Origin of the sequence: Agathobaculum sp. LCP25S3_E8, assembly GCF_052117165.1 — a bacterium.
Taxonomy (GTDB): domain Bacteria; phylum Bacillota; class Clostridia; order Oscillospirales; family Butyricicoccaceae; genus Agathobaculum.
Genome location: NZ_JBQKJR010000027.1, coordinates 1 through 41,766, shown reverse-complemented (window position 1 = coordinate 41,766; position 41,766 = coordinate 1). Strand labels below are relative to the sequence as shown.

The window sequence follows — 41,766 nt, the reverse complement described above, 5'->3', positions numbered from 1 at the left end:
GCTTGAAAAAAACTATGGAAAGGAGGGCTGCGAGATCATTCAGGACAACTGCCAGGACACCATCTTCGGCGGCTTCGCCCCCAACAGCCAGACTGCGGAGGTGCTGTCCAAAGCTCTGGGCAGCCGCACCGTCCTCTCCGGCTCCGTGAGCCGGGGCAAGAACGATCCCAGCCAGAGCCTGCAGATGATGGAGCGAGCCTTGCTGACCCCTGATGAATTGAAATCCATTCCCAAGGGAAGCTTTATCGTCATGAAAACCGGCACTCATCCTATGCGAACCCGGCTTCGGCTCTTCCTGGATTGGGGCATTAAGTTTGGAGCGCCATACACCGTGCCGGAACGAGCGAACCGAACTGTGGACTACGCCAACCGTGTGGATCTGGAGCGCAATCTCCCGAAAGCTGATAAAGCTGAGGAAGCAGCCGAGCACCATGCTTACGCCGTATCGGGATACGGGGGGATGTCGCATGACCCTGTGCAGGAAAAAGCAAAAAAATATGGCAAAAGCATAAAGTCGATGGAAGGAGAAAATACATGAGCTACTTTGGAACCATTTATGCTGATACCGAACTGCCCTCCAGAGCGAGGGCAGTTTATATGTACCTGCGAGACCGCGCAGATGCTGAGGGGAAATGCTGGCCCGGCATCAAGACCATCGCGTCAGATATGAAGCTCTCCAGAACCACAGTCAAGAGGGCGCTCCACGACCTGGAACAGCACGGTTACTTAAAAAAGGCTTACCGTTATAGACCAAACGGAAGCAGCACCTCCAATCTCTATACTGTGAAATAAAGAAAAGTGGTTTGTACCAAAATGTAGTACAAACCACTTTCTAAAAATGCAAATTATGAGATCTCCACGCCAAGGGGGAACTGCGCCCATTTGGTGGACCCAGGGGCGGTTCAATATGGACCTCCCAGAAGGACTCACTCTAACTGAGATTTAGTACAGAGAAAAGAACTATCTCTCACTGCATGCCTATACAGTGTATCACACCGAAATCTGCAATATGCCTTCAATCGTGTAATCCAAACAGTAAGTAATTCTCTATATACGCGACTTTTCCTTTTCATTTTCAAAGCATATGATTGTGTCTGTCACACCGGTATGCTATACTAAAAAACAAAGTAAGCAATTTGTCACAACAGAAATGCGAGGAATGTTGCTGTGAGAAAAATTTCCTATAAAAGATTGTGGGTTCAGCTTATTGAGAGAGATATAAGCCGGCCGACCTTAAAGCGGGATGTGAATCTTTCCTCTGGAACGATGTGCAAGCTCAACAAGGGGGAGGATGTCTCCCTCTCGGTCCTCCTGCGCATTTGCGATTATTTGAACTGCGATATAGGTGACATCTGCGAAGCTGTGCGAGAGGACTAATTCCTTCCATTTTTCGTACAGTTTTTCTGTTTTAATGGGGATTATACTTACACGGAGGTTTTAATATGGCCGATAAAACTACGAGCAATATTGGGTTTGAAAAGCAGATTTGGGATGCCGCCTGTGTGTTGCGGGGAAATATCGATGCTTCTGAGTACAAGTCTGTTGTTCTGGGATTGATTTTTTTAAAATATATCTCGGATCGATTTGAGGCAAAGTATAGGGAACTGGTTGATGAAGGCGATGGATTCGAAGAGGACATCGATGAGTACATCTCGGAAAACATCTTTTTCGTGCCAGAGAATGCCCGCTGGGGTGTCATTGCCAGCTCAGCGCACACACCGGAAATCGGAACAGTAATTGATGAGGCAATGCGCAGTATTGAGAAGGAGAACAAGCGCCTCAAGGATATGTTTGAACAGATAAAATGCAATGCCATTGAAAATGACAGGCTCAAACAGCTGCGAGATAGTCTTTTGCCGAAGCTGATGAACGGCGAAATTGATGTTTCCGCCATCCAGCTCTAAGCCGCTAAATTATCGTTTATCGCCCTTGTCGCCAATCGAGCGACCACTTGCCGCCCAGAACGCGGTATGATTAGATTAGAAAATGGGAGGTATGTGCAATGGATATACAAGAAACAATTAGCCGCGCCAGAAAAGAATACAAGGATTATCTGCGCGGGAAGCACCCTGAATGGGCAGAAAGCACTCTCAGCACCCATGTTTCTGATGCCTTCTACCTGTATCAGAATACTATTGCCCTCTCCTTCTGGAAGTGCTTTGAAAACGACGAGTCGATGGCAGCGGCAAAGCAGGATATACTCGAATATCTGAAACATGATGTGATGTCAGAACGCGCCGAAGAACGCACAGCCGGTTATTTCAACGATCTCAAGATGCTCAAAGAGTTCCTGGACACCAAAGGCGGTGTGAGAGCCTATGTGGGGCCGGAGTACGATTGCGAAGTGACCGTTTATAAGTATGCAAAGATGGCTTATGATGGGGCGATTTCTTCCGATGACGCTGTTGCGGCCATGTGCAAAGAAGTTCCGTTTTTCGGGGAAACATCCCACAAGCTTATGGTCATGCTGTTTGCGTCCATGATGGAGGGAACAAGGTACACCCGCCGGGGCAATACGGAAACGACGATCTATTACATCGTCCATATCGGGCAGGACTATGGCAAGGAGCGCATGACCAATGCCTTAAAAGCAACCCATGAAAATATAACCTACTACTACGAGCAGACCGGAAACAAGTCGAACAGCATCCGCCGGGGCTGCACGAAAGTAACCAAGGACAACAATATTGATATGGATTTCAGCGAGAAAATGTTTGAGGGCATTATCCCGAAGGAATCCTCTGATACTGCCCTCACGGTCGATGACACCGTCGTCCGGTATTGGCTGTATGCTGCTGGCGATGGCTCGGTCAACTGGGAAAACGATTATGCTGAGGGCATTATGGCTATTGGCTGGGATGACATGGGCGATCTCATGCAGTACAGCTCCAAGGAAGAAATGAGAGCTAAGATGCGGGAAGTCTATGGAGGGACAAACTCGTATAAAAATCAAGTTCATGCGACATGGCAGTTTGCAAACGACATTAAACCCGGCGACATCATCTTCGTCAAAAAAGGCAGAAAAGAAATCATTGGCAGAGGCGTTGTTGAAGGTGAGTATGTATATGATTCCACCCGCGAGCACTACTGTAACACCCGCACCGTCCGATGGACTGACAAGGGGTTGTGGGAACATCCTGAGCAGTTGGCAATGAAGACCCTGACCGATGTAACGCCTTATACCGATTTTGTGAAGAAGACGCAAAGCCTTTTTGACGGAGAAAGCGCAGATGTTGCTATCCAAGATGAGGATGAAGAAGAACGGACATACGATCCATATACTGCCGACGATTTCCTGCATGATGTGTTCATGGATGAAGACCGTTACAACATCCTCAAGGCTCTTTTGCTGACAAAAAAGAATGTGATCCTTCAAGGCGCACCGGGCGTTGGCAAAACTTTTGCGGCAAAGAGACTGGCTTATTCTATCATGGGTGAGAAAGATACAAACCGTGTTAAGATGGTGCAGTTCCATCAGAGTTACAGCTACGAAGACTTTATCATGGGCTTCCGGCCCACGGAAACAGGCTTCGAGTTGAAGAAAGGCGTTTTCTATGAGTTCTGCCGCAAGGCTGCAGAGGACGATCGCCCCTATTTCTTCATCATTGACGAGATCAACCGGGGCAACTTGAGCAAAATTTTCGGCGAGCTGTTTATGCTCATTGAAAGCGATAAGCGAGGAGTTGAGTTGCAGCTTCTCTATGCGTACGAGCAGTTCTCCATCCCAAGCAATGTTTACATCATCGGCATGATGAATACAGCAGACCGTAGCCTTGCCATGCTGGATTATGCGCTGCGCCGCCGCTTTGCGTTCTTTGAGATGACACCGGCGTTCAACTCATCCGGTTTCAGGGCGTACAGGGCGAAGATCAACAATCCGAAGTTCGACCGCCTGATTGCCACGGTGGAGCAGCTTAACGATGTAATCGCGAGTGATGATTCGCTGGGCGAAGGATTCTGCGTCGGCCATAGTTATTTCTGTACGAACGCCACAGTCACAGATGATTGGATGAAGTCCGTAGTAGAGTTTGAGTTGATCCCGCTGCTTAAAGAATATTGGTTTGATGAAGCCGCGAAAGTCAAGGATTGGAGCCGTACTCTCCGTGAGGTGGTCAAATGATTCCCATTCGCAACATCTACTATATGCTGGCCTATGCGTTCCAAGTTTTGCACGAGCAAGGCTATAAGGATGTTGCCGCTGAGGATTTCCGAAACACCGCAGAGCTGCTGGCCGCTATCCTATGCAAAGGTGTGTCTGTTCAGATTAAGCGGGGCTTATGCAGACAGTACATAACTAAGGAAGAACCGCTGGCTTCTCCAAGAGGAAAGCTGGAAATTGGAGAATCCATCAAAACCCAAGTCCTTCGTAAAAAACAGATCGTCTGCACCTATGACGAGTTTTCGGTTAATGCCTATACAAATCGCATTATCAAAACGACAATGGCCGTCCTGCTCCGTGCAGATATTTCAAAGGCGAGGAAGAAGGAAATCCGCAAGCTGCTTGTCTTCTTCGATGGCGTAGATACTTTGGACGCTCATAACATCAACTGGAACATCCAATATGACCGCAATAATCAGACCTATCGGATGATGATTGAATTATGCCGGTTTGTTCTGAACGGACTGCTGCAAACGACCGCAGACGGATCTACCCGTATCATGGATTATGCGGATGACATGACAATGGCAAAGCTGTATGAGAAATTCATACTGGGCTACTATCAGCGGGAGCACCCGGACATCCGTGCGTATTCCCCACAAATCGCTTGGCAAGTGACAGATGGGTGCAGAACGCTTCTGCCTACCATGCAGTCCGACATCGTGCTTTCAAACAAAAGAGCCGGAAAGACGCTTATTATCGACGCAAAGTTCTACACGCACAATATGCAGATGAAAGCACCCTATATGACGCAAACGCTCCACTCAGGGAATTTGTACCAGATTTTCACCTATGTCAAGAACTGGGATACAGCGCCCGGAGAAACGGTAGCAGGGATGCTTCTATACGCCAAGACAGATGATGCCGTTCAGCCGGATGGAGATTACCAGATGAGCGGCAATCAGATCAGCGTAAAAACGCTTGATATGAACTGCGAGTTCGCTGTGATCGCAGGACAGCTTGACACGATTGCGGAAAGGGTTAGATGATAACACAGCAGATCGAACAAGGGAGCAATGGAAATGGCAGGATATTACACAGAATCAAATTACGAGAATGCAGTTCTCCAATTACTCAACGAAGGGCTGGGCTACACCTATGTCTACGGACCGGATATAGAGCGTGATTATCATTCCCCGCTCTATGAGGATGTTTTGTTGCCCGCTTTGCAGCGCATCAATACGGGCTTGCCTTTGGATGCTATCAACGAGGCTGTTTACAAGCTCAAGAATTTTGAGTCCGGCTCACTGCTGCAAAAGAACATGACCTTTTCCGACTATCTGCAAAACGGTATCTCTGTAAAATACTTTGTAAATGGCGAGGAACGCTCCACCCTCGTCTACCTTGTTGATTTCAAAAATCCCGCCAATAACGACTTTACCGTTGCTAACCAGTGGACTTTCATCGAAAATTCCGAGAAACGCCCTGATGTCATTCTCTTCATCAATGGTCTTCCCCTTGTCGTAGTAGAGCTGAAATCTCCCTCCCGCGAAGAGACAGACGCTTCCGACGCATACCGCCAGCTCCGCAACTATATGTACGAGATCCCCTCCATGTTTATTTACAATGAGGTCTGTGTCATGAGCGACATGACTACCTCAAAGGCTGGAACCATCACCTCCGGTGAAGACCGCTTCATGGAGTGGAAAACAACGGATGGCAGCTATGAGAACACACAGTACGCGGCCTTTGACACCTTCTTTGAGGGACTGTTTGAGAAGAACCGTTTCCTCGACATCCTGAAAAACTTTATCTGCTTCAATGTGGACGGCGAGAAGACATTCAAAGTGCTTGCCGCCTACCATCAGTATTTCGCCGTCAAGAAGGCGGTTGCTTCCACCCAAAAGGCAACCGTCACGGATGGCAAAGGCGGCGTGTTCTGGCACACGCAGGGCAGCGGAAAATCGTTGTCTATGGTGTTTTATGCTCACTATCTGCAAGAAGCATTGGAAAGCCCGACAATCGTTGTGATCACAGACCGCAATGACTTGGATGACCAGCTCTACGGCCAGTTCGCCCGCTGCAAGGACTTCCTGCGCCAAACGCCGCAGCACGCCCAAAGCCGAACCCACCTGAAAGAACTGCTTGCAAACCGTCAGGCAAACGGCATCATCTTCACAACCATGCAGAAATTTGAGGAAAGTGATGAGCCTCTTTCTGATCGTCGGAATATCATCGTCATGGCGGATGAGGCACACCGCAGCCAATACGGATTAACGGAGAAGGTTGTAGTCCGTCAGAAAGAAGATGGTGAAGTCGAGGCAAAGACCATTATCGGTACCGCCCGTATTATCCGTGATAGCCTTCCGAACGCTACATACATCGGCTTCACCGGTACTCCCATCTCTTCTAAAGATCGGAGCACCCGTGAGGTGTTCGGTGATTATACCGACATTTATGATATGACTCAGGCAGTTGAGGACGGAGCGACCAGACCGGTTTACTATGAAAGCCGCGTCATCCATCTCAAGCTTGATGAAAAGACGCTGCATCTTATTGACGATGAGTATGACCTGATGGCAGAGAATGCCGATCCTTATGTTATCGAAAAGAGCAAAAAGGAACTTGGCCAGATGGAGGCAATTCTGGGGGCTGACCAGACGATCCGTTCTCTGGTAGACGATATTCTCGACCATTACGAAAACTATCGCGCCAATATTCTGACCGGGAAGGCGATGATTGTTGCCTACTCCCGCCCCATCGCCATGAAGATATACAAGCGGATTTTGGAGCTTCGTCCAGCTTGGACGGAAAAGGTCGCAGTTGTCATGACGCAGGGCAACAACGATCCTGAAGAATGGCGTGAAGTAATCGGCAATAAGGCTCACAAAGAAGATATGGCGAGAAAGTTCAAAGACAACAACTCGTCGCTTAAAATTGCTATCGTTGTGGATATGTGGCTAACGGGCTTTGATGTTCCGTCCCTTGCCACAATGTATGTCTATAAGCCGATGGCCGGTCACAACCTCATGCAGGCTATCGCTCGTGTCAACCGCGTTTTCAAGGACAAGGAAGGCGGCTTGGTTGTTGACTATGTGGGTATCGCTGCCGCCCTGAAACAGGCCATGAATGACTACACAGCGCGGGACAAGAAGAATTACGGCGACACGGATGTCAGCAAGGCTGCATATCCGAAGTTCCTTGAGAAACTGTCCGTGTGCCGTGACCTATTCTATGGTTATAACTACGATAAGTTCATGACCGGAACCGATCTTGATAAGGCGAAGACGATTACAGGTGGCGTAAACTTTATCCTTGGTAAAAGCGTTGCGGAACAAGACCTTCCTGACAAGGAGAAAACACAGAATATCTACATCAAGGAGGCTTTGCTGCTCAAACAGGCACTTTCGCTGTGCGGTAGCTTGGTGGATGAGAAAACACGACTTGAAGCTGCATTCTTTGAATCGCTCAGAACAATGATTGTTCGACTTCTGTCCGGAGGAACCGGCAAGAAGTTTACCCTCCCGGAAGTGAATGAGCGGATCAATGAGCTGCTGAAACACAGCATCAAGAGCGAGGGCGTAATCAACCTCTTCTCGGATGTAAAGACGGAGTTTTCTCTGTTCGATCCGAAGTTTCTTGAAGAGATTGCCAATATGAAGGAGAAAAACCTTGCGGTTGAACTCTTGAAAAAGCTGATTGCCGAACAGGTGTCGGTTTACCGACGAACCAATATCGTCAAATCAGAGAAGTTTTCTGAACTTATTCAGGGTGCAATGAACCGCTACCTGAATGGAATGCTGACGAACGAGGAAGTGATTCAGGAGCTTTTGAAGCTGGCAAAAGAAATCGCTGATGCAAACGCGGAGGGTGAAAAGTTGGGATTGAATGCCGACGAGCTTGCATTCTACGATGCTCTGACCAAGCCGCAAGCGATCAAAGATTTTTACGAACACGATGAACTAATTGCCATTACCAAAGAGCTGACCGATCTTCTTCGTAAAAACCGGACGATTGATTGGCAGAAGAAAGAAAGTGCAAGAGCCGGTATGCGGCGTTTGGTTAAGCGATTGCTCAAGAAACATAAATACCCGCCGGAGGGGATGGACGATGCCGTCCAGACTGTCATGAGTCAGTGTGAGATGTGGACGGACAATGTGATGACCGTCTAAGAATACAGAGCAGACAACAATTTTACGATGCTATGTTCTTACCAGCGCATAAGAAAATGAGGTCGAATATGGATCATTATTTCGGTTTCAACACACCTGAAAGTCGAAAAAAGCAGAGAAAAGCTGCCCTAACAGAAATCGGAGAAAAAGCAACGAATTTTTTCTGGGATGTCGCCCCGGAATACGGCTTTGAAATGCGCGAAGGGCAACAAGATATGTCCTTTGAAATAGTGGACGCTCTCATCCACAACCAACATTTTGCTGTCGAGGCCGGTGTTGGGATTGGAAAGTCTTTCGGCTACTTGGTGCCTGTCCTGCTTTATAACAAAAAGCTAAATAAACCGGTGATTGTCGCTACCTCAACGATTGCCCTCCAGGAACAGCTCTGGAATGATGTTCACGATGTTATGTCCCTTCTGAAAACAAATCCAGAGGTCATTCTTGCAAAGGGCCAGACGCACTATCTTTGCCATAAGCGAGCAAAGGAGCACCTTGAAACGGAGAATGCTGTCATTCCGAAAGAACTTGCCGAAGGCATAGAGCAAGGCTTCCAAGAGCGCAAGCAGTTCATGGCAACCATACCGCAAAATATCTGGGACAAAGTAAATATCCAGCGTTTTAGTATGCGGAATTGTGGCTCCTGTGATAAGAAATGCCTCTATTATGACATCCGCTCTCAACTAAGATACACTGATGGAATTGTGCTGTGTAATCAGGATTTCTTGACTGCGCATCTCCGTCAACTACGGCGTGGACAGGACGGTTTGATCAACCGTGAAACTGACCTGATCGTTGTGGATGAGGCACACAACTTGGATGATAAGGTGCGAAGTGCAACAACGGAGCGCGTCAGTCAGGGAAGGATTCTTGGTCTTATCAGAAGCGCAGCCGATGAAGTTAAGCCCTCTGACCGGCAAAATATTCTCAAAGAGACCGAGACAGCACAGAAGGCGGTCTACTCATTCTTTGACTGCCTCAAGGTACAGATGCAGCAGCAAATCAATACGGCGCAACAGGATATGCGCTATGCTGGGCGCTTCTTCTTTGACGGGAGCGAGGAATCCTTAGCGCTTTTGGAAGCAATGATCGAAGCCGTCAAGAGTGTGGCTCTCAGCATTCAGGTCTATTCCAGCTTCGAGTATAATAATCGGTCAACAGCGGCATCGGATGAGCTGGACGAATTGAGTGAAACCCTTGCGGAAATGATTGCAGAAGTGGATGACTACCTTCTCTGGATAGAACGCAAGGGAAGTCAATCTGAGCTTGTCTATTGCCCGAAGAATACCCGAGAGATTACCAACCGTCTGTATTTTAGCGGAAGTGCCCGGACAATTCTTACCTCAGCAACGCTGACGAATGCGACGGAGGGAAGCCTTGAAGAACAGTATGCCTATTTCATCAGCAATACCGGATTTCCAACAGATGAGCATGGCTGTCTCTCAGAGCCGAAGCCCTCTCCTTATCCTTATGACGAGCACTCCATGATTTATTACTGCGACGATCTGCCGCATCCCACCAAAGAACATGAGGCATTCATAGAACAGGGAGTGCAGCGGCTACTCGAAGTTCTTGACATATCCGGCGGCAAAGCCTTGGTTCTCTTTACGGCCAAGACCGACATGGAAGAGGTATATTCCATCCTGAGTCAGAAGGAATTGCCGTATAAAGTTCTGATGCAGCAGCCGGGTTCATCTCAGGATCAAGTGCTTAACGAGTTTAAGGAAGATACCAACTCGGTGCTGCTCGGAACCGGCGCATATTGGGAAGGCATCAGCATTGAGGGTAAGAGCCTATCGAATGTAGTGATTTTCCGGTTGCCATTCCCTGTTCCTGATCCTATTATCGAGTACAAAGCATCTATCGCGAAAGATCCGCTGATGGATGTGCGCGTCCCGGAAATGGTAATCAAGCTCAAACAGGGTATTGGCAGATTGATCCGCAACTTTACGGATACAGGGATTGTCTGCATTATTGACCGAAGATTGAGAGATGCGCCAGCAGAGAGATACCATGATATTGCGTGGGCATCCCTCCCCATCAAAAACCGCACAAAAGACCTTGGAGAACTTAGACGCTTTTACGAGAGCCTTCCGGCTGCACACAACGAAACAGAGGGGTAATCTCACATGGAAGTCCAAGAGGCTGTTGGTGCTGCTATCGCCAATGAAGACAAAATCATATACAAGGATAGCACCTACGAGCTGGTCTCCAAGGTGTCCTATCTGATCGGCGTTCCTCGGCACATATTTGAAAATGAGCATGAAGCGCCCCAAATGGAAGTTTTCGAGCGGCTGGAAGCGGATAAGGCTGCTCGTATTATCCGGCATCTGAGCATCATCCGAACTGCCATTGAGCGAAACTTCCGGCACATCAACAGCGCAATGAGGATCGATTACCGAACAATCCTTTCCATGCCAGAGTATGTGCCAGCAGACAGTCTGCATCAGCTGAGTGCGGACGGAATCAACTTTATAAAGAAATCCAGCACAAAGCTCGTCCACCATGTTATCGAGATCAACCGGCTGATTTCGGACCGAATCAACAACTGTAAGAAACTGTTTCCTCTCTGGATTAGCTGGGACTATATCAAGGACCTGTTTATCATGCCCAACGGCTTGAAGGAGGAAGGGACCAGACAGGCTGCTTACCTCTATTACGCCAATCGCTCCTATTACCCCTATCAGGTGTATATCAACTGGGTGCCGCAGGATGAAGGCAATGTCCTCTATAATGACAAGAAATTTGCGGTGCTGCTGTATCAATGGCACAATGACTATTTCCGCGAGTTCAGCAAAGTCTCTGATGTCAGCAGCTATGTCAAAGGCAGCATCTATGAGTACATCGAAGGCAGCGAGAAGACGGTTGTAGTGGTGGACTGCGAAAACTCCGATCCGTACAAGCTATGCGCTGTTTTGAGAAACCTTGACTATAAATACACGCAGAAGATTTCGAGCATCATTCTCTTTGATGACATTCATACTGCCTCTGCGTGGCGTATCCTCGAAGATTTTACCAAGATACCGGTGGAGCATATTCTGATTGAGCGGGTCAAAGAAAGCAAATCCCTTGTAGACATCAAGCTGACTGCACGAGCCTGTCAGGAACACTATATCAACAAGGTGGATTCTTTCATCATCGTTTCCAGCGACTCTGACTACTGGGGACTGATTTCCTCGCTGCCGGACGCTCGCTTTCTGATGATGATTGAGCACGAAAAAAGCGGCCCGGATTTGAAGGCTGCACTGGTCAATACCGGTATCTTCTACTGCTACATAGATGACTTTTACTCCGGGAATGCTGACGAACTGAAATTTGGCGCACTTATTAAAGAGATGTACCGGTATATAGACAGCGCAGTCCATCTAAATGTCAATGAAATGTTCTCAGCCGCTCTAAAAGCGACCCGCATTGAGATGAGCGACGCGGAGAAAAAACAATTCATGGCGCAGCATATACGAACCATGCAGATGTCCATTGCGCCGGATGGCGAAGTCGTTATAGAATTTAAGAATAAATAGTCTTAGGATTGGAGGGTACTGCTATGATGCAAGAGATCATGGACCAGGAAGAGCGGGTTATGCTTGACCAAATTGCCAAACTTACAGAAGAAAATCATGTTGAATGGGCTTGTGACGAATACAATCCGATTGGGTTTCTCGACAAAGACGATGACTCTGAACAATCCGCCTGTATCTGCCAAATGTTTCAGTTTTCCGCTGTCCTAAATGGTTTTCATTACGAACTTGAGTTAGCTGAATATATCAATGTACCCAGCGGTAAGATTGACCTATCCGTTACCCTCACAAGAAACGATGACGAACATTTCCTGAAAATTGACTCTATCCTGTCTGTGGAGCTTGCCACTTCCCAAGAAAAAGAGGCAAAGGATATAGACAGCATCGCTGCTGTTCGGTTAGCAAAGCACCTTGTTCCTCTGGCCGTTAAGACGGATGCCGTTGCAGAAGCCTTTTCGTGGGCGAGTTTCATCAACCAGACCGGCATATCTAAGGCGCTTCTCAATAATAATCTCACGAAATTGGGAGAAAAACTGTGTTCGGAACATCGGGCGCTCGACTTCCACTACGCTGTGTTTGACAACGCTTATAAAGACCGACTTCTTGCCGAACTATGCGAGTGAAGCCCCCCCTGCAATTCACAGGGGGGCTTTGCGTCACTGTGCTATGCTATTCCCTTGATCCAGCATCATCGCAACCTGATAAATAAACTCTTCCGGTGTCGGCCTGTCGCCCTTGAAGGTCATCATGTCCCAGATAGGCTGTGTCAGCATCATGATGATCGAAAGCTTCATCAATCGCTCTCTGCATCTCCTGTAAAACATTGTCTGGGGTAGTTCCATTTTCCTTTGCGATCCTTTCAAGAATTTCCTGAAAATTTCTCACGAGAAACCCCTCCATCTTTAGAATTTATACTTGCTCTTTAGAACAAGTATATAATTAAAAGATAGTCGAAGATGCGCAAACCTTGTCGAATGCAAGAAAAAAGATTGGAAGAGCCGGTGGCTCTTCCAACTGCTACTTTTCAACTAATGCGCTTACTGCTTTGAGTATTCGCATTTTCTCATCGTGTGGGAGATCCTCGATGGCGGCAGAAAGCTCAGAAGCGACGCTTTTCGTCGCGTGATCTACTACATCAACCAGTAAAGAATCCGCAGATACCTCAAGGACATTAGCGATTGCAACAAAGGTATCCAGCCGTGGGATTTTTGAACCGCGTTCGATCACACTTACATGAGTTGGGCTAATATCAACAAGTGCTGCGAGGTCTTCCTGTGTCATATTTTTCTTTTCCCTTGCAGTTTTAATCCGTTGCCCGACTGCCTTAGCATCCATCGTACCACCTCCTTCTTTAGAACATGAATTAGCTCTAAAGATAGTATAAATTGGAGGCGTTCAATCATACAGAAGCCAAAGACCAAGCAATAATTCTAAAGACCTAAAACGCAAAAAAAGAAGAGCCGCAGCCGACACCCGGATAGAAGAACAAGTTACAATGCTAAAGAACGAATCTCAAGAATAAATCCAATCTGTTAACTTAGATATTATGAATAAGCGGGCCTTTGTTCGTCTCTTCAACCCCATTTTCAAATCTGCAGACAAAGTCGCACTGCGCCGGCCAGCTAAGTAATAATTCAGATAGAGTCCAGCTTCACGATACATACTCCAACATATTTGTTTTCATAGTATTTTTTACTCGTGTCTGAAAAATCACATGCATAGAAGAATTCGTACTTTCGTGCCGCTGTCCGATCGCCAAAAAGTCTTTTCAGATCTGCTGTCAATTTTCCATTACTGCGGTAGCTGGTCGCAGCAAAGCATTCAGCAATGATTTCTCCATCAGTAGACTCAATATCATAGCCGCTGACATTGCCCCAATTAAGAAGGAATGATTTCTCGGGATAATGGGATAACAAATACTCAGTAGCGGCGAGCGTCACAAAATAAGTCTGACTTTGATTGATAACCTCAACTAAGTTCTCGGGTTTTCCAGATAAAGGCTCGGTGGCAATCTTGTCAAATTTGAAATGTTTGAAGATTTCTTGAGCATCCTCACTGTCAATCATCGCCTTAATATCCTGCACGCTTTTTCTGAGGTTTGACAGGATCGTGGTTTTGTATCTGCTAAGCTCTTCTGCACTGCTAATCGTTACCGTGTTTGCCATAGATTTCTCCTTCATTGCAGCGATGCAAATATTTCACCCTCGATGTCCAGTATGTCATCCATCGGCAGCTTTGTTCCGTCCTGCATCACAATCAACCGTTCAAAGTCATCTATCTTTTTTACCATACCAGTCACTTCGACATATGCTCCACCAGCTTTGCGTTTATCCGGCTTAAAGTAAGTAAAGGTGACTTCCGGTTTATCATTCATGCTATCAACAAGAATATGGAACTTCGTGTTCAGGGTGCTCAGAGCCTCTTCGTCCATTTCAACCTTTCCCACTGTTAGACGCCCGGTTTCTTTGATAGCGGCATCATAGCCGGTAAGCGCTGCAAAGGGTGAGAATTGGGCGGCTCGATCCTGCATGGACATCTGCGGTCTGATTTTGGATACATGGTGTGGTAGATGGATTATATCATCGTACTGCTTTTTCATAATCTTTGTCCTTTGTGTTCCGTTAAAAAGAAACAGCAATTCCCTTATGATCAGAGAGAAGTTTATCCTCATTCCATTCTTCAATCGTCAGCTTTACGAAGGAAGCAAAACGGCGGGAGATGGCAATATGGTCAATGCACTCGGCCTGTTCACCCGTCAAAAGGGACAGTTCGACCTCCTGAAATAAATTCTGCAAATCGTTTCTTCCGGCTCGCGTGAAGTAGTAGTTATCGAAGAAGGAACAGTTAAAATCACCGCACACGCAGATACCGTCACCTTTCTTACTCAAACGGCGTATGTCATCACTCTGGTGATGAAGTTCCTCCATGAAGGAAGGGTGACGGTTGCCCAGTATTCCTATGATTGTTCCATATACCAGCAGATTTCCAGCTTCCGTTTTTAGCTCAGCGCAAAGGGCAGTATGCGGATCATAGGTCTGATGCAGCTGAACAACGGGATAGTTGGTGTAGAGCGAAACACGATTTTCTGTAACGGCATAAGGGATGGCCTTATCTTCTATCAAAGAAGTGGTCTCATGGCAGAAGGTATACTTGGGGTGCAGCCGCTTGTCGGTCTCGGTCAGTACCAGGATGTCAGCCTTAATGCTATTGCACAAACCCTGAATCTGGTCAAGCTGCTTTTTGTGCTTGAGTCGCTCCACATTCCATGTGGCGATTTTCATGCCTTGTGACCTCCAATCTGCTGGTTCCGATCTTTGGCTGTTGCACCTTCTTCCAAGTTCATCCCCCGGAGAATCGCATTCTTACCAAACTTTTTCTTGATGTTCAGCATGGCCGTCTGCATTTTCTGCTCGCGTTCTAATTCCTGCTGCTCCTGTTCCTGCTGCGCCTCCTGAGCGGCATAGTCAGCGAAAAGGTCAAGTTGTTCAAATCCGCCGTTCTTTTTTGGTGCGGACTCTTTCGGGAGGACATGGTTTGCCACAACATTCAGTCTTCGGATGAGAAGACTTTGGTCTACGATGCGGTCAAACAGCTCCGCTGCGCCGGACATGATCTTTTTGGTGGAGGCCGTGTATCCATCCAGATTGATTGTGCCGTGGGCGTGTTTGGGAATCTGCCTCCCGTAATGATCCTTCACAATCGCGCCGTGATACTTTGCTTTTCTTGCAGGGTCGGTGAGATTCTCAATGTCATAGCCCACCGTCACCACAAGCTGATCGGTGACAAGCCCTTTGTCCACCAAATCCAGAGAAAGCATATCTGCCATCTCTCGCAGGACGAGCCGCGCCTTTTCTGCATCGTAGGGGCAGTGAAGCACCTGTCCCGATCCCTAGCTGTTAGAGGTTGGCTTGTATGCCTTAATTGCCTCGATGGTAGTTGGCTCCCAGCCCCACGCATGGTCGATCCGTAATTCTGCATTCTTTCCGAAGAGATGATACAGCAAATCCTCATTGCGCTCGGAGCATCGTGCAACATCGCCCATCGTGAACATCCCGTGCTCTTCCAGCTTCTTTGCGTAGCCACGGCCTACTCGCCAGAAGTCGGTGAGGGGCTGGTGTGACCACATGGTCTGCCGGTAGGTCATTTCGTCCAGCTGGGCGATGCGTACCCCATTTTTATCCGCCGGAATATGCTTTGCCACAATATCCATCGCCACCTTGCAGAGATAGAGGTTTGTCCCGATCCCCGCCGTGGCCGTGATGCCGGTGGTTGCGATGACATCCAGAATCATCTTCATGGCGAGGTCATGGGCAGACAGCTTGTAGGTAGAAAGGTAATCGGTCACATCCATAAATACTTCGTCGATGGAATATACCACGATGTCCTCCGGGGCGATATATTTCAGGTAGACCTCGTAAATCTTCGTGCTGTATTCCATGTAGTAGGCCATCCGGGGCGGAGCGATGATGAAGTCGATCTCCAGATTCGGGTTTTCTTGCAGCTCAGAGAAGAAGCAGGATTTGCCTTCCAGCACTCTGCCCGGAGCATCATGCCGCCGTCCGGCGTTGGCTTCCTTGACTCGCTGCCTGACCTCAAAGAGCCGCCCTCGGCCTGAAATGCCGTAGCTTTTGAGACTTGGAGTGACGGCAAGGCAGATGGTCTTGTCAGTGCGGCTTTCGTCTGCTACAACGAGATTGGTGTCCATCGGGTCAAGGCCGCGCTCCCGGCATTCCACCGAAGCATAGAAACTCTTGAGATCGATTGCAATGTAGGTGCGGTCTTTCATGCTTCGGTGAGCCTTCTTTCAGTCCTTCAAATGAGAAGTTCTCACTCCGATATATGTTTAATCTTCTGTAAATTCCCGCTACATAGCGCATCCATGTTTCTGAATATTTTATCTGCGTCCCAATCCCACCATTTGAGGTTTAGCAGATATGCGGTCAAATCATCATCAAACCGCTTGCGAATCAGTTTGCACGGGTTTCCGCCAGCAATGCTATATGGCGGAATGTCTTTTGTGACAACAGAGTTAGCTGCTATGATCGAACCGTCCCCAATATGAACACCCGGCATGACAGTCACATTCTGTCCGATCCAAACATCATTTCCCACAACGGTGTCGCCCTTTAACGGCAGATCTTCAAGGCTGGGAGTAAACTGCTCCCAGCCACTGCCCATGATGTTAAATGGGTAGGTCGTTACGCTGTTCATTCTGTGATTGGCGCCATTCATGACGAATTCAATACCCTTTGCTATCGCACAAAACTTTCCAATAATCAATTTATCTCCAAGAAATTCATAATGGTGCGTGACGTGATCTTCAAATTTTTCCGCACCATTTATATCGTCGTAATAACTGTATTCACCCACGATAATATTCGGCCTGGTAATTACATTCTTAATATATACCACTTGCTTGATTGCTTCGTTCGGGTATACAGCGTTGGGATTCGGTCCCATATGATTCCCCCTCCAAATTCAGATTTTTGTTTTAATGATACACCGGGCAAGCTTTAGTCAAGGGCAAACAGCGCCGCATGGATCTCAAACCGTTGTAGTTACCACAGCTAATAAAGGACTCAACAAGGATGTCGAATTTATTGCTAAGCGACCGTACGACGCCTTGATGACTATACTTTATTCAAATTGGATATCGTTCTCATTGCACCATCGTTCGGCAAGCTCCCGGTAGGCGTTTGCCTGATAGTCGTACCACAACTGTTCCACGCCTTGAAAGCGGATCGTTTGCTTGAAACGCCGGAACGCACCCTTGCCGCGTATTGCCCCAGCCAGCTCGCTTTTGATCCTGCCCGCTGGGAGGTCGTCCACAAAGGAGTCCATGATGCTGTATTCGTGGATTTCATATTTTGTCGGGAATCGGAGAAACCGCTCCGGTTCCTTCTCGATCAGTTCGGCAAGATCCTCATCTGTCTCACCGGTAATCCATACATCAGGCAGATAAACCGTTTCGTTGGTTTTCGTATCATAGAGCATCGTGTAGGCATCGCTGGCCTGTTCGATTGCGTCTATGACCGTTTGCAGCTTGATCTTCATGCGCATCACCGTCCGCAGCACTTTTTGTATTTCTTCCCGCTTCCGCAGGGGCAGGGATCGTTCCGGCCAACCTTTTTCGGTTTTGTTCCGTTCTGAATTTCTGCGATTTCTTTCAGGAAATTCATCCGCAGCTCTTCGCTGGGCATCTCCATTGCCAGAATCCCTTGCCGAAGCTCGTCTGGATTCATGGTTCCGTCCGCAATGGCCTGACGGATGTTCGGGCCAAAGGAAATAGACTTGGGAATGCGTTCTTCCGGGGGATACATTGCGGTCAATTCGTCGGGCGTATGACCACGGTTATATTGCATCCGCACATGGTTGTGAAACGGCGTATACACCTCTGCAAAATCGCCTATATCCACTTTGCGGCGAAACTTCACACCGATCTCATCCAACCGGTTCATCGCATCCTCAAATCCGGCGTTCATGCAATGGAGACCATAATAGATGTCGATGAACACCGCTTCCAGCTTGTCCTCCGGCACAGTGGTTTTAGTCAGGAGGAAGTTTCGGAATGCCTCTGCTTCCGGGGTATTCTCCCAGTGGAAGGGATTGTCGTAAGCAAGGAACTCCTTCTTGTCCGGCACATAGTAGGGCTTTCCCTGATGGCCTCGTAAGATCTCATGATATGGTTCAAGGTCCTCGCCGATTAGCTGCACATCTATGACCTCGTACTCCATCAACTCGGTTTCAGGACCGTCGTAATAGAGTTCAGATTTACCGAGGATGTAGTAGTCCTCGCACTCATGCCTTGCGATTTCGGCAAAGGCAAGAAATTCTTCCTTCGTCACCAGCGATTTGTTCTGCGATGTGATGATCCCATAGAGCTTGCTGAGCGGGATAATGCCGTACAGATTGGCGGCGGCATTCAAATACTTTCGCAGAAGCCGCGAGGCGGTATCCTTCAACGGGATCTCCCGATAGAGCGCATTTAATTTTCTGCGCCCGTATTCCTCTGGGATCGGGATATAATACGGTTCCTCTCTGCTCATTCCGCTTCCTCCACAATGCCAAAATCAATCAGAATATTTTTATCTCCGTAGGTGGGATAGACGATGCCGGTCATCTCATACGCATATCGCTTGACCTTCCGGAAATCCTTTGTCCGCTCCGGGGAAAATGCTGCGGTTTCATGCTTTTCGTATTCCGGCAGACCGGCAAGGTCATCCGCAGCCGCCTTGATCAGTGCATCTGTAACATCATAGATATCTTTCCCGTACTCTACGGCCAACAGCTCGTGTTTCTTTACATCCTGATCCAGATTCCCGAAGGAACGATACAGCAAGTATTTCATCGTAATTTTTTCTCCTTTTCCATGATGTCATCTTGTTCGATGCTTCGATTCTCTCAGGAGCCTTTGCGCTGATCCATCCTACAAATTTATCACAGTTCATTTCAAGAAACTGCTTCGGTGCTCCTGTTCGCAGAATCGGTGTCCCTGCATATTCAGCTCCGAAACCTTGAGCGCCACCAAGTTTATATCTGAACTCATGATGCGCGCAATCTGGCCGACATCATAGCCGTCGTATATGTATTCCAGAATCTCATCGTCAGGAAGAGCGATCTGTGCGGCAAACATATTTGCCTCGTATTCCATCCGCTGATTCCGCATGTCAAAAATATTGAATTCCTGCAAGCCGCCAACCTGGATCGCCTCTCCGCGGTGGAGACAGTCATGCCCGATCTCATGGAGCAGAACAATATCGTGCATCACTGGGTCGAGGTGTTTGTTGATGAAAATATAACGGTTGCGTTCAATAACCATGTACGCGCCTTTTTGTCGGGAGAAATCACGAGGCATAACGATCAGCCCCAACTCCCGTGCAATTCGGTCGGCATTTCTTGTGCCGCATTGACGCAAAACACGATTGGCTTTTTGAATGGCCTCCTCAGCTCGAATCAGCATAGCGGTATCACCCCTTTCGGGCAGAATGGTATAATTTCACATTTTCAGTATAACGGATGCGAAGTCCAATATAAGGGACTTAGTTCTCTTCATTCTGCTTTCGATACTTTTTCGGGGTGTACTTTTTGTTGCGCTTTTTCGCATCAATGTAGGCTTCCTGAATCGCGAGCATCAGCTCATCCATGTCTTCTTCGGCCATCTCACCGCCAGAAAAGGCGCCCCGTATCTCTTTCAACAGTCGCTCGGCGCCCTTCTTACCACGATAGCCATATTCCTGCCCCGCCATCGCAATGAAGTCATCGCCCTCGTTGTGCAGATAGTCTGCATCACACCCGAGAATCTGGGCGAGAACGCTATACACCTCACGGTTCTGGGGGTATGTGGTGCCTTTTTCATAGTTGGTGATCGTCCTGAGACCTACTCCCGCCAGCTTTGCAAGTTCCGCCTGAGTAAGCCCCTTTTCCTTGCGCATTGCGCAGAGCTTTTCTCCGAACCTCATAGCATATCCTCCTGCCTGTAAATATGTTAATATGCAATTCGTTTGCGCTATATGCACAAAACCGCTTGACACAAGCAAACAGTTTTCGTATAATGAGATTACGCAATCGCTTTACGCATTTATTGTATATCGGTTTGCGTGTCCCGTCAAGGGGCGTGGCCTTCATTTGTTCTGGAACTTCCAAGAGATGCCAGGCAATGAAAGCTTTGTCTGTGTTTTCCGTGATAGCAAGCAAGGAGTGAGGAAAATGAGTGTACCGTGCAGGAAAGCTTATGTCTCAGTCAATCTGGATGTAGATCAGGAGGGTGTGTTCTATCCCCGCTTCATCCGATGGGAAAACGGCTTGATTTTTCAGATCGACCAAATCTTGTATAAGTGCCGCGCCGCTTCTAAAAAGGTGGGGGGCGGCGGTATCCGTTACACGGTGCAGATCCGTGGCAGAGAGTCCTATCTGTTTCAGGAGGGCAGCAAGTGGTTTGTTGAAGCAAAGGAGATCTGACGATGATTTTGTCCCAGAAGAACATCGAAGAAATTGCCGCAGCCGTGACCAAGGATTTCAACGTGTTCTACTTCGGCTGCGACTCCGAAGAATCCCGGCGTATGGCACGGGGAACCCCGATTGACCAGTTCGCCAGGGAATATCTTGGAATGGCTGTGTCGTTTGCCCGACTTTCCTCAGACGGAAGCATATGCGGCCTGACCGCCTATGCGGACACCGAGTACATCACAGAAGAAATGGGCGTAAAACGAGCAATCCCGCTCAGGAAAAATCAGATTCTGTTGGATGTGAGCTTTATTCAGCCCGGACAAGTCCATAAACTCTGCGGCAAGAGGCGCTTTACTCTCGCCCATGAATGCGCCCATCAGATTTTATTCCAGATGGAAAGCGACGCTGTGCGGTCGGCCTGTACCAAGAAATACTCGGCGTGGACAGCGTATTCGCTCCGGGACTTGAAGACCCGCGAGGACTGGAATGAATGGCAGGCAAATGTCCTTGGGGCGGCAATTCTGATGCCGCAAAAAGAGATCGATCTGGCCATGTGGTACTTTGCCGCCGGCAGGAAATTCATCAACTACGAGGGGGTGTTTGCATACCGCGACAAGGTATCCTTGATGATGTTGTGCAAGCAGCTCGCCGTATCCAAGTCGGCTGCGGTGATCCGGTTACGGCAGCTCGGCTATATCGAGGATCGTCCGTACCGGGAATATATTGATCCGTTGGAGGTGTGGCCGTGAAAAAGAATATCCGCATCTCAGAACCGTCTGAGGAAATGATGGAAAAAATCCGAAAAGCGCGCCATGCCATTGCAAACCAGAAAACAAGGATGGTGAAATGCCCCTTCTGTGGGCACAATTCAATCGCCGTATTTGAAGACACCAGAGGTCATGTTCAGGCCAAGTGCAAGCTGTGTGGCCGCGAAACGGTCTTTGATGTTCTGAGTATGAGACGGTTTTTCCTCCACCTCAACCGGAGGTAGAGATCAACAAATAAATATTTTGATAGCTGTGCTGTGGAGCCGCTGATTGGTGAGTCTTCCTAATGCCGCATGATCAGATGTTTCCGAAATGGAAACACCTGTTTTATCAGTATGGGACGACAAGCTCACCGTCATGCGGCTCTTTTTTAGTCTCGTCCTTCCGCTGCTCTCCGCCAGCGGAAAGGACGAGCTATGAAAATCCCGAAAACCCCGAAAGAATTTGACTACGTTCTCTGGACTACGGAGGACGGAAAGTGCATGGTGCGGATCAAGGCCACCGGAGAAGCGGTAGAGGTTGATCGCACGGTGATGCAAGTGCTTCGTTCGGAGGAAAAGCGGCTCCGGCGGGCCTTATCCTCAGAGAGTGAGCCGTGTGGAACGGGAAAGACTGCGCCTACACCCCTCTCTCTGGATGCACTTCCAGAAGATGTGGCGGATTCCTGCTGGTTGGCAGACGCCCGTGACTACACGGAGGAGATCACCACGAAACTTCTGGAGAGGAAACTGCGGGAAAGTCTGACCTCCACCTAATATGGCATTTATCAGGCATGCATCCTGAATGGGGTCAGCTACAAGGCATATGCGGATCAAATGGGGGTCAGTTACCAGAGTGTCCAGAATGCGATTCGCCTCATTCAGAAAAAAGCAAAAAATATTTTCGGGTGATAGTTGTGGTTCTCCTGGAAAATGTCCGTTGTAAAGTGAAGGGGTCCTTTGGGCACCTTCGTTGAACCTTTTCAACCGAATATCCGGCAGCTAAATAACATCAGCGGTTGAGCGAGCGATACGGACGGTGCGCGATGACCACCTGTAGGAGAGGAAAGGGCGAAAGCCTTCTTCCGCTTCTATCAATGACGGCCAATAAGGTGCCCAGCGGGTCCACCGATCCAAAAGCAGGCGTGGCAGCCTGTTTCGCCAAGACCTCATCCGCCTACAATGGTACCCCTGCCCAGCCACAGTCTCAAGCAATGGGGGCAGCTCGGAGAGATCCTCGGAGGGGTTCGATTCCCGGAGTGCGGCGCCCGCCGCAGTTTAGCTGACCGCCCTGGCCTGGGGAAGTAGTGTCGAATACAGGCAAGGCTAAGACAAAAAAGTCTTGATATCAGAAGCAATGGGGGTCACCCACCATGTAACGAAGCAAGCAAATGCTTTCGCAACCAAACTGGGTGACCCCTATTTTTGTGGTATCAATGCATATTCATTTTAGGAGGGATCACACCATGATTACTGTGTCACAAACCAAGAGTGCAAACTACCTGCTTATTGTGGCCGTACTGAAGTCAATGCGGGAAGATGGTGTGATTACGCTGGCCGAATATGAGCGGGCAAAACGCTACTACCAGAAGCTCACCGGCTCCGATCTCGTCATCGCAGATTAAGTAGTCAGAGTTGAACCGTGCCAAATGATGCATCCAAGGCATCGAGTTATGTTGACTATGTAGATTTTGATTTCCCAGCAATTCTTTCAATAGACTTTGCATTTTTGTTGAATATAATGTTGCTTGAAGCGAAGAAGTGGTTTGTACCAAAATGTAGTACAATCCAAAATGCAGCCAGAAAGGGGGTTCTGATGATGCCGCAAGCAAAACTTATCTCGCCCATAACCAGGCAGGAAGTAAGAAAAGTTCGGGTCGCCGCTTACTGCCGCGTATCTTCTAATTCGGCAGATCAGCAGAACTCCTACGCCAACCAGATTCGGGTCTATACTACCCTCATTCAGAGGAAAAAAGAGTGGGCGCTGGTGGAGATATTCGCAGATGAAGGGCTCTCTGGCATGAAAGCACAAAACCGAACCGAGTTCCAGCGCATGATCAAAATGTGCGAACAGCATCAAATTGACCTGATCATCACAAAGTCTGTTTCCCGCTTCGCTCGAAATGCCAAGGAATCTCTGGAATATGTTCGAAAACTGAAACTGCTTGGCGTGGGGGTCCAGTTCGAGAAAGAAGGGATCTACACCCTGGCCCTCGGGGATGAAATGCTGCTCAACACCTTCTCTGCCATCGCGCAGGAGGAATCCAAGTCAATTTCCCAGAACCAACGGCTCTCCATTGTGAAAAGGATGCAGACAGGGGAATATGTGGACAGCAATGCGCCATACGGTTTCCGGCTGGTGGATAAGGCTCTGATGGTCTATGAGCCAGAGGCAACCATCGTCCGCATGATGTTCGAAAACTACCTGAGCGGCCAGTCTACATCGGAGATCGCCCGTGAACTTAACAGCCGCGGCATCAAGACCAAAACAGGGAAATCCGTCTGGCGGTCTACCAAGGTTGCGTACATTCTCGGGAATGAACGGTACTGCGGTGACTGCAAATACCAGAAGACTTACCGTGACACTACCGTTCCCTTCAAGCAGTCCCGCAATCGCGGTCAGGAGGATATGTTCTACGCCTCCATGACGCATGCCCCACTCATCGACCGGGATACTTTCGACAAAGTCCAGCTTCTTCTAAAAAAGCGGCAGGACATCTTTGGAAAGTCTACAACACAGAATATCTATCCGCTTACGAGCCGCATTCAGTGTTCTGAGTGCGGCTCGTATTTTCGTAGGCGGATGGTTTCCGGGACTGCAAAGTGGGGCTGTTCCAACCACATTCAGGATCGAACCCAGTGCAACTCAAATTACTACAGCGAAGAACGGATCTACGATGCCTTTATCGCTATGGTCAATAAACTGTGCTTTTCGGAGTATGACATACTGGGGCAGACTCTATCGCGCCTAGAATCCGCTGAACGAAAGCGCAAGCAGAAGAATACAGCGGCTCAGGAAATCAGCAGGAACATTGTAGACCTGAATGCCAAACTGGTGATGGTGGAGCAGCTCCATGCCAGGGGGTACCTCAAGGACGAGATCCATAAAGCCCAGGTTCGGGAAATCAACGATCAGCTGCGTCAGCTAAAGCGTGAGCGCCAAAGTGAGTTCTCTTCCGGAATAACCGACATGATTGGAGAGCTGGAACGGTTGAAAAAGCTGTTGGGGGAACTGGAAGAACCTCTGGACCGCTTCGATGAAAAGCTGTTCAGCGAGATCGCCCGGGCCATCAGCATCAATCATCGTGATGAAATGGTAGTCACCCTTATCGGTGGACTCAGATTTACAGAACTGCTCTGACAGAGAGGAACCTCGCCAATGAAAAAGATACGCTATATTCCATACGGCTACACCATGAGAAATGGTCGAACAGTAATCGCTCAGGAGGAAGCTGCGGTTATTCGTGAGATCTTCAGCTCTTATATCAGCGGCGCCTCTCTCCAGAGCATTGCCGATCTGCTGACTGTTCAAAAAATTCCATACAGTGAGCGAACAGACGTATGGGACAAGGCCCGTATCGCAAGGATCATCAGCAACGCCAAATATATTGGAGAGGGTGAATATGATCCGATCATCGACGAGGAACAATCCGAAGAAGCTGCAGCGGTGAAAACAGCTCGCCAGCGGAATACCTTTAAGAAGAACCTGGAAGGAATCAACCTGCTGCGGGATCGGGTCCGATGTGCAGCGTGTGGGGCGCCCATGCGGCGCCGGGTAAGCAATAAGCATCGAATACGGGAGAGCTGGGAATGCACCAACGCCGATTGTGGAGAGCGCATCCGAATCTCAGACTCGCATCTGCTGGAAAAGGTCACAATCCTAATGAACCGCATCATCGCCAATACCCATCTGCTGCTCCCTCGCCCGAAAAAGCGTAAGGATCTGTCTATGGCAGTACAACAAATCAGCAGAGAAATTGATGCGGAATTGGAACGGGACAATCCCAGCGATGCCCTGATCATCGCCAAAACGGTTGAACTGGCAGGCCAGCTCTATGCGGAAAGCGATGCACAGCTGCAAATCGCCGCATCCATCGCCCGAAAACGGGTGAGCCTGATGACTCCACAGGAGGAATTCAACCCGGCATACTTTGGCGACATCATTGCCTACATTACGCTGGGAAGCGGAGGTCAGGTGATCTTGCATACCAAGACCGACGCAGAGATTGGAGATGATGAGAATGAATGTAACAAAGATACCTAAAAAGACAATAACAGTCATTGAACCCAAGCGTTCTCTGATTGTAAACAAGGAGCAGTACCGCCAGCGCCGGGTCGCTGCCTACTGTCGCGTGTCCACAGACAGTGAGGAGCAACTGACCTCATACACAAATCAGAAAAAAGTGTACACAGAGATGATTGCTGCAAAACCAGAATGGGAATTCGCCGGCCTGTATGCAGATGAAGGAATCTCGGGTACGCGAGCGGATAAGCGTCCTCAATTCCAGAAAATGATCAATGACTGTCTGGCAGGGAAAATAGATTATATTATCACAAAATCCGTATCCCGCTTCGCACGAAACACGGTGGACTGCCTGGATCATGTCCGAATGCTGAAAGCAAGAGGCATTGGTATCTACTTCGAGGAGCAAAATATCGATACCCTTCAGATTGACAGCGAGCTGTATCTGGTCATCTATGCCGGCTTCGCACAGTCCGAATCGGAAAGCATCAGCAAGAATGTCACTTGGACCTTCCGAAAGCGATTTCAGGATGGCAAGCCCATATTCAACTACAAGTGTCTGCTTGGATACCGAAAGGGCCCGGACGGGGAACCGGAAATCGTCCCCGAGGAGGCCATCATTGTGGAGCGAATCTTCAATATGTATCTGGCAGGAGAAACGGTTAATCGAATCTCAGCCAAACTCAGAGAAGAAAATATCCAGATACCTGGGAAACGGTTCTCCTTCTCTGCGAGTATGATCAAAGGTATCCTCCGAAATGAACGATACTGCGGAGATAGCATCCTTCAAAAGACGGTCACGATCGACTGTATCAGCAAGATTCGCCGCAAAAACATGGGGGAAGCCCCATGTACTATGTGCAGAACAGCCATGTCGCTATCATCAGCCGGGAACTCTTTCACAAAACGCAGGAAGAACTTGCCCAACGGATGAACCGTGAGCCAAACTCCACCAAAACGGCAACCACAGCCACAGGGAAATACTCCCGGTATGCACTGTCCAATGTGATGATCTGCGCCGAATGCGGAAGCCGCTATAAGCGCGTGACCTGGACATCCCGAGGAAAAAAGCGGGTTGTTTGGCGCTGCATCAGCCGCTTGGATTATGGAAAGCGATACTGCAAATCCTCTCTTACAGTAGATGAGGACGCACTCCACGCAGCTATCGTCCGCGCAGTCAACCGCTTCAATGAGCAAGACGAAGCTACCTACCTGGCACTTATGCGGGCAACCATCGGTGAAGCAATTGGCCTGAACGGAGGAACCGATGAAATCGACCTGCTTCGCAGGAAGATCGATGGGCTGAATCGGAAAATGGTGTCCATCATCAATGAGAGTGTGGAAAGCGGAGAAGGCATCGAAAGCCATGAGGCTGAATTTAAAGAGCTTTCCGATACCATCGAACTACTGCAGGGGCGTATCAAAAAGCTGGAAGAAGCCCTCCTCTCCGATCAGGAAAATGACAGCCGCATCCTTCAACTGCAGCAAATCATCGCAGACCGTTCAACGAGGAAGATGGAATACGATGATACCATTGTCCACCAGATGATTGAATGCGTAAAGGTGTACCCTGACGGCAGACTGGACATCATTTTCGGAGGAGGGTACCTCATCGAAGAAAAGCTCGACAACGCAAGTTGATAACTTCAAATATAATTGACATAATCGCAGAAATAATATAGTATAATCTATGTTAGGAGGCGATTGTGCATGGCGAAAAAAGCAGCGGTCATCATGCCGAAGACCAGGGAGATCCTGGAGCAGATGGGAGAGCAGATCCGCCTGGCCCGCTTGCGCCGAAAGCTGAGTCTGGAACTGGTGGCAGAGCGGGCTGGGATCAGCCGGGCCACCCTCATCTCCATTGAGAAGGGCGCGCCCACCGTATCGATGGGCTCCTACGCCGCTGTGCTGCACGCACTGAACAATATGGACAGCGATCTGCTGCTCATCGCGAAAGATGATGTATTCGGCAGGAAACTGCAAGATTTGGCGCTGCCCACCAGAAGGCGGGCGCCCAAGAAAGGAGAGTAGCCAATGGCCCAAGACGAACGCACGATTTTTGTGTATGAAAATTGGCGAGGAGAGAATCCCAGTCTGTTAGGAAGGCTGCGCTGCGGGTTTGTCCGTGGACAGGAGACCTTCTCCTTTGAGTATGACCCGGACTGGCTGTCATCTGCCGACAGCTCGTTTTCGCTGGACCCGGATCTGGCCCTCTACCGGGGGCAGCAGTATGTACCGCTGGACAAGCGGTTGTTCGGGTTGTTTGCCGACTCCTGCCCGGACCGCTGGGGCCGCCTGCTGATGAAGCGCAAGGAGGCCATCGACGCCAGGAAAGAAGACCGGAAGCCCCGCAAGCTTGCCGAAAGCGATTTCCTGTTGGGGGTCTATGATGAATCCCGCATGGGAGCGCTGCGGTTCAGTCTGGAAGAAGGGGGAGCGTTTCTCTCCAATGATAAGGCGTTCGCGACACCCCCCTGGGTGAATCTTCGGACGCTGGAAAATGCCTCTATCGCATTTGAGAATGACGAAAGCGGTTTGAATGAAAAATGGCTGCGGGAACTTCTGGCGCCCGGTTCCTCTCTAGGGGGAGCCAGACCCAAAGCCACGGTCCAGGCGGCGGATGGCGCCTTGTGGATCGCCAAGTTCCCATCCAAGCATGATGAGTACAACAGCGGCGCATGGGAGAAGGTCGTGCATGACCTGGCACGGCTGTGTGGACTGGATGTTCCCCAGTCCAAGCTGGAGACCTTCTCCAAGACTGGCAGTACCTTTCTGGTCAAGCGCTTTGACCGGGAGGGCAGCCGGCGCATTCACTTTGCCTCCGCCATGACTTTACTGGGTAAGACCGATGGGGCCTCTGCAGCGGACGGGAGCAGTTACCTGGATCTGGCGGCGTTTATCCGTGCCAACGGGGCATCGCCCCGACAGGATCTGGCCGAGCTGTGGAAGCGGATCGTGTTCAGCATGGCGGTGTCCAACACCGATGATCACCTGCGCAATCACGGATTCCTCCTGAGCTCCACCGGCTGGCGGCTGGCTCCCCTCTATGATGTGAACCCTGTCCCCTCCGGAGATCGGCTCTCCCTCAATGTGAACGAATTCGACAACACCATCGACCTGGAACTGGCGCTGGAGGTGGCCGATTACTTCGGCCTGTCCCCCATAGAGGCAGAGCAGACGGCGGCGGATATCTGTAAAACCGTATCCGGCCACTGGGAGCAACTGGCTGGGCAGTATGGCCTGAGCCGGGGTGCGGTGGAATACATGCGGCCCGCCTTCTCTCTCCGGCCATAAAATGACAAACGGACGATTCCTGCGGGAACCGTCCGTCTGTTTATTCCTGACACTCTTCCACAGTGGAGTCATCGTTTTCGTCTTCTGCCATTTCGATGTCCAGCGCCTCATTATTCCCCACATTCTTCTCGTAAAGCCGGGTCCATTTGAGGGGGTATTTGCACTTGCGATTGTAGGCGAGAAGCATTGCCTCGGCATATCCCATGGATCCGGGGCGCCGTTCTTTGGCTGTTCTCGACAGAAGTTTGACCGACATTTCCCCTACCTTTTCCTTAAAAGTTCATCTTTCAAACTGTCGCCAAAGGTGTAGATCAATCGGGCGATTCCGTTGAGCATATTGGCGGAGAGGGAATTCATATCGCCTTCCCATGTACCCACACAAAGCCGGAGCGTTCGGTCAAGCACATGATAACCAAACCGTTCATATATGTTTTCAAGCGTGGAAACAGCGCAGACTACGCCGTAGTTCCTTACCTGACCGATGGAAAGAGAATAGGACTCCACCAAATCTTTAATGATCAGCTGTTCCTGATTCCCGGCCTCCACATTTGCCATAAATACTTCGTATGGTTTGAGCGGCTTTACAAACTTCATCTGGTTGGCGAAGATATCCGCCTCGTGTTCGTAGTTCAAATCATCGTAGATCATACACCAGACGGGTGTTTCGCGAGAACCGGAGGCCAATGCGACGATCTCTACCGTGTGTTGTCCATTGAAAACATAGTTGACTCCGTTTCGACGGCTGATCTTTACAGGATTGATCTGGTACAGATCAAAATGAGCTGCGGCATTCAGCACATGCTGTTCAGAAATATTACGCTGGTACTCCTGATTGGATACGAGGTTCTTGATGGGAATCTGTTCAAAGTGGACATTTGGTACAAACATACTATAATCTTCCATTAGGATTCCCCCTCAATTGCATGGAGCATCTCCCGAATTTTACCTTCCAATTCTGTCAACGCAGTCAAGAGGTTTTGTTTTGCCGCAGGTGAAATTTCCTCCAGGCGCGCCGTGGTTTTTGTGCGGTCAATGGAACTCATCCAGGAAGGAATGGTCAGCGTAAGCCCGGCGACCTCAGCATCCGGGTCATAGGCAGGCATTGTTTTAATTGCCGGTTGTTCCGATACCGGTGCGATGGATTTCACTGCAGGCTCAGAATGGAGGTTCCTCCTTGATTCGCTGTACCGAGCAAAGGCATAGGGATTTTTACCTATTTTTCTGCTGAGTTCTTTCAGTTCCTCGGGTTCCATTTCCGCCAATGCAATGATGTTCTCAAACGATATCTTATAGGTCCCGGAAAGAATATGTGGAACCAGCTCTGGCGCGACTTGAGCGATGGCATCCAAAGCTGCGCTATACTTTGCATATTTTTGAACGGTTGCGCCGGACACATGATGCTCCTTTCCCAGCCGTGCGGCTGTTCTTCTCCCGCTTTCTTCGTCGATGGGGCGCCCACGCCCCGCAGCTATGTGTGGGTTTGGCCGGTACTGATTATATCCATTCCCGTTTCGCCGCGATTTCTTTTCTGCCTCATATTGCTTTCCAATCAGGTATTTCTTGGTTTCTTCTGAAATGTTGCGCCGGCCAAGCTGATTGGCGCAGATCCATGCGATGGCAGCATCTCGATCCGGAAAGTCTAATTCTTTTATCCCGTAAGGAATGTGCATCTTGTTGCATATCTCGTAGCGGTTGTGACCATCGACAATCGTCTCGTTCCAGACGATGAGATCTTCCCGGCAGCCTTCCATGACCAAATTCAGCTCAAGCTGCCGATACTCCTCCCTGCGGAGCGGTCGGATGAGGTTTTTGAATTCCGGATCGATCTTGAGTTGCTTAAATCCCTTCTCTGTCATGCAACCTCCTGCGTTCCAGCTGCTTCACCGTCTTAAAAGAAAAATAAGCGACTCGGTTCACCGGATCAATTTCTCCCGATAATTGGTAGTTGAACCGCAAGTCAAAACCACCAACCATCTCAGAAAAATTTTTGATTAGGATCGTGCTGTAAAATTCCACAGACTGCTGAGGCGATTCTGTTAATTTGACTTTATTTGCGGTGCCGCCGGAAATCGGTTTATCTGAGCCGAGTACGGCAATGTATAATTCCTCCGGATTCACCAGAAACTGAATATATGCGGGGCTGCCAAGAAGCCGAAGTGTCTTCTTGTGTATGCGAATTCGGGTTCGCGCAGGATCAAGCGTCAACAGCACTTGTGCGTGATTTTCACTGTTCATGTTCTCGCCCTCCCAAGGCAGACTGCATTGTTTCACTACCAGAGTTCATTTCCCCTGGCTGGTTGGATGCATGTTCGGCACTATGATCACGGAGTCCGTACACAGCATATCCCTCGAAAATATCCACCTGCATGGACTTTTGATGTTCCCGGAACGGAAGTCCAAACTGGGTTTTCCAGCCTTCCGGGAAGACTGGAGTTCGGGAAGACCGAGGCTTCTGACCATCCTTCTGCACCCGTTGGTAGACTTCGGTTGCCGTGAGATCGAATGCAATGAGCCATTCCTCTTTGGAATGGATCACCCGACCAAGAAGCTTATATCGATAATCCAGATTCCAGCCCATCAAGGAAAACACTTTGGCGAAAAAAATCTTACAGGTGATCTGCTTGGGCTTTCGCCGGCCGGAGCCGCTGGTACACCAGGCACAGGCGTCCCGATCTTCTGCCCAGCAAGGACGAATGGCGAGAATCCTTCGCTCCTGATTCACTAATACCTGGACATATTCAACCTGCGGGAACCGATTAAGACAGGCCGCATTCACATAAAACTTATAATTGTTGAACGTTACGGATGGTTCATTGATGTGGGCGAAGAATTCTCGCCGTACCACTTGGTAGCCGTCGTAGTCAAAGTCACCGGCCACTTCCAAGACCTCATCGCAGTTTCCCTTTTCCGGAGAAGCAGCCATCACCACTTCCTCCGGTTCTATGGACGGAATCGAACCGGAATGCCCGTCCTCCAGAGAACGAAGCATTCCGGCAATGACACCGCCACCAGTTTCACGACTTTCCTCAATCATTTAGGGTTCCTCCTTCCCGTGCTGGCCGAACTCCTGCCGGATATAGTCACGCAGTACATCAAATCCTGTTACATGGAGTTTCTGCCCGATTTCATAGAGCTGTCCCTCCATTCGGATCTTCCAGTCCTCCTCACTCTGCTCGCAGACAGGAGGAAAGGAATGCTGATGGATATAGTACTGTTTTCCGAAAGAGCCGATCCATTCCTCTGGCACAGCCCGCACCCGCTTGCCAGAGGTAGACAGCGGCTGCATAGCATCCGCCGCGCCAGATTCCCCTGGTTGGCTGGAGAGCAGATAGGATTTGATAAACGCCTCCGCATCATTAATATCGAAAATATACGCTGATTCACTGTGGCTTTGAAAAAGCCGTCCGGCAATCCGATACTTTAAATCCTGGCTCCAGCCGAACAGCTGAAAAAGCGTTTCCATATAAGCCGCACCTGCGATCTCTCTGGGCTGGTACTTCCCATCCACCAGTTTGGAGAACAAGACGGCATTGCGGTTGCCTTTTCCCGCTGTGCGGACAGCGAACTTCATCTCCACTGGGTTGACCAACAGCTCCACATGGTTGTCCTTCCCAAAGGCACGAACACAAGTCGTGCTGAATTTGATCCGCTTATCTTGAAACAGCACATAAGGACGGTGGTAATTATCAAAGAATTCGCTGCGGGTAATTTCAAATCCCCGCATATCAAAATCTCCAGGAGCCAGGGTGACGCTCGAAAGAGGCATTTTTTCTTCCGACTGTTCATCGGGTGGCCGGATACTGGCGGAAGCTTGAAAGTAATCCGCAGGTTTGAATCCGGCCCAGCGCGGGTTGATGGTTACAAAGCCTTTGAGCAGGCCGCTGTCGATCACCCGCAGCTCAGGGAGGATAGAACGATGCCCATACTTGGAGTTGTTCAGAAGATGCTGGACCGCAATGAAGTCATCCCTGGAAACGATCGCCTCATGGTGGTTTCGATAGAGGCTCTGGGGCCGGTCGCCTCGATTCTTTCGGGATTTATGGGTCAGATAGCTGGGCGTATAGGTTTTCCGGGTCAACACATCTCCGCAATGCCGTTCATTTCGAAGCACCTGCACAACGGAATTCGATGTCCACTTGACATTTCCCAGGTAGGTCTTCCGACCCATCTCGGTAAGTGCTGCGGCAATGTCCGCAGAGGAATATCCGTACAGATACATATAAAAGATGAGCTTCACCGTAGGCGCTTCCTCCGGATTGACCACTAGGTTTCCATCCGCATCATGGGAATATCCCAACAGCTTCGGAGTAAGCGGCATCCCGCCGTCCAGACGCATTCGTAGGGAGGTTTCCATGCTCCGGCTTCGGATATGCGACTCCTCCTGCGCCATGGTGGCCTGAAAAGAGAGCGCCATTTGAGAGTCGTCTTTCAGGGAGAAGATGCATTCGCTCTCAAAAAAGACTCCCACGGGGCTTGGCAAATCCGCCAACATCCGTACCATACTGATGCAGTCCACCACATTTCTGGCAAAACGGGACACGCTTTTGGTGATGATCAAATCAATTTTACCGCTGCGGCAGTCAGCAATCATGGCATTGAACTCGTCACGATGCGCAAGGGAAGTCCCGCTGATGCCCTCATCAGCATAGATCCTGACAAGCGTCCAGTTGGGGTGATGCACTACAAAGTCTTCGTAGTACTTCTTTTGCAGCTCATAGGAGGTCGCCTGCTGGACATTGTCTGTGGAGACACGGGCATACACGGCAACCCGCTGTTCAATGTCGCTGTCGTAGAAATCAATAGGCTTTTTTGCGGGAATGAATTCGTAGTTCTCCGGGTCTACCGGCCTATGGGTTCGCCGCCGAGCCTTTTCTCTTTGTTCTGCTTTCCGTGTGCGTGAGGCGTGATCAATCATGCAGCATTTCCCTCCGGGTTTCGTCATCGGGGAGGATCTTCCAATCGGCATCGGGAAAGAAGTATGGATCGTGCAGATCTTCCCGATAATAGGAAGCCATCGTGTAGATATCCTCAGAAACAAAGTAAATACCCACCGGTTTGCGCAGCGCCGCAAGAAGCCGGGCGCAAAAGGAGAGTTCCGACAGCTTTTTGGAAATGTTGCTTGCCTTCTGGGTGATAATCAGATCGACTCGTTCCTCAAAGCAGTCCTGAAGAAGCCTTGACCATTCTGGAGCGCTTTCCATATTAGGTGCGGTGCTTCCCTCATCCACATAGAAACCAACAAATTCCCAGCTTGGACAGAGAGCCAGGTCATTTAAAAATCGCGCTTTATGGGCAGAGAGATAATCTTCATACTGCGTCTGGTTGAAATAGCGAATATACACAGCCACCTTATAGTGGTTTTTCGGAAGCGGACGCTCGCGCCGGATACTTCTCAACCAGTTGCGATGCTCTGCCACAAGGGCGGTTCTTTCCGCCTCATCCTCCAGCAGAAAATGGAACGAGGGCACAACCTCCTGTTCTGCTTCTTGATGCGGAATGGCCAGCTCAGACATATTTGATCCCCCTGTATAATTTCTCTTCCAGGCCATTATATAATCCGCAGACTAATAATAAAATCGACCAGAAGTCAACTCTGTGACTTCTGGTCAATAGACGAGAAAAAAGAAGCGAGCCGGCAACGCCAGCCCGCAACTTCTCAGATCGTATCATCCCGTTTTGCCATCGTAGATTTCAGTTCCCGAACAATCTTCAGGATGGAATCCAGTTCCTTGGGGGAGCAATCAGCCAACAACTCGTCAAACTCACTTTGGTAGAGGCTTCTCACTTCCGGCACATCCGGACGAAGCAAGGAATCCGCGGATACCTGCAGGACTTCTATGATGCGGATGAAGGATTCCAGCTTCATACTCGCCTTGCCATTTTCAATATTGCTAATGTGCGGCAATGAAATATTGGCCTTTGCCGCAAGGTCAGCTTGGCTCATCCAGCGGCTGAGCCGGGCTTCTCGGATGCGGGAGCCGATCAGCTGGTTTTCGCTCAAATCATGTTCCGCCATCAGCTCCCCCCCTTTTTGAATATATTCTCCAGATTATCTATTTCTAAGAGTATATCAACTTGAGGTGAAATTGATATAAGGCACAGTTTATGATATAAGCCTGACAATATAATAAGACTGCAAATTTTTTTGGAGGTCTTATTATGAGCCTAAATTACAAAGTACTTGGAAAACGCATCAGAGAAGTCCGCAAGAGAAACGGCCTTTCTCAGGCGACACTTGCCGAACGAGTGGACAAAACGCCGTCTTACATCAGCTACATAGAGAGTGGGATCAAAAGCATGAGCCTTGATACATTTGTTCTCATCTCCAATGCGCTCGATGCATCGCCAGACCGGTTGTTGATGGAACAAGTCACCAGCACAAAGCGGTGTGCCAGCGAAGAGATGACCCGTCTCCTTTCGGATTGCACCCCCAATGAAATTCTGATTCTGTTGGATGTCTTAAAGTCTCTGAAAACATCCCTGAAAGAACACCGGCGTCAATGAGGCAGACCGGGCCCCCTTGATTTTACAGCTACAAACTGAGAAAACAAATCGACCGGAAGTCATTCATTTTGACTGCCGGTCGATTTTTGCCTGTAAAAGTGTATATGTTTTTGAAGCAGTGAATATGTTTTCGAAAAGTCCAAGATATATACCGCCCAAGTTGGTATAATGAGAAAAAGAAAGGTGGAATGACCAATGATCTATTACACGGGCGATATCCACGGAGCCCCCCGTGAGATCGTGGAATTTTGCTGCCGCAAGGAATTGACGGAACAGGACACGCTCGTTCTGCTTGGGGATGTGGGGGCAAATTATTTTCTGAGCCGTCGAGACACGGAACTGAAGAAGTGTCTCGATACTTTGAAACCGACGATCCTCTGCATCCATGGAAATCATGAAGCACGCCCGGCCAACATACCAACCTACCAAACGAAGGTATGGAATGGCGGGACAGTCTGGGTAGAAGAATCCTTCCCCCGTCTGCTGTTTGCTATGGATGGTGAGATCTTTGATCTGGAGGGACTCCGACACTTGGTCATCGGCGGAGCTTACAGTGTAGATAAGTTCTACCGGCTGGCCAGAGGATACGGATGGTGGCCGGATGAGCAGCCTTCCCAACAGGTCAAGGACAAGGTTGTCCAGACGCTGGATGCCTGCGGGTGGCAGATCGATACAGTCCTCTCCCACACCTGCCCTTATCAGTATGAGCCGCGTGAGGCATTCCTTCCAATGATCGACCAAAGTACCGTGGACGACTCTACCGAGAAATGGCTGGAGGAGATCGAGCGGAAACTCAAGTATGGCCACTGGTTCTGTGGGCTCTGGCATATTGATAAGCATATCGACCGGATACACTTCCTCTTCCATAGCGTGGAGGCTGCGCCGCAGCTCTTGATGGGAGAACGCATGATAACAGAGGAAGAAAGGCCGGAGTTTGGGAGGAAACAACGCTGAAACTGAGGAGGTGAGCGCCATGAAGGCCCCGGAGATCAAGCACTACATCAACTGGCTGGGCCGGGTGGAATACCGAAATATCAACTGCTCCTTCACCTATGACGAAGCATCCTATGCGGCCATCGACCGGATTTTTCGACTTCTCCACCGGCTGGAGCCAGACCCGGAGAACACCAGCTGGGAACTATGGCTCCGTGCGGCGCGAGGTACCATCGAGGACTTCGGCAGCTTTGAGGAGCTGCGGGAGGACGGCCAGGTGGAGAGCTTTGAGGAGTTTGAAACGTGGTGGCATTCCGAGTTCCCCGAGGAGGTGGAGTGGTTCCACTTCACCGCCTGCGAGAATCAGGAGATTGGGTACCGGGCGGTGTTCGTGGGTCATCGCCATGTGCTGGAAGTGGATGATCGCAGAGAACGTTCCTTCCCCAACGACATCTCCAAATTCACTGCTTGGCTGGAGGAGGCGGTGCGGGACGCCGTTCAGATGGTGGAGACCGGCGATTATCCGGAACTGGTGGAGCGGGAACTGCCCCTATGGCACCGAACCGGGACCGTCCTGCGCCGGGATCTGTGGAGGGTATTCCCTCAGTGGAAAGAGGAGTTCTTCCAGGACTTCTCCCAGCAGGAGATGGAGGAATTTCTCGCCGCAGCGGCAGGATATCCTTTGGAGAAGAACAAGCGGCTCCCATCCATGACCGCAAACGACTTCTATCGCTTCTGTGCCCTGGGCTATCGTGCCATGGGTTACGCCGGAACGGAGAAGCCGGAAAAGGAGCAGTACGCCCTCCACGCTGATGGGCGGGACGAGGGACTGTCCAAGCTGGACGGAGATTCCCCTGAAGCCTTTGCCCGGTGGCTGAAAGAGCGCCCCCGCACCGGCCACCCCTGGGAGGTGTGCCGGGGTGGCAACAGCACCCACATCGACTGCATCGTACACCGGGACGCGCATGGCTACTATCTGGTGGTGGCCGGCCTTGCGGAGAGCCGGACGATTGAGGCGGTCCGCTTCTTCCTGGCGCTTCATCGGGCGGACATTCCAGTATGCATCCAAAGCGCAGAGAAACTGAAAGCCCGCTTGACCGGAGAAGAAAACATCGGCATCGTGCCGGAGGGAGTCTTTCCCGCCTACTGCCACGACAGATTTCCGGGAGAGGGTATCGTCGATTTCATGAATCTGCCTTTGGAGCATCGGGATGAACTTGCAAAATACTGCCGATGGCAGCCGATCCCGCTTCCCAGGCTGAAGAAGGAAGGTGAAATCCCATGATCTTCTTTACCTCTGACCTGCATCTCGGTCACGAAAATTGCATCCGACTTTGCAACCGGCCCTTTTCCAGTATCGAGGAGATGGACGAAACCCTCATCGAAAACTGAAACCGCAAGGTCACAGGGAGGGATACCGTCTACATCCTTGGCGACCTGATCTACCGCAGCCAAAAGCCGCCGGAGGAATACCTGCGGCGGCTGCGGGGGAAGAAACATCTCATCCTTGGGAATCATGACAGGGGATGGATCAGGAGTTGTCAGACAGAACGATTCTTTGAAAGCGTCAATAACCTGCTGTATGTCGCAGACGGGAAGCGGCAGTACACACTTTGTCACTACCCCATGATGTCTTGGCCTCACATCATGCGCTGCTACATGGTCTTTGGCCACATCCACGGCAATACCGACGCGGATTACTGGCCGCTCATCCAGGCAAACGAGAGAATGCTGAATGCCGGAGTGGATGTCAATCACTTCGAGCCGGTCACCTTTGAGGAGATGGAGGCCAACAATCTTCTGTATAAAGGTCAGTCAAAAGCCGGGCTTGAGGTGCAGCCGTGAGACATAAAAAAGGCTTTTATGAGGTGGCTCCTGTAGCCGGTTTCATCGCACGGCAGGACTGGACGCACACGATGGAACGAGCCGAGCGAAACGGCCTCTCTCTCCAGTCCCAAAAAGGAAGCACCGGGCTGCTGTTCTCCGTGAGAATCCTCGCTCCCATTTTAGATGGAGGGCTGCGGCATATCGTTCTGGCAGCGATCCAGTACAGTCTGGGGCGGCACACTTATATGCCTGGCATAGTCGCGGAATTCACCTGCCGGAACCTGAGCCGTCTGGACGAAGCTACCCGTTTCACCGCTGTGGCAGAGATCCGCGCACATTTAAACCGATATGGAGAACAGGAGCCATATCCTCGATTGTGGCACAGCTTGAGTCGTGTGCTCACATCTGGCAAAATCAAAGAAGACGATAGGAGGAAGGAAAGGATGCCGATTTTACAACCTCTGGAAAGCATGGAACGCATCTCACGCCAAGCACTGGCAGATGACCTGGACACCGTGCTGGAAAGGATAAGCCGCGAGGACATTGGGCTGGTGATCACCGAGGAAGGCAAAGATGACCTGGTTCTCTGCCCAGCCTCCTGGTTCAACCTTGACTATGTGGATGACTTTTCCTGTGTCATCAACAGCGCCCTCCGCTATGCCATGCGCAGCGAAGATGAGGAGAGTGCGGCGGTCGTCCAGTATCTTCGTCGCCACTACCAGTTGTTCGATGAAAAGACGCTTTCGGTGGCTGTCGCCGATCTGGAGCGGGAACTGAACCAGCCGATAGTGACCCTCAAGCAGCCGCAGGTCTGGAAGGAGCTCCAGGAGCTGTTCCGGCAGCGACTGGACGAGTTGCGGAAGGAATCTTCGGAAGGCGAGGAAACGCACCATGGATGAAAAGCAATATGAGCTCGTGGAAATCCAAGTAGATGCGGAGCTTCTGGAACAGTTGGAAGCGGTAATCGCCCCGATGGGGCTGACGCCAGAAATGTTGGCTGTGAAGTTCTTCGAGTTCTGCGTCGATCCCGCTACTCAGGAGTTGGCCATCTCCTTGCTTCTGAAATGGAAAGCCGAACAGGAAGCGGAGGGGGAGAATCCGGGAGGGGGACTTTAATGCTGTCCAAGGAAACCTTCTGTGAAGCCCTGCGAAAGATCCAAGCGCAAAAGGATCGAGACGAACAGTTCAGTAAGGCACTCACCCTGATGGGAGACGGACATTTCGTATTTGAGGGCGGAGCACCGCTTCTTGCCGCCTTGCTGGATGTACTGAAGGAAGCGGTCAACGACCAGTACGACTATATCAGCTGGTGGCTTTACGATGCCGCCCCGGACTATGAAGTCTGGACCGATGATGAAAAAACTAAGTGGTGCCTGAAGGAACCGGAAGCCCTGTATGATTTCATCCGGGATGAATGTCAGGGCTGAGTGGTAGCGTCTCCCCAAATTCGTTCAAGGAGGTCAAATCAGATGTCTAAGTGCTGCCTATACTGCCGGGTAGATGGAGCGTCTACGGAAAGCAATCGTCTCGCCATAAACCAGCAGCTCACCGCACTCCGAAGCCTCGCCGGCCAGCTTGGCTTTTCGATTTCCGCAGAGATGCTCCAATATGAGAGCGGCTTGGACGCAAACCGACAGAGCATTCGAACGCTGATCCGTGATGCACGACATGGAGTCTATGACCGTGTGCTGGTGATGAACGGCGACCGTCTGGCTCGTGACGCCGAAGGTTTGGCGGCAATTGGAGAAAAGTTGACCGCAGCAGGAATTCGGGTCTATTGCCCAGATGGCGAAATTGATCTGGCCCCCGCATATTCTCATGGTTATTTCCGGGTGGCAACGATGGAACAGACCATGTGATTGGGAAAAGTTCCCGTCCCACCTCTCTTCCACGGCCAAAGAAAATGCGGTATAATAAAAGAACCACACACACCAGACCGGGAAAGTTGCTCATTCCGGCAGGAAGGAGATGTTGCCATGAGTTCATTAGAGGAAAAGAAAAGTGAGCTTGAGAGGGTCCTTGGGGTATTCCAGAACTACATTGAAGGCTCTGAATTGCTCGATGTGGTCTATTCGAAAAAGTTCGGGTATGTTCTGCTTGGCCTGCCTGCGGCGGATTCCATTGATGACTCCGATGTAACACGACTGGAAGATCCCGAAACATTGGTGAAAGAGATCTATCAGAATCTCGCATACGACTTTATGGAGCAGGAAGGGCACAGCGAGGATTACACGGAAGCCACCAATCTGGAAAAGCGAGCTATCATCTGGCGCATGTATTCAAAGCAGTCACAGGTCTTTCTCCTGTGCACTACATGATCCGATGCCGAATTGGTGAAGCACAAAATCTATTGATTTCCACCGATTACAGTGCCACGCAGATCGCTGCGATCGTTGGTTATTCCAGCGTCCAGCATTTCAATACCATCTTTACTAAACTTGTTGGCCTACCGCCAATCCGTTATCGTAAACAGTATTTGCAAAATCTACAGGGACAGCGCACTCAGTAATCGAACAGCATAATATAACTCTTCCGGTTTATCCTCAAAGTTATACAGCAGATAGTTTGAAAGATTCTTTATACCACTTCCTACAGCAGTACGCACTGATTGCTCATAAATCTCTCTCAGTTTCCAATGATCAAACGCAATACGCAGAGGATAGATGTTTACTTCTGCCAGTTTTTTCATATTGGCTGAAGTGATGAGCCGAGAGTCAATCCCTTGGTTGAAATCTACAATACGTTTACGCTTGGTTGGTTTATGTGTTTTTTCGTACAAAGGGCGCACATACTCGTCTAATTCCAAAATTCTTTCTTTAGATGCGGAGTAATAATTCAGGCAATGAGCTTGCTCCAAACGCATATATAGCTCTGTTTTCTCTGCATCATCTTTTAACTTATCGATAATCTCTTTATAAATAGAAATTGCTTTTCGGATATATGCTCTGTCATTATAAGAATCCCGCAGATTATTGATGGTGACTTCGTATTCATTCGGGGGACTATATGTTGCATCCACACCAAAACCACATTCTTTGATCTCGTCAATAATTTGATCATAGCAATTTGAAGCTAAAACATTATTATCAAGAAGAAGCAAGTCTTTTCTGGCTCCGAATCGCTTATCTGTGTGTTCGATTCTTTGCTTCAAATTGATATAATCGCAATACTGTGGCTCCAGTTTCGGTACAGCGCAGAACTTACACCTGTTTACGCAGCCTCTCGTCATATACGCAAAATATGCGTTGTTGGCCGGGTACACATAATCAATCTCTTCCTAGATTGAATAATCCAAAGGTAGCTCATCAATGATTAGATCATTCCCCTGATCTATGTCACCAGGATGATTAAGTAATACCGGGAGAAATGGAGTTACAGTCCATTTTTACCGAAATGTGTTCTCTGTCACACCTCGCTCAAAGGTGAAGCTGGTGGCCAAGATGCTCAAGGCGATCCACGCTCAGGAGAGCAAGAAAGCCGCCCGAGAA

51 protein-coding genes and 3 pseudogenes are annotated in these 41,766 nt (G+C 49.6%); 33 read left to right on the top strand and 21 right to left on the bottom strand.

Going from position 1 to position 41,766, the window contains the following annotated elements; translation table 11 throughout:
• From ACTQ34_RS10420 to ACTQ34_RS10375, 10 genes are all read left to right on the top strand, one after another.
• On the top strand, positions 1 to 538 hold a 538-nt coding region (locus ACTQ34_RS10420), incomplete at its 5' end, for a TraM recognition domain-containing protein (protein ID WP_441363744.1).
• Positions 535 to 792, top strand: a complete 258-nt coding sequence (locus ACTQ34_RS10415; RefSeq protein WP_441363743.1) for a helix-turn-helix domain-containing protein — start codon at positions 535 to 537, stop codon at positions 790 to 792. The genes ACTQ34_RS10420 and ACTQ34_RS10415, both read left to right, overlap by 4 nt.
• Before the next feature lie 375 nt (positions 793 to 1,167).
• Entirely contained in the window at positions 1,168 to 1,377 is a 210-nt protein-coding gene (locus ACTQ34_RS10410; protein ID WP_308526784.1) for a helix-turn-helix domain-containing protein, read from the top strand.
• 65 nt (positions 1,378 to 1,442) lie between these two features.
• A complete protein-coding gene (locus ACTQ34_RS10405; protein ID WP_441363742.1) occupies positions 1,443 to 1,904 on the top strand; it encodes a type I restriction-modification system subunit M N-terminal domain-containing protein in 462 nt (153 codons plus the stop codon).
• 98 nt (positions 1,905 to 2,002) lie between these two features.
• Positions 2,003 to 4,120: an AAA family ATPase gene (locus ACTQ34_RS10400; protein WP_441363741.1), complete on the top strand. Its 2,118-nt coding sequence runs from the start codon at positions 2,003 to 2,005 to the stop codon at positions 4,118 to 4,120.
• Complete coding sequence (mcrC, locus tag ACTQ34_RS10395) at positions 4,117 to 5,148, top strand: 5-methylcytosine-specific restriction endonuclease system specificity protein McrC (RefSeq protein WP_441363740.1); 1,032 nt, start codon at positions 4,117 to 4,119, stop codon at positions 5,146 to 5,148. Before ACTQ34_RS10400 ends, mcrC begins: the two co-directional genes overlap by 4 nt.
• Before the next feature lie 33 nt (positions 5,149 to 5,181).
• Complete coding sequence (locus ACTQ34_RS10390) at positions 5,182 to 8,271, top strand: type I restriction endonuclease subunit R (protein ID WP_441363739.1); 3,090 nt, start codon at positions 5,182 to 5,184, stop codon at positions 8,269 to 8,271.
• 68 nt (positions 8,272 to 8,339) lie between these two features.
• Complete coding sequence (locus tag ACTQ34_RS10385) at positions 8,340 to 10,391, top strand: ATP-dependent DNA helicase (protein ID WP_441363738.1); 2,052 nt, start codon at positions 8,340 to 8,342, stop codon at positions 10,389 to 10,391.
• A gap of 6 nt (positions 10,392 to 10,397) precedes the next feature.
• Positions 10,398 to 11,789 (top strand): NYN domain-containing protein, encoded by a 1,392-nt coding sequence (locus tag ACTQ34_RS10380; RefSeq protein WP_441363737.1) that lies wholly within the window; start codon positions 10,398 to 10,400, stop codon positions 11,787 to 11,789.
• Between the two features lie 23 nt (positions 11,790 to 11,812).
• Positions 11,813 to 12,409, top strand: coding sequence for a hypothetical protein (locus tag ACTQ34_RS10375; RefSeq protein ID WP_441363736.1), 597 nt, complete (start codon positions 11,813 to 11,815; stop codon positions 12,407 to 12,409).
• 33 nt (positions 12,410 to 12,442) lie between these two features.
• Here the strand turns inward: ACTQ34_RS10375 and ACTQ34_RS10370 are convergent, their stop codons facing one another.
• The 12 genes and pseudogenes from ACTQ34_RS10370 to ACTQ34_RS10315 form a co-directional block, all read right to left on the bottom strand.
• Positions 12,443 to 12,583 (bottom strand): hypothetical protein, encoded by a 141-nt coding sequence (locus tag ACTQ34_RS10370; RefSeq protein WP_441363735.1) that lies wholly within the window; start codon positions 12,581 to 12,583, stop codon positions 12,443 to 12,445.
• A 220-nt stretch (positions 12,584 to 12,803) separates the two neighbouring features.
• Entirely contained in the window at positions 12,804 to 13,121 is a 318-nt protein-coding gene (locus ACTQ34_RS10365; RefSeq protein ID WP_101691757.1) for a helix-turn-helix domain-containing protein, read from the bottom strand.
• A gap of 299 nt (positions 13,122 to 13,420) precedes the next feature.
• Positions 13,421 to 13,951 (bottom strand): hypothetical protein, encoded by a 531-nt coding sequence (locus ACTQ34_RS10360; protein WP_101691758.1) that lies wholly within the window; start codon positions 13,949 to 13,951, stop codon positions 13,421 to 13,423.
• Between the two features lie 11 nt (positions 13,952 to 13,962).
• Positions 13,963 to 14,385: a hypothetical protein gene (locus ACTQ34_RS10355; protein WP_308526773.1), complete on the bottom strand. Its 423-nt coding sequence runs from the start codon at positions 14,383 to 14,385 to the stop codon at positions 13,963 to 13,965.
• A 22-nt stretch (positions 14,386 to 14,407) separates the two neighbouring features.
• On the bottom strand, positions 14,408 to 15,067 hold the full coding sequence (locus tag ACTQ34_RS10350) for an endonuclease/exonuclease/phosphatase family protein (RefSeq protein WP_308526772.1): 660 nt from the start codon (positions 15,065 to 15,067) through the stop codon (positions 14,408 to 14,410).
• Positions 15,064 to 16,572 (bottom strand): annotated as a pseudogene (locus ACTQ34_RS10345) (Y-family DNA polymerase). The gene ACTQ34_RS10350 and the pseudogene ACTQ34_RS10345 overlap by 4 nt, the downstream one beginning before the upstream one ends.
• A 41-nt stretch (positions 16,573 to 16,613) precedes the next feature.
• The gene (locus ACTQ34_RS10340) at positions 16,614 to 17,246 is read right to left on the bottom strand and encodes a Vat family streptogramin A O-acetyltransferase (protein WP_441363734.1); all 633 of its coding nucleotides are present in this window, start codon (positions 17,244 to 17,246) and stop codon (positions 16,614 to 16,616) included.
• 177 nt (positions 17,247 to 17,423) lie between these two features.
• Complete coding sequence (locus ACTQ34_RS10335) at positions 17,424 to 17,840, bottom strand: UPF0158 family protein (RefSeq protein ID WP_180956744.1); 417 nt, start codon at positions 17,838 to 17,840, stop codon at positions 17,424 to 17,426.
• Between the two features lie 5 nt (positions 17,841 to 17,845).
• Entirely contained in the window at positions 17,846 to 18,832 is a 987-nt protein-coding gene (locus tag ACTQ34_RS10330) for a YecA family protein (protein ID WP_441363733.1), read from the bottom strand.
• The gene (locus tag ACTQ34_RS10325) at positions 18,829 to 19,134 is read right to left on the bottom strand and encodes a carboxylate--amine ligase (protein WP_441363732.1); all 306 of its coding nucleotides are present in this window, start codon (positions 19,132 to 19,134) and stop codon (positions 18,829 to 18,831) included. Before ACTQ34_RS10325 ends, ACTQ34_RS10330 begins: the two co-directional genes overlap by 4 nt.
• 96 nt (positions 19,135 to 19,230) lie before the next feature.
• Positions 19,231 to 19,746 (bottom strand): ImmA/IrrE family metallo-endopeptidase, encoded by a 516-nt coding sequence (locus ACTQ34_RS10320; protein WP_441363731.1) that lies wholly within the window; start codon positions 19,744 to 19,746, stop codon positions 19,231 to 19,233.
• Between the two features lie 79 nt (positions 19,747 to 19,825).
• Positions 19,826 to 20,245 carry a helix-turn-helix domain-containing protein gene (locus ACTQ34_RS10315; protein ID WP_022288931.1) on the bottom strand — a complete coding sequence of 140 codons (420 nt, stop codon included), beginning with the start codon at positions 20,243 to 20,245 and terminating at the stop codon, positions 19,826 to 19,828.
• A 247-nt stretch (positions 20,246 to 20,492) separates the two neighbouring features.
• Between ACTQ34_RS10315 and ACTQ34_RS10310 the strand changes: the two genes are divergently transcribed.
• The 11 genes from ACTQ34_RS10310 to ACTQ34_RS10260 all read left to right on the top strand — a co-directional run bounded on the left by ACTQ34_RS10310 (position 20,493) and on the right by ACTQ34_RS10260 (position 29,014).
• Complete coding sequence (locus ACTQ34_RS10310) at positions 20,493 to 20,744, top strand: hypothetical protein (protein ID WP_022288932.1); 252 nt, start codon at positions 20,493 to 20,495, stop codon at positions 20,742 to 20,744.
• Between the two features lie 2 nt (positions 20,745 to 20,746).
• On the top strand, positions 20,747 to 21,481 hold the full coding sequence (locus ACTQ34_RS10305) for an ImmA/IrrE family metallo-endopeptidase (protein ID WP_087347527.1): 735 nt from the start codon (positions 20,747 to 20,749) through the stop codon (positions 21,479 to 21,481).
• Positions 21,478 to 21,723 carry a hypothetical protein gene (locus ACTQ34_RS10300; RefSeq protein WP_022288934.1) on the top strand — a complete coding sequence of 82 codons (246 nt, stop codon included), beginning with the start codon at positions 21,478 to 21,480 and terminating at the stop codon, positions 21,721 to 21,723. Before ACTQ34_RS10305 ends, ACTQ34_RS10300 begins: the two co-directional genes overlap by 4 nt.
• A gap of 192 nt (positions 21,724 to 21,915) precedes the next feature.
• Complete coding sequence (locus ACTQ34_RS10295) at positions 21,916 to 22,254, top strand: hypothetical protein (protein ID WP_441363730.1); 339 nt, start codon at positions 21,916 to 21,918, stop codon at positions 22,252 to 22,254.
• A gap of 689 nt (positions 22,255 to 22,943) precedes the next feature.
• A complete protein-coding gene (locus ACTQ34_RS10290) occupies positions 22,944 to 23,102 on the top strand; it encodes a hypothetical protein (protein ID WP_204246250.1) in 159 nt (52 codons plus the stop codon).
• Between the two features lie 194 nt (positions 23,103 to 23,296).
• Entirely contained in the window at positions 23,297 to 24,838 is a 1,542-nt protein-coding gene (locus tag ACTQ34_RS10285) for a recombinase family protein (RefSeq protein ID WP_441363728.1), read from the top strand.
• 18 nt (positions 24,839 to 24,856) lie between these two features.
• On the top strand, positions 24,857 to 25,741 hold the full coding sequence (locus tag ACTQ34_RS10280) for a recombinase family protein (protein ID WP_441363727.1): 885 nt from the start codon (positions 24,857 to 24,859) through the stop codon (positions 25,739 to 25,741).
• Positions 25,719 to 26,654: a recombinase family protein gene (locus tag ACTQ34_RS10275; RefSeq protein WP_441363726.1), complete on the top strand. Its 936-nt coding sequence runs from the start codon at positions 25,719 to 25,721 to the stop codon at positions 26,652 to 26,654. Before ACTQ34_RS10280 ends, ACTQ34_RS10275 begins: the two co-directional genes overlap by 23 nt.
• Positions 26,570 to 27,361, top strand: coding sequence for a recombinase zinc beta ribbon domain-containing protein (locus ACTQ34_RS10270; protein WP_441363725.1), 792 nt, complete (start codon positions 26,570 to 26,572; stop codon positions 27,359 to 27,361). Before ACTQ34_RS10275 ends, ACTQ34_RS10270 begins: the two co-directional genes overlap by 85 nt.
• A gap of 93 nt (positions 27,362 to 27,454) precedes the next feature.
• Complete coding sequence (locus tag ACTQ34_RS10265) at positions 27,455 to 27,751, top strand: helix-turn-helix domain-containing protein (RefSeq protein ID WP_441363724.1); 297 nt, start codon at positions 27,455 to 27,457, stop codon at positions 27,749 to 27,751.
• 3 nt (positions 27,752 to 27,754) lie between these two features.
• On the top strand, positions 27,755 to 29,014 hold the full coding sequence (locus tag ACTQ34_RS10260; RefSeq protein ID WP_441363723.1) for a type II toxin-antitoxin system HipA family toxin: 1,260 nt from the start codon (positions 27,755 to 27,757) through the stop codon (positions 29,012 to 29,014).
• Positions 29,015 to 29,054: 40 nt separating this feature from the next.
• Here ACTQ34_RS10260 and ACTQ34_RS10255 read toward each other — a convergent pair whose 3' ends face one another.
• The 8 genes from ACTQ34_RS10255 to ACTQ34_RS10220 all read right to left on the bottom strand — a co-directional run bounded on the left by ACTQ34_RS10255 (position 29,055) and on the right by ACTQ34_RS10220 (position 35,030).
• Positions 29,055 to 29,270, bottom strand: a complete 216-nt coding sequence (locus ACTQ34_RS10255; RefSeq protein ID WP_441363722.1) for a hypothetical protein — start codon at positions 29,268 to 29,270, stop codon at positions 29,055 to 29,057.
• A gap of 5 nt (positions 29,271 to 29,275) precedes the next feature.
• Positions 29,276 to 29,917, bottom strand: a complete 642-nt coding sequence (locus ACTQ34_RS10250; protein ID WP_441363721.1) for a DUF6551 family protein — start codon at positions 29,915 to 29,917, stop codon at positions 29,276 to 29,278.
• The gene (locus tag ACTQ34_RS10245) at positions 29,917 to 30,765 is read right to left on the bottom strand and encodes a hypothetical protein (protein WP_441363720.1); all 849 of its coding nucleotides are present in this window, start codon (positions 30,763 to 30,765) and stop codon (positions 29,917 to 29,919) included. The genes ACTQ34_RS10250 and ACTQ34_RS10245 overlap by 1 nt, the downstream gene beginning before the upstream one ends.
• A gap of 85 nt (positions 30,766 to 30,850) precedes the next feature.
• Positions 30,851 to 31,249 (bottom strand): hypothetical protein, encoded by a 399-nt coding sequence (locus tag ACTQ34_RS10240; protein ID WP_441363719.1) that lies wholly within the window; start codon positions 31,247 to 31,249, stop codon positions 30,851 to 30,853.
• Complete coding sequence (locus tag ACTQ34_RS10235) at positions 31,239 to 32,048, bottom strand: hypothetical protein (RefSeq protein ID WP_441363718.1); 810 nt, start codon at positions 32,046 to 32,048, stop codon at positions 31,239 to 31,241. Before ACTQ34_RS10235 ends, ACTQ34_RS10240 begins: the two co-directional genes overlap by 11 nt.
• The gene (locus tag ACTQ34_RS10230) at positions 32,049 to 33,929 is read right to left on the bottom strand and encodes a recombinase family protein (RefSeq protein WP_441363717.1); all 1,881 of its coding nucleotides are present in this window, start codon (positions 33,927 to 33,929) and stop codon (positions 32,049 to 32,051) included.
• Positions 33,922 to 34,527, bottom strand: a complete 606-nt coding sequence (locus ACTQ34_RS10225; protein ID WP_441363716.1) for a recombinase family protein — start codon at positions 34,525 to 34,527, stop codon at positions 33,922 to 33,924. The genes ACTQ34_RS10230 and ACTQ34_RS10225 overlap by 8 nt, the downstream gene beginning before the upstream one ends.
• Positions 34,528 to 34,670: 143 nt before the next feature.
• Positions 34,671 to 35,030, bottom strand: coding sequence for a helix-turn-helix domain-containing protein (locus tag ACTQ34_RS10220; RefSeq protein ID WP_441363715.1), 360 nt, complete (start codon positions 35,028 to 35,030; stop codon positions 34,671 to 34,673).
• A gap of 143 nt (positions 35,031 to 35,173) precedes the next feature.
• On the opposite strand from ACTQ34_RS10220, the gene ACTQ34_RS10215 reads away from it, so the two are divergent.
• The 11 genes and pseudogenes from ACTQ34_RS10215 (at position 35,174) to ACTQ34_RS10165 (ending at position 40,787) form a co-directional block, all read left to right on the top strand.
• Entirely contained in the window at positions 35,174 to 35,518 is a 345-nt protein-coding gene (locus ACTQ34_RS10215; protein ID WP_441363714.1) for a helix-turn-helix domain-containing protein, read from the top strand.
• A gap of 195 nt (positions 35,519 to 35,713) precedes the next feature.
• Positions 35,714 to 36,472, top strand: coding sequence for a metallophosphoesterase (locus tag ACTQ34_RS10210; protein ID WP_441363713.1), 759 nt, complete (start codon positions 35,714 to 35,716; stop codon positions 36,470 to 36,472).
• A 19-nt stretch (positions 36,473 to 36,491) separates the two neighbouring features.
• A complete protein-coding gene (locus ACTQ34_RS10205) occupies positions 36,492 to 37,736 on the top strand; it encodes a hypothetical protein (RefSeq protein WP_441363712.1) in 1,245 nt (414 codons plus the stop codon).
• Positions 37,737 to 37,870: 134 nt separating this feature from the next.
• Positions 37,871 to 38,032: pseudogene (locus tag ACTQ34_RS10200) on the top strand (hypothetical protein); the annotation flags it as partial.
• 66 nt (positions 38,033 to 38,098) lie between these two features.
• Complete coding sequence (locus ACTQ34_RS10195; protein ID WP_441363711.1) at positions 38,099 to 38,296, top strand: hypothetical protein; 198 nt, start codon at positions 38,099 to 38,101, stop codon at positions 38,294 to 38,296.
• The gene (locus ACTQ34_RS10190; protein ID WP_148337052.1) at positions 38,293 to 39,177 is read left to right on the top strand and encodes a hypothetical protein; all 885 of its coding nucleotides are present in this window, start codon (positions 38,293 to 38,295) and stop codon (positions 39,175 to 39,177) included. The genes ACTQ34_RS10195 and ACTQ34_RS10190 overlap by 4 nt, the downstream gene beginning before the upstream one ends.
• Positions 39,170 to 39,394, top strand: a complete 225-nt coding sequence (locus ACTQ34_RS10185) for a hypothetical protein (RefSeq protein ID WP_087937001.1) — start codon at positions 39,170 to 39,172, stop codon at positions 39,392 to 39,394. The genes ACTQ34_RS10190 and ACTQ34_RS10185 overlap by 8 nt, the downstream gene beginning before the upstream one ends.
• A complete protein-coding gene (locus ACTQ34_RS10180; protein ID WP_101691777.1) occupies positions 39,394 to 39,705 on the top strand; it encodes a hypothetical protein in 312 nt (103 codons plus the stop codon). The genes ACTQ34_RS10185 and ACTQ34_RS10180 overlap by 1 nt, the downstream gene beginning before the upstream one ends.
• 42 nt (positions 39,706 to 39,747) lie before the next feature.
• Entirely contained in the window at positions 39,748 to 40,137 is a 390-nt protein-coding gene (locus tag ACTQ34_RS10175) for a recombinase family protein (protein WP_148337050.1), read from the top strand.
• 117 nt (positions 40,138 to 40,254) lie between these two features.
• The gene (locus tag ACTQ34_RS10170; protein WP_441363710.1) at positions 40,255 to 40,596 is read left to right on the top strand and encodes a hypothetical protein; all 342 of its coding nucleotides are present in this window, start codon (positions 40,255 to 40,257) and stop codon (positions 40,594 to 40,596) included.
• Positions 40,593 to 40,787 carry a helix-turn-helix domain-containing protein gene (locus ACTQ34_RS10165; protein ID WP_441363745.1) on the top strand — a complete coding sequence of 65 codons (195 nt, stop codon included), beginning with the start codon at positions 40,593 to 40,595 and terminating at the stop codon, positions 40,785 to 40,787. Before ACTQ34_RS10170 ends, ACTQ34_RS10165 begins: the two co-directional genes overlap by 4 nt.
• Here the strand turns inward: ACTQ34_RS10165 and ACTQ34_RS10160 are convergent.
• The gene (locus ACTQ34_RS10160) at positions 40,764 to 41,429 is read right to left on the bottom strand and encodes a hypothetical protein (RefSeq protein ID WP_441363709.1); all 666 of its coding nucleotides are present in this window, start codon (positions 41,427 to 41,429) and stop codon (positions 40,764 to 40,766) included. The genes ACTQ34_RS10165 and ACTQ34_RS10160 overlap by 24 nt on opposite strands.
• A gap of 223 nt (positions 41,430 to 41,652) precedes the next feature.
• On the opposite strand from ACTQ34_RS10160, the pseudogene ACTQ34_RS10155 reads away from it, so the two are divergent.
• Positions 41,653 to 41,766, top strand: a pseudogene (locus tag ACTQ34_RS10155) (transposase); the annotation flags it as partial.

What these genes read in the sequence shown, in the direction of transcription:
- ACTQ34_RS10415 (WP_441363743.1), top strand. Translation starts at nt 535, where the DNA reads ATGAGCTACTTTGGAACCATTTATGCTGATACCGAACTGCCCTCCAGA.
- ACTQ34_RS10405 (WP_441363742.1), top strand. Translation starts at nt 1,443, where the DNA reads ATGGCCGATAAAACTACGAGCAATATTGGGTTTGAAAAGCAGATTTGG.
- ACTQ34_RS10400 (WP_441363741.1), top strand. Translation starts at nt 2,003, where the DNA reads ATGGATATACAAGAAACAATTAGCCGCGCCAGAAAAGAATACAAGGAT.
- mcrC (WP_441363740.1), top strand. Translation starts at nt 4,117, where the DNA reads ATGATTCCCATTCGCAACATCTACTATATGCTGGCCTATGCGTTCCAA.
- ACTQ34_RS10390 (WP_441363739.1), top strand. Translation starts at nt 5,182, where the DNA reads ATGGCAGGATATTACACAGAATCAAATTACGAGAATGCAGTTCTCCAA.
- ACTQ34_RS10385 (WP_441363738.1), top strand. Translation starts at nt 8,340, where the DNA reads ATGGATCATTATTTCGGTTTCAACACACCTGAAAGTCGAAAAAAGCAG.
- ACTQ34_RS10380 (WP_441363737.1), top strand. Translation starts at nt 10,398, where the DNA reads ATGGAAGTCCAAGAGGCTGTTGGTGCTGCTATCGCCAATGAAGACAAA.
- ACTQ34_RS10375 (WP_441363736.1), top strand. Translation starts at nt 11,813, where the DNA reads ATGATGCAAGAGATCATGGACCAGGAAGAGCGGGTTATGCTTGACCAA.
- ACTQ34_RS10365 (WP_101691757.1), bottom strand. Translation starts at nt 13,121, where the DNA reads ATGGATGCTAAGGCAGTCGGGCAACGGATTAAAACTGCAAGGGAAAAG.
- ACTQ34_RS10360 (WP_101691758.1), bottom strand. Translation starts at nt 13,951, where the DNA reads ATGGCAAACACGGTAACGATTAGCAGTGCAGAAGAGCTTAGCAGATAC.
- ACTQ34_RS10355 (WP_308526773.1), bottom strand. Translation starts at nt 14,385, where the DNA reads ATGAAAAAGCAGTACGATGATATAATCCATCTACCACACCATGTATCC.
- ACTQ34_RS10350 (WP_308526772.1), bottom strand. Translation starts at nt 15,067, where the DNA reads ATGAAAATCGCCACATGGAATGTGGAGCGACTCAAGCACAAAAAGCAG.
- ACTQ34_RS10340 (WP_441363734.1), bottom strand. Translation starts at nt 17,246, where the DNA reads ATGGGACCGAATCCCAACGCTGTATACCCGAACGAAGCAATCAAGCAA.
- ACTQ34_RS10335 (WP_180956744.1), bottom strand. Translation starts at nt 17,840, where the DNA reads ATGAAGATCAAGCTGCAAACGGTCATAGACGCAATCGAACAGGCCAGC.
- ACTQ34_RS10330 (WP_441363733.1), bottom strand. Translation starts at nt 18,832, where the DNA reads ATGAGCAGAGAGGAACCGTATTATATCCCGATCCCAGAGGAATACGGG.
- ACTQ34_RS10325 (WP_441363732.1), bottom strand. Translation starts at nt 19,134, where the DNA reads ATGAAATACTTGCTGTATCGTTCCTTCGGGAATCTGGATCAGGATGTA.
- ACTQ34_RS10320 (WP_441363731.1), bottom strand. Translation starts at nt 19,746, where the DNA reads ATGCTGATTCGAGCTGAGGAGGCCATTCAAAAAGCCAATCGTGTTTTG.
- ACTQ34_RS10315 (WP_022288931.1), bottom strand. Translation starts at nt 20,245, where the DNA reads ATGAGGTTCGGAGAAAAGCTCTGCGCAATGCGCAAGGAAAAGGGGCTT.
- ACTQ34_RS10310 (WP_022288932.1), top strand. Translation starts at nt 20,493, where the DNA reads ATGAGTGTACCGTGCAGGAAAGCTTATGTCTCAGTCAATCTGGATGTA.
- ACTQ34_RS10305 (WP_087347527.1), top strand. Translation starts at nt 20,747, where the DNA reads ATGATTTTGTCCCAGAAGAACATCGAAGAAATTGCCGCAGCCGTGACC.
- ACTQ34_RS10295 (WP_441363730.1), top strand. Translation starts at nt 21,916, where the DNA reads ATGAAAATCCCGAAAACCCCGAAAGAATTTGACTACGTTCTCTGGACT.
- ACTQ34_RS10290 (WP_204246250.1), top strand. Translation starts at nt 22,944, where the DNA reads ATGATTACTGTGTCACAAACCAAGAGTGCAAACTACCTGCTTATTGTG.
- ACTQ34_RS10285 (WP_441363728.1), top strand. Translation starts at nt 23,297, where the DNA reads ATGCCGCAAGCAAAACTTATCTCGCCCATAACCAGGCAGGAAGTAAGA.
- ACTQ34_RS10280 (WP_441363727.1), top strand. Translation starts at nt 24,857, where the DNA reads ATGAAAAAGATACGCTATATTCCATACGGCTACACCATGAGAAATGGT.
- ACTQ34_RS10275 (WP_441363726.1), top strand. Translation starts at nt 25,719, where the DNA reads ATGAATGTAACAAAGATACCTAAAAAGACAATAACAGTCATTGAACCC.
- ACTQ34_RS10270 (WP_441363725.1), top strand. Translation starts at nt 26,570, where the DNA reads ATGTACTATGTGCAGAACAGCCATGTCGCTATCATCAGCCGGGAACTC.
- ACTQ34_RS10265 (WP_441363724.1), top strand. Translation starts at nt 27,455, where the DNA reads ATGCCGAAGACCAGGGAGATCCTGGAGCAGATGGGAGAGCAGATCCGC.
- ACTQ34_RS10260 (WP_441363723.1), top strand. Translation starts at nt 27,755, where the DNA reads ATGGCCCAAGACGAACGCACGATTTTTGTGTATGAAAATTGGCGAGGA.
- ACTQ34_RS10255 (WP_441363722.1), bottom strand. Translation starts at nt 29,270, where the DNA reads ATGTCGGTCAAACTTCTGTCGAGAACAGCCAAAGAACGGCGCCCCGGA.
- ACTQ34_RS10250 (WP_441363721.1), bottom strand. Translation starts at nt 29,917, where the DNA reads ATGGAAGATTATAGTATGTTTGTACCAAATGTCCACTTTGAACAGATT.
- ACTQ34_RS10245 (WP_441363720.1), bottom strand. Translation starts at nt 30,765, where the DNA reads ATGGAAGGCTGCCGGGAAGATCTCATCGTCTGGAACGAGACGATTGTC.
- ACTQ34_RS10240 (WP_441363719.1), bottom strand. Translation starts at nt 31,249, where the DNA reads ATGAACAGTGAAAATCACGCACAAGTGCTGTTGACGCTTGATCCTGCG.
- ACTQ34_RS10235 (WP_441363718.1), bottom strand. Translation starts at nt 32,048, where the DNA reads ATGATTGAGGAAAGTCGTGAAACTGGTGGCGGTGTCATTGCCGGAATG.
- ACTQ34_RS10230 (WP_441363717.1), bottom strand. Translation starts at nt 33,929, where the DNA reads ATGATTGATCACGCCTCACGCACACGGAAAGCAGAACAAAGAGAAAAG.
- ACTQ34_RS10225 (WP_441363716.1), bottom strand. Translation starts at nt 34,527, where the DNA reads ATGTCTGAGCTGGCCATTCCGCATCAAGAAGCAGAACAGGAGGTTGTG.
- ACTQ34_RS10220 (WP_441363715.1), bottom strand. Translation starts at nt 35,030, where the DNA reads ATGGCGGAACATGATTTGAGCGAAAACCAGCTGATCGGCTCCCGCATC.
- ACTQ34_RS10215 (WP_441363714.1), top strand. Translation starts at nt 35,174, where the DNA reads ATGAGCCTAAATTACAAAGTACTTGGAAAACGCATCAGAGAAGTCCGC.
- ACTQ34_RS10210 (WP_441363713.1), top strand. Translation starts at nt 35,714, where the DNA reads ATGATCTATTACACGGGCGATATCCACGGAGCCCCCCGTGAGATCGTG.
- ACTQ34_RS10205 (WP_441363712.1), top strand. Translation starts at nt 36,492, where the DNA reads ATGAAGGCCCCGGAGATCAAGCACTACATCAACTGGCTGGGCCGGGTG.
- ACTQ34_RS10195 (WP_441363711.1), top strand. Translation starts at nt 38,099, where the DNA reads ATGCGCTGCTACATGGTCTTTGGCCACATCCACGGCAATACCGACGCG.
- ACTQ34_RS10185 (WP_087937001.1), top strand. Translation starts at nt 39,170, where the DNA reads ATGGATGAAAAGCAATATGAGCTCGTGGAAATCCAAGTAGATGCGGAG.
- ACTQ34_RS10180 (WP_101691777.1), top strand. Translation starts at nt 39,394, where the DNA reads ATGCTGTCCAAGGAAACCTTCTGTGAAGCCCTGCGAAAGATCCAAGCG.
- ACTQ34_RS10175 (WP_148337050.1), top strand. Translation starts at nt 39,748, where the DNA reads ATGTCTAAGTGCTGCCTATACTGCCGGGTAGATGGAGCGTCTACGGAA.
- ACTQ34_RS10170 (WP_441363710.1), top strand. Translation starts at nt 40,255, where the DNA reads ATGAGTTCATTAGAGGAAAAGAAAAGTGAGCTTGAGAGGGTCCTTGGG.
- ACTQ34_RS10165 (WP_441363745.1), top strand. Translation starts at nt 40,593, where the DNA reads ATGATCCGATGCCGAATTGGTGAAGCACAAAATCTATTGATTTCCACC.